Origin of the sequence: Mucilaginibacter mallensis (assembly GCF_900105165.1) — a bacterium.
GTDB classification, from domain to species: Bacteria; Bacteroidota; Bacteroidia; order Sphingobacteriales; family Sphingobacteriaceae; genus Mucilaginibacter; species Mucilaginibacter mallensis.
This window is the reverse complement of sequence record NZ_LT629740.1, coordinates 1,095,758-1,153,428: the sequence shown is the minus strand read 5'-3', so window position 1 is coordinate 1,153,428 and position 57,671 is coordinate 1,095,758. Positions and strand designations below refer to the sequence as shown.

47 protein-coding genes and 1 pseudogene (2 of these 48 running past the window's edge) are annotated in these 57,671 nt (G+C 42.3%); 27 read left to right on the top strand and 21 right to left on the bottom strand.

The window, feature by feature from the left end; all coding sequences use genetic code 11:
- Positions 1-1,029, bottom strand: partial view of a M20 family metallo-hydrolase gene (locus BLU33_RS04755; RefSeq protein ID WP_091369856.1) — the 5' portion only. The gene continues 36 nt to the left of window position 1, outside the view; the window shows 1,029 of its 1,065 coding nt (coding positions 1-1,029); its start codon is at positions 1,027-1,029; its stop codon lies beyond the left edge, outside the window.
- A 60-nt stretch (positions 1,030-1,089) separates the two neighbouring features.
- Entirely contained in the window at positions 1,090-1,212 is a 123-nt protein-coding gene (locus tag BLU33_RS25560) for a hypothetical protein (RefSeq protein ID WP_262493826.1), read from the bottom strand.
- 99 nt (positions 1,213-1,311) lie between these two features.
- On the opposite strand from BLU33_RS25560, the gene BLU33_RS04750 reads away from it, so the two are divergent.
- On the top strand, positions 1,312-2,544 hold the full coding sequence (locus tag BLU33_RS04750) for a glycosyl hydrolase family 8 (protein WP_091369853.1): 1,233 nt from the start codon (positions 1,312-1,314) through the stop codon (positions 2,542-2,544).
- Between the two features lie 700 nt (positions 2,545-3,244).
- Here BLU33_RS04750 and BLU33_RS04745 read toward each other — a convergent pair.
- The gene (locus BLU33_RS04745; protein WP_091369851.1) at positions 3,245-4,549 is read right to left on the bottom strand and encodes a flavin monoamine oxidase family protein; all 1,305 of its coding nucleotides are present in this window, start codon (positions 4,547-4,549) and stop codon (positions 3,245-3,247) included.
- 133 nt (positions 4,550-4,682) lie between these two features.
- On the opposite strand from BLU33_RS04745, the gene BLU33_RS04740 reads away from it, so the two are divergent.
- Entirely contained in the window at positions 4,683-6,557 is a 1,875-nt protein-coding gene (locus tag BLU33_RS04740; protein WP_232009395.1) for a M1 family metallopeptidase, read from the top strand.
- 204 nt (positions 6,558-6,761) lie between these two features.
- On the opposite strand, the gene BLU33_RS04735 is transcribed toward BLU33_RS04740, so the two are convergent.
- Positions 6,762-7,409, bottom strand: coding sequence for an ankyrin repeat domain-containing protein (locus BLU33_RS04735; RefSeq protein WP_091369849.1), 648 nt, complete (start codon positions 7,407-7,409; stop codon positions 6,762-6,764).
- A gap of 189 nt (positions 7,410-7,598) precedes the next feature.
- Here BLU33_RS04735 and BLU33_RS04730 point away from each other — a divergent pair, with 189 nt between their 5' ends.
- Complete coding sequence (locus BLU33_RS04730; RefSeq protein WP_091369847.1) at positions 7,599-10,193, top strand: FtsK/SpoIIIE family DNA translocase; 2,595 nt, start codon at positions 7,599-7,601, stop codon at positions 10,191-10,193.
- A gap of 222 nt (positions 10,194-10,415) precedes the next feature.
- The gene (locus BLU33_RS04725) at positions 10,416-11,087 is read left to right on the top strand and encodes a LolA family protein (protein ID WP_091369844.1); all 672 of its coding nucleotides are present in this window, start codon (positions 10,416-10,418) and stop codon (positions 11,085-11,087) included.
- A gap of 10 nt (positions 11,088-11,097) precedes the next feature.
- Here the strand turns inward: BLU33_RS04725 and BLU33_RS04720 are convergent, their stop codons facing one another.
- Positions 11,098-11,559: a hypothetical protein gene (locus tag BLU33_RS04720; protein ID WP_091369842.1), complete on the bottom strand. Its 462-nt coding sequence runs from the start codon at positions 11,557-11,559 to the stop codon at positions 11,098-11,100.
- 982 nt (positions 11,560-12,541) lie between these two features.
- On the opposite strand from BLU33_RS04720, the gene BLU33_RS04710 reads away from it, so the two are divergent.
- Together BLU33_RS04710 and BLU33_RS04705 are read left to right on the top strand one after the other, a co-directional pair.
- Positions 12,542-12,814 (top strand): hypothetical protein, encoded by a 273-nt coding sequence (locus tag BLU33_RS04710; protein WP_091369838.1) that lies wholly within the window; start codon positions 12,542-12,544, stop codon positions 12,812-12,814.
- On the top strand, positions 12,811-13,572 hold the full coding sequence (locus BLU33_RS04705; RefSeq protein WP_091369836.1) for an MBL fold metallo-hydrolase: 762 nt from the start codon (positions 12,811-12,813) through the stop codon (positions 13,570-13,572). Before BLU33_RS04710 ends, BLU33_RS04705 begins: the two co-directional genes overlap by 4 nt.
- 3 nt (positions 13,573-13,575) lie before the next feature.
- Here the strand turns inward: BLU33_RS04705 and BLU33_RS04700 are convergent, their stop codons facing one another.
- Positions 13,576-14,052: a hypothetical protein gene (locus tag BLU33_RS04700; RefSeq protein ID WP_091369834.1), complete on the bottom strand. Its 477-nt coding sequence runs from the start codon at positions 14,050-14,052 to the stop codon at positions 13,576-13,578.
- A 292-nt stretch (positions 14,053-14,344) separates the two neighbouring features.
- On the opposite strand from BLU33_RS04700, the gene BLU33_RS04695 reads away from it, so the two are divergent.
- Positions 14,345-15,919, top strand: a complete 1,575-nt coding sequence (locus BLU33_RS04695; RefSeq protein ID WP_091369832.1) for a GDSL-type esterase/lipase family protein — start codon at positions 14,345-14,347, stop codon at positions 15,917-15,919.
- 107 nt (positions 15,920-16,026) lie between these two features.
- Positions 16,027-16,185 carry a hypothetical protein gene (locus BLU33_RS25280; RefSeq protein ID WP_172829212.1) on the top strand — a complete coding sequence of 53 codons (159 nt, stop codon included), beginning with the start codon at positions 16,027-16,029 and terminating at the stop codon, positions 16,183-16,185.
- 90 nt (positions 16,186-16,275) lie between these two features.
- Here BLU33_RS25280 and BLU33_RS25010 read toward each other — a convergent pair whose 3' ends face one another.
- Both BLU33_RS25010 and BLU33_RS04690 read right to left on the bottom strand, forming a co-directional pair.
- Entirely contained in the window at positions 16,276-16,422 is a 147-nt protein-coding gene (locus tag BLU33_RS25010; RefSeq protein WP_157682046.1) for a hypothetical protein, read from the bottom strand.
- A gap of 64 nt (positions 16,423-16,486) precedes the next feature.
- Positions 16,487-17,455 (bottom strand): glycoside hydrolase family 5 protein, encoded by a 969-nt coding sequence (locus tag BLU33_RS04690; RefSeq protein ID WP_091369831.1) that lies wholly within the window; start codon positions 17,453-17,455, stop codon positions 16,487-16,489.
- A gap of 152 nt (positions 17,456-17,607) precedes the next feature.
- Between BLU33_RS04690 and BLU33_RS04685 the strand changes: the two genes are divergently transcribed.
- Together BLU33_RS04685 and BLU33_RS04680 are read left to right on the top strand one after the other, a co-directional pair.
- The gene (locus tag BLU33_RS04685; RefSeq protein WP_091369828.1) at positions 17,608-18,876 is read left to right on the top strand and encodes an alkaline phosphatase family protein; all 1,269 of its coding nucleotides are present in this window, start codon (positions 17,608-17,610) and stop codon (positions 18,874-18,876) included.
- Positions 18,877-18,961: 85 nt separating this feature from the next.
- Positions 18,962-19,660, top strand: a complete 699-nt coding sequence (locus tag BLU33_RS04680) for a class I SAM-dependent methyltransferase (RefSeq protein WP_091369826.1) — start codon at positions 18,962-18,964, stop codon at positions 19,658-19,660.
- Positions 19,661-19,674: 14 nt separating this feature from the next.
- Here BLU33_RS04680 and bla read toward each other — a convergent pair whose 3' ends face one another.
- Genes bla through BLU33_RS04660 form a run of 4 tightly spaced genes read right to left on the bottom strand, consistent with a single transcriptional unit; the run spans position 19,675 to position 22,958 of the window.
- A complete protein-coding gene (bla, locus tag BLU33_RS04675) occupies positions 19,675-20,574 on the bottom strand; it encodes a class A beta-lactamase, subclass A2 (RefSeq protein WP_091369824.1) in 900 nt (299 codons plus the stop codon).
- Between the two features lie 16 nt (positions 20,575-20,590).
- A complete protein-coding gene (locus BLU33_RS04670; RefSeq protein ID WP_091369822.1) occupies positions 20,591-22,003 on the bottom strand; it encodes an alpha/beta hydrolase family protein in 1,413 nt (470 codons plus the stop codon).
- A gap of 6 nt (positions 22,004-22,009) precedes the next feature.
- On the bottom strand, positions 22,010-22,669 hold the full coding sequence (locus tag BLU33_RS04665) for an SdpI family protein (RefSeq protein WP_091369820.1): 660 nt from the start codon (positions 22,667-22,669) through the stop codon (positions 22,010-22,012).
- 10 nt (positions 22,670-22,679) lie between these two features.
- Positions 22,680-22,958, bottom strand: a complete 279-nt coding sequence (locus tag BLU33_RS04660) for an autorepressor SdpR family transcription factor (protein ID WP_232009394.1) — start codon at positions 22,956-22,958, stop codon at positions 22,680-22,682.
- Between the two features lie 112 nt (positions 22,959-23,070).
- Between BLU33_RS04660 and BLU33_RS04655 the strand changes: the two genes are divergently transcribed.
- Together BLU33_RS04655 and BLU33_RS04650 are read left to right on the top strand one after the other, a co-directional pair.
- Positions 23,071-24,696 carry an amidase gene (locus BLU33_RS04655; protein ID WP_091369816.1) on the top strand — a complete coding sequence of 542 codons (1,626 nt, stop codon included), beginning with the start codon at positions 23,071-23,073 and terminating at the stop codon, positions 24,694-24,696.
- A 341-nt stretch (positions 24,697-25,037) separates the two neighbouring features.
- Positions 25,038-26,636: a GH35 family beta-galactosidase gene (locus BLU33_RS04650; protein ID WP_091369815.1), complete on the top strand. Its 1,599-nt coding sequence runs from the start codon at positions 25,038-25,040 to the stop codon at positions 26,634-26,636.
- Between the two features lie 212 nt (positions 26,637-26,848).
- Here BLU33_RS04650 and BLU33_RS04645 read toward each other — a convergent pair whose 3' ends face one another.
- The 6 genes from BLU33_RS04645 to porW form a co-directional block, all read right to left on the bottom strand.
- Complete coding sequence (locus tag BLU33_RS04645) at positions 26,849-29,287, bottom strand: sugar-binding domain-containing protein (protein ID WP_091369813.1); 2,439 nt, start codon at positions 29,285-29,287, stop codon at positions 26,849-26,851.
- Positions 29,288-29,634: 347 nt separating this feature from the next.
- On the bottom strand, positions 29,635-30,066 hold the full coding sequence (locus tag BLU33_RS04640; protein ID WP_091369810.1) for a hypothetical protein: 432 nt from the start codon (positions 30,064-30,066) through the stop codon (positions 29,635-29,637).
- A gap of 28 nt (positions 30,067-30,094) precedes the next feature.
- Positions 30,095-31,924, bottom strand: coding sequence for an excinuclease ABC subunit UvrC (gene uvrC / locus BLU33_RS04635; protein WP_091369809.1), 1,830 nt, complete (start codon positions 31,922-31,924; stop codon positions 30,095-30,097).
- 39 nt (positions 31,925-31,963) lie between these two features.
- Positions 31,964-32,350, bottom strand: coding sequence for a four helix bundle protein (locus tag BLU33_RS04630; RefSeq protein ID WP_091369807.1), 387 nt, complete (start codon positions 32,348-32,350; stop codon positions 31,964-31,966).
- 67 nt (positions 32,351-32,417) lie between these two features.
- A complete protein-coding gene (locus tag BLU33_RS04625; RefSeq protein ID WP_091369805.1) occupies positions 32,418-34,676 on the bottom strand; it encodes a transglycosylase domain-containing protein in 2,259 nt (752 codons plus the stop codon).
- 1 nt (position 34,677) lies between these two features.
- On the bottom strand, positions 34,678-37,338 hold the full coding sequence (gene porW / locus BLU33_RS04620) for a type IX secretion system periplasmic lipoprotein PorW/SprE (protein ID WP_157682045.1): 2,661 nt from the start codon (positions 37,336-37,338) through the stop codon (positions 34,678-34,680).
- A gap of 177 nt (positions 37,339-37,515) precedes the next feature.
- Here porW and BLU33_RS04615 point away from each other — a divergent pair, with 177 nt between their 5' ends.
- From BLU33_RS04615 to BLU33_RS04555, 11 genes are all read left to right on the top strand, one after another.
- Positions 37,516-37,746, top strand: a complete 231-nt coding sequence (locus BLU33_RS04615) for an AtpZ/AtpI family protein (protein ID WP_091369802.1) — start codon at positions 37,516-37,518, stop codon at positions 37,744-37,746.
- A complete protein-coding gene (locus BLU33_RS04610) occupies positions 37,743-38,129 on the top strand; it encodes a hypothetical protein (protein ID WP_091369800.1) in 387 nt (128 codons plus the stop codon). The genes BLU33_RS04615 and BLU33_RS04610 overlap by 4 nt, the downstream gene beginning before the upstream one ends.
- Positions 38,130-38,143: 14 nt before the next feature.
- The gene (gene atpB, locus BLU33_RS04605; RefSeq protein WP_091369798.1) at positions 38,144-39,244 is read left to right on the top strand and encodes a F0F1 ATP synthase subunit A; all 1,101 of its coding nucleotides are present in this window, start codon (positions 38,144-38,146) and stop codon (positions 39,242-39,244) included.
- An 82-nt stretch (positions 39,245-39,326) separates the two neighbouring features.
- A complete protein-coding gene (gene atpE / locus BLU33_RS04600) occupies positions 39,327-39,530 on the top strand; it encodes an ATP synthase F0 subunit C (protein WP_091380181.1) in 204 nt (67 codons plus the stop codon).
- A gap of 99 nt (positions 39,531-39,629) precedes the next feature.
- The gene (gene atpF / locus BLU33_RS04595; protein ID WP_091369797.1) at positions 39,630-40,121 is read left to right on the top strand and encodes a F0F1 ATP synthase subunit B; all 492 of its coding nucleotides are present in this window, start codon (positions 39,630-39,632) and stop codon (positions 40,119-40,121) included.
- 124 nt (positions 40,122-40,245) lie between these two features.
- Positions 40,246-40,791: an ATP synthase F1 subunit delta gene (gene atpH / locus BLU33_RS04590; protein WP_091369795.1), complete on the top strand. Its 546-nt coding sequence runs from the start codon at positions 40,246-40,248 to the stop codon at positions 40,789-40,791.
- 37 nt (positions 40,792-40,828) lie between these two features.
- Positions 40,829-42,406, top strand: coding sequence for a F0F1 ATP synthase subunit alpha (gene atpA, locus BLU33_RS04585; RefSeq protein WP_091369794.1), 1,578 nt, complete (start codon positions 40,829-40,831; stop codon positions 42,404-42,406).
- A gap of 120 nt (positions 42,407-42,526) precedes the next feature.
- Positions 42,527-43,411 (top strand): ATP synthase F1 subunit gamma, encoded by an 885-nt coding sequence (gene atpG, locus BLU33_RS04580; RefSeq protein WP_091369792.1) that lies wholly within the window; start codon positions 42,527-42,529, stop codon positions 43,409-43,411.
- 119 nt (positions 43,412-43,530) lie between these two features.
- The gene (locus tag BLU33_RS04575; protein ID WP_091369790.1) at positions 43,531-45,159 is read left to right on the top strand and encodes a glycosyltransferase family 39 protein; all 1,629 of its coding nucleotides are present in this window, start codon (positions 43,531-43,533) and stop codon (positions 45,157-45,159) included.
- Between the two features lie 714 nt (positions 45,160-45,873).
- Positions 45,874-46,731 carry a DUF4349 domain-containing protein gene (locus tag BLU33_RS04565; protein ID WP_091369786.1) on the top strand — a complete coding sequence of 286 codons (858 nt, stop codon included), beginning with the start codon at positions 45,874-45,876 and terminating at the stop codon, positions 46,729-46,731.
- Positions 46,732-47,510: 779 nt separating this feature from the next.
- The gene (locus BLU33_RS04555) at positions 47,511-47,699 is read left to right on the top strand and encodes a hypothetical protein (RefSeq protein WP_091369783.1); all 189 of its coding nucleotides are present in this window, start codon (positions 47,511-47,513) and stop codon (positions 47,697-47,699) included.
- Between the two features lie 88 nt (positions 47,700-47,787).
- On the opposite strand, the gene BLU33_RS04550 is transcribed toward BLU33_RS04555, so the two are convergent.
- Positions 47,788-49,020 (bottom strand): acyltransferase family protein, encoded by a 1,233-nt coding sequence (locus tag BLU33_RS04550; RefSeq protein ID WP_091369781.1) that lies wholly within the window; start codon positions 49,018-49,020, stop codon positions 47,788-47,790.
- Positions 49,021-49,235: 215 nt separating this feature from the next.
- Here BLU33_RS04550 and BLU33_RS04545 point away from each other — a divergent pair.
- From BLU33_RS04545 to BLU33_RS04535, 3 genes and pseudogenes are all read left to right on the top strand, one after another.
- Positions 49,236-50,475: pseudogene (locus BLU33_RS04545) on the top strand (amino acid permease).
- 395 nt (positions 50,476-50,870) lie between these two features.
- Positions 50,871-51,314: a lipocalin family protein gene (locus tag BLU33_RS04540; RefSeq protein WP_091369779.1), complete on the top strand. Its 444-nt coding sequence runs from the start codon at positions 50,871-50,873 to the stop codon at positions 51,312-51,314.
- Positions 51,315-51,473: 159 nt separating this feature from the next.
- A complete protein-coding gene (locus tag BLU33_RS04535) occupies positions 51,474-52,439 on the top strand; it encodes a TIGR01212 family radical SAM protein (RefSeq protein ID WP_091369778.1) in 966 nt (321 codons plus the stop codon).
- A gap of 121 nt (positions 52,440-52,560) precedes the next feature.
- Here the strand turns inward: BLU33_RS04535 and BLU33_RS04530 are convergent, their stop codons facing one another.
- A complete protein-coding gene (locus tag BLU33_RS04530) occupies positions 52,561-52,896 on the bottom strand; it encodes a hypothetical protein (protein ID WP_091369776.1) in 336 nt (111 codons plus the stop codon).
- Between the two features lie 84 nt (positions 52,897-52,980).
- Positions 52,981-55,428 carry a penicillin acylase family protein gene (locus tag BLU33_RS04525; RefSeq protein ID WP_091369774.1) on the bottom strand — a complete coding sequence of 816 codons (2,448 nt, stop codon included), beginning with the start codon at positions 55,426-55,428 and terminating at the stop codon, positions 52,981-52,983.
- A gap of 1,032 nt (positions 55,429-56,460) precedes the next feature.
- On the opposite strand from BLU33_RS04525, the gene BLU33_RS04515 reads away from it, so the two are divergent.
- A protein-coding gene (locus BLU33_RS04515) for an inorganic phosphate transporter (protein ID WP_091369770.1) crosses the window boundary here: on the top strand, positions 56,461-57,671 show its 5' portion. The gene runs 205 nt beyond the window's last position; 1,211 of the gene's 1,416 nt are visible here — the first part of the coding sequence; the start codon lies at positions 56,461-56,463; its stop codon lies off the right edge, out of view.

The window sequence follows — 57,671 nt, the reverse complement described above, 5'->3', positions numbered from 1 at the left end:
AATACCTTCCCTTATCTCATCAACATAAACAAACTCATCGGCAGTATGTGAGCGGGCTGAATCACCGGGACCAACTTTAATAGATTGTATATCCAGCAGCGACTGATCTGATGTGGTTGGCGAACCATAAGTTGTACGGCCCAATGTGATACCAGCTTGTACGATAGGATGATTTTTATCAATAGATGATGGCTTTAAGCGAATTGACCTTGGTTTAACATCGCAGCTTACATGCTGGCGGATGATCTCCAGTACTTCTTCGTTACGGTAAGCATCCGTTACCCGCACATCAACCGTAAAAACACAGCTGGCAGGCACTACATTATGCTGCGAACCTGCATTTATAATGGTAACCGACATCTTTATCGGACCAAAAACTTCTGACTCCTTAGGAAATTTATAAGTACGGAACCATTCAATATCAGGCAAAGCCTTGTAAATGGCATTCTCCCCTTCTTCGCGGGCGGCGTGGCCTGCTTTACCATGACTGGTACAATCCAGTACCATTAATCCGCGTTCGGCAATCGCTAACTGCATTAGGGTTGGTTCTCCAACTATACCGAAATCCAATTGTCCTAATTCGGGGATGATCAGTTCCAGGCCGTTAACGCCCGAAATTTCTTCCTCGGCAGTAGTAGCTAAACAGAAATTATACTTGAGATTTTGCTGCTCATGAAAATACAGGAACACCGATATCAGCGATACCAGGCAACCGCCTGCATCATTACTACCCAAGCCATAAAGTTTGCCATCCTCAATTTTAGCATCGTATGGGTCGCGGGTATAGCCAGAGTTGGGCTTTACTGTATCATGGTGCGAATTAAGCAGTATAGTAGCTTTCGCGGGATCGAAATGTTTGTTCCACGCCCAAATGTTGTTCAGTTTGCGGTGTGTTTCAACGCCGTGCTTTTGTAGAAAAAGTTCGATCACATCAGCTGTGCGATCTTCTTCTTTACTGAATGATGGAATGGAGATGAGTTGCTGCAGGAGTTCAACTGCCTGCTGAAATAGTGCTTTTATATCGGTCATAAAATATGTGCCCAAAAATAATGTTTTTATACCAAGTAGAAACGCAAAAATATTGCCTCTCTACATTTGGGTGATAATAATTAGTTTTACCGGCGAATGATCTATCTCAATCTCAAATAAAAAGTTCATTTTTAACGCTCCTTTTGTATGATGATATTGCTTATAGCCGCTAAGCCAGGTCATTATTCGTTGTTGCTTTTTAAAATCACAATACTAAGTTTTGGTTACTTTTGGATCAAGCCAAACAGCAATAATTTTGTTTGAACCACAAATTTCTACTACATGAAACAAAAATTATATATGTCAATAATTATCCTGGTTTCATGTACTACCATACTTTTCGCGCAGCAACCCACACAGCCATTCCCCCAACATGTGCAATACTTTAAGGGCACTATAAAACCCAGCAATATCTCACAACAGACAATGGATAAATCCGTTAGTGTGTTTTATAGCCAGTGGAAACAACGCTTTGTAAAAACCATACTCGGTAAAGCCCAAAGTTATATCTGGTTTGAGGGTGTAGGCAAAAAGCAATGTGTATCCGAAGGTCAGGGTTATGGCATGGTGATCGTCGCGCTGATGGCGGGTTTTGATCCATCGGCAAAAAATACTTTTGATAACCTTTACCGGTATTACAAAGCTCACCCCAGCAACCGCGGCACTCACTTAATGGCCTGGGCGCAATATACCAACGGTAAAAATGCGGACATGAGTTCTGCTACTGATGGCGATATGGATATTGCCTATGCGCTGCTACTGGCAAATACACAATGGGGCAGTAATGGCACTATTGATTATTTAAAGGAAGCCAAAGCAATGATAGCCGATATAATGGAATATGAGATCAACCATAAAATATGGTCGGTTTTATTAAGCAACGCAATTGAGTATGATAGTAAGGATTGCTTTGATACCCGCTCATCTGATTTTATGCCGGCAAATTTTAAGGCTTTCAGACAAGCAACAGGCGATGACCGCTGGGATAAGGTGACCAACAATACCTACAAATTATTTGAGCTGATGCAGGATAAATACAGTCCGGATGCAGGATTGGTGCCTGATTTCATCGTCCATATAAATAAAACCCCTAAGCCCGCACCGCCGCATTACCTGGAGTCGGCTTATGATGGCTATTATAATTACAATGCATGTCGTGTCCCCTGGCGTATAGGGGTTGATTATTTGATAAGTGGTGATATGCGCTCAAAAGCATTCGTACAAAAAATAAATGCATGGATACGTGAAACAACCGGTAATAATACCTATAACCTTTCTGCCGGGTACACGTTAGCGGGGAATGATATAAAAGGCCGTTATTTTGAGGCACTGAGCTTTATAACCCCATTCGGGGTATCGGCCATGGTTGATCAAAAAAACCAGCAATGGTTAAACAAAGTATGGGATTATACCATGCAGTTTAAACTAAAGGATTTTGATTATTATGATAACAGCATTAAGATGCTGAATTTGATCATTATATCGGGAAATTATTGGAAACCGGAGGTGAAATAATAAACGCCTGCCATTACCGTAAAGGAACGAAGACAACCGACCGGAGGGAGCTCATTAATACCATTGAAAAACAAACACAATATTAATAATCTCTAGACTATACAGAGCGAATTGCAAGTGTGAATATCGCGTGAAGCCGCTCATAGGCGCGGAGCCTTAGTTACTTTTTTCGTATTTGTTTGCTTTTTCAAGGCACTCAAGAGGGCTTCGCCGTTTGGCTTGATCCAAAAGTAACCAAAAGATCAAGACAAAAAGATCCTTCCGCCCACAAGCAAAACACCCAGGCCCGCGCTTTTTGTCGGGCCTTTACCCGCTTTTAATCGCGGTTCATTTAAAGTTTTCTCATTCTAATAAGTTATGTAGCTCCCGTCAGTAGAACAGCTTCGGGTGAAATCAGGCAAAACGATGGTGGCCTTGAGCGTGGCAGAGCATAGCAGATTTTTACAGCAGAGTAAGGGCCAAAGTGCGTAGCGACAGCAGGGTAAAAATATAGCAGCCCAGGTTTTGCCTGATTTGCAGGGCAATGGCCTTGTGCGGCAAAGAAGCATTTCTACTAACTTGATTTTTTGGGTTACTTTTTGTATCAAGACAAAAAGTGACGTCTTAGCGACAAGCGATACCATATGATAAGCAAACTGCGTAGTTATAAGATTACCACGCTATCTCTTGTAATGACATCTAATATTATAGCAATGGATTTTTACCCTAATATCTTCTCCGCTACCACCACCCCGCTCGTCAGTGCGGCCTCTACCGTTCCCATAGCAGCACCATCATACAAATGCTCACCTGCAAAAAACAGGGTATTATCAATGGGGGTATTTAAAACCCTGCGTGCTTCAGGTGCGGCAACAGTATCGTAACTGTATGATCCCCGGGTGAAGGGTTCATCCCCCCAGTTGACGATATTCCATGCTATTAAATTTACTTTAAGCTCATCAATGCTCAGCCTAAATATATTACTGAGCGATTGCAGGGCTTGCTGCAAAAGATCATCAAGGGTATAGTCTTTTTTATCGATAGCTGCAGGGCCACCCAGCCAGCCGGTTAGCATAGGCGAGCGTTGCGGATGCTGTGTCCACCAGGTTGGGATCTCCTCATCTGACAGTAGGAAGATCATTGGCTTTAAACTTTTACCTGCCAGCTTTTTGGTGGCACTATTCTCCCAAAATGGCTTATCAAACTCCAGCAAAAACTTTATAACGGCACCAAAACCCATAGTTTGTATGGCCTTAGTTTGTTCAGGTATAGGTGGATGGAAAGTTATTGCCCCCATTTCTTGCTCGTTTGCCTGCAATACCCCTAATGGCAAGGCAATAATCAGTTGACCGGCTTCATAGCTAATCCCATCATCAGTAATAACCTTTACCTGTTTTTCCTTCCAATGGATTTCCTTGACTACTGTACTCAAAAAGATATTATTACCTGCTTCACGGCACTGTTTAGCTAAATAGTTTATCATGGAACAATATCCCTCATCTACCCGGTGCTGCGCGTCTTCATCCTCATTCTGCCATTCCTTGCGCAGGGCAAAAGCGCTGGCTTTACGCGGATCGGCATTGTCATAGCCCGAAACATAATTCCAAACCCCATCCCTTAAAGACTGATAGTTATCCCCGGGAAATTCAGCCAGCAAAAAGTCATAGATATTGGTATCTTCCTTTAGTTCATTAAGCCGCTCAATCAGCAGGTCCCAATCCTCAATAAGCTGCTCGCTCTCCGTGAATTTACCCTTGGCATAACGCACCATTTCGCCATTTGCCGCATGGTATTTTATACCGGCTTCTTTCAGCAGGTTTAACGTAACCGGCAGATCGCCATGTACAAACTCAGCACCAAGTTCTGCGTGCTGAAAAAATGATTCATGATTAATAGTATGGATGCGCCCGCCGGTGCGGTTGCGCGCCTCAAGTACGGTGACTTTTTTACCTTTTTGCGTCAGTTTATAAGCTACCATCAATCCGGCAGCGCCTGCGCCTATTACCAGCACGTCGGGTTTCTCCATATGCTAAATAACATTATTTTGTTTTAAAAGGTTGGCAAATATTAAAAAACATATCCAAATAACTGAAGCAGGTGATTATTATGCTTTTAATGTTGATACGGTATATTATATTTACCGTTTTAATTGACTCGCTTTGATACTACATTTTAAAAGACTGCTACCCGCAGCTGCGCTGTTAGTAGCTTTAAACACATCAGCCCAAACTAAACTATATGTTCCTGTAAACCTACAGGCCACTTATACCAAAGGCACCAGAACAGTTACCGGCGAACCCGGCAAAAACTACTGGCAAAACAGGGCCGACTATAACATAAAGGTTGATTTTAATCCTCAAACACGTCTATTAAACGGCACGGTGGATATTGATTATATCAATAATAGTCCGGATACTTTAAAACAGATCTACTTTAAGCTTTATCCTAACCTGTATAAAAAAGGAGTTAGCCGTGTATCTGAAGTAAAAGCGGAAGACCAATCTGACGGTGTACAAATCAAAAACCTGAGCATTAACCAGCAAAATCAGGATCCCAATCAATGGCGGATCGACGGCACTAATATGATGGTGAAGATCCCGGCATTGCTGCCATCTCAACACATCAAATTCAGCATTAATTATTCTTACATACTTAATAAAGGCTCGCACATACGTACCGGTCAGGTTGATTCGGGCGCGTTTTTTATCGCTTACTTCTTCCCACGTGTGGCTGTTTATGATGATATTGATGGCTGGAACAAATATCCATATCGCGGATCGGAAGAGTTTTATAATGACTTTTGTCACTTTAATGCCGAGATAACTGTACCTGGTGATTACGAAGTTTGGGCCACCGGCAGCCTTAAAAATGCAGCAGAGGTTTATAACCCTAAAATTATTGAGCGCTTATCCGCCGCAGGCAAAAGTGATAACGTAACCGATATGATCACCGAAGCAGATCAAAAAGCTGGCGATATCACCACAAAAGGCACCAGCCATACCTGGAAATTTGAAGCCGACACCGTTACCGATCTTGTATTTGCAACCAGCAACCATTATATATGGAAAGCGAGCAGTTTAGTGGTTGACCCAACAACACATAGACGCACCCGAGTGGACGCGGTATTTAACCCCGACCATAAAGATTATCTGCCCGTGGTTAACCATGCCCGCAAAACCGTGGAAGCCATGAGCTACACCTTCCCGAAATGGCCGTACCCTTACCCGCATGAAACCGTTTTCGATGGCCTCGACCAGATGGAGTACCCGATGATGGTAAATGATAACCCGCTTGAAAAAGAAGTGGATGAGATAGAACTGACCGACCATGAGATCTTCCATACCATGTTCCCTTTTTATATGGGCACTAATGAAACCAAATACGGCTGGATGGACGAAGGCTGGGCAACCATTGGCGAATGGACCATCAGCCCTATAATAGATAACAAGATATTTGACGACTACGGTATTGAGGCTGTTGAAAAAAGCGCAGGTATTGAGGAAGACGCACCAATTATGACGCTTACTCCCGGCTTAACCGGTATAGCCGGTTTTACTGATAGCTACCCGAAACCGGGCATGGGTTACCTGTTTGTAAAAGATATGCTGGGCGATGAGCTATTTACCAAGGCACTGCATTATTATATTGCACAATGGCACGGCAAACACCCCATGCCTTACGACTTTTTCAATTGCATGAACACCGGCGCAGGCATCAACATGAACTGGTTCTGGAAAGCCTGGTTCTTTGACAATGGCGTACCGGATCAGGGTATAACCAGCGTTACCAGTAAGCAAAATAACTATACGGTAACCATCACCAACATAGGTACCAAACCGGTGCCTGTCGACTTAACCATTTATCACAAAGATGGCAGCACCAAAGTAATACACCAAAGTGTAGCGGTTTGGAAAAATGGTAACAAAACCTACCTGGTAAAATTCAACGATGCAAAACCTGTCGCCAAATTTGTATTAGGTGCGGGTTATGATCCGGATGTGAACAAGAAGGATAATGTTTGGGTAGTGAAATAATCAAGTATTATTTCACTACCCATTGTTTGTGTCCTCACAAACAATCCGTTAATGTTTTACTGGTCGCTGTTTGTGAGGACACAAACAGCGGGTAAAATATATTAAATTATCATTCTGGGCGGTAGCGAAGAATCTGCCCGCGTTCTATCGTCCGCTTATATAATAGATGCTTCGTTCCTCAGCATGACAATAGCAAAAAGGGACCTATTCCAATATCTCCGCAATCTCCTTAAAACCTTTTTCCCTCGCCAAATCGGCGGGCAGTTTACCGCCTTCCATCCGAACGTTTACATCGGCACCATTTTCAAGCAAAAGTATAAGCAGATTAAGGTTACCATTTTGTGCGGCCGAGTGCAATGGGGTTGATCCGGCTTGCTGGCGCACATTTACGTTTGCCCCGTTCTCTATCAAAAGTTTAGCAATATCTGTATAATTACCCGCAGCGGCGGAGTGTATCGGGAAAACGTTAAATCCGTTATTTGATGGCTGGTTTACATTTGCACCTTTTAATACCAGGTAGCGCGCAATTTCATGCTGACCAAAATAACAGGCTAATCCCAGCGGGGTAAAGCCATCATCAGCAAAAAAATCAATCGCATCGGGATAAGTAAAAACCAAATGGGCAACCACATCAAATTTACCTGCCGCGGCGGCCTCAAATAAGGTGATATCATCTACGTATTTTAACAGCAGGCTGGTAACTTCAGGCTTTTTATAATAGCATGACAGCATAAGCGGCGAAACCTGGTGACTGGTAGTGCCTTTCGCCAGTTTGGGGTTCTGTGTAAGCAACACATTCAAGCCGATAACATCCCCGGTGGTTATGTATTCTTCAAGTTTTTCCAGGCTCATTATTTACTTTTAAGTAATTAATAATTAATACGATACAACTTAAAACGGACTAATTATACAATATTTTCGTCCGTCATTTTCATGCCTGATTTACATAAAGCTTCCAAATTAGTAAAAAATTAAAAATTTCACGCCAAATAAGTTTAATCTATTAACTTTATATTTGTACCTTAATACTGTTGATCAAGTATGCCGGTAAAAGGAAATCAGTTTAAATCAAATACTTTAAAAGAAGACAATCAATCCCGCCAAAGCAATAAGAGCGAGAAGGAAAAGCCTCCAATGTCTGCAAAATTGAAGGGGCTCTCCTCTTTTGATTGGAATGATGGCCGCGTGATTAAGATCGTGGGTTTGTTTTTCCTCATCATGTCTATCTTTTTCCTGGTGGCATTTACCTCCTACCTGTTCACCTGGCAGCAGGATCAAAGCTATGTTTCGCTTGCAAATGGCGGCTGGCATAACCTGTTCAAAACCACGCAGGAGCTTACCGATAACGGCATCAAAAACCCCGTTGTTGAAAATTGGCTGGGTAAATTTGGCGCGCTGTTATCAAACCAGTTCATATTTGAGTGGTTTGGCGTAGCCTCCTTCATATTCGTGTTTATATTTTTTGTGATCGGTTACCGCCTGCTGTTTAAAGTAAGGCTGTTCTCCATTAGCAAATCACTGGCTTATGCTTTTTTCAGCATCATATTTTGTTCGGTAGCCATAGGTTTTGTACATGCTTTTGTTATAGATTACCCGCATTATTTTGAGGGTGAATTTGGTTTCTGGACCAATCGTCTGCTTGATGCGCAGATAGGGCAGACCGGTACCTTAGGCTTACTCATATTTGCAGGTTTATCCGCACTTATCATAGCCTATAATATTGATTTTAAACTGCCGCAGCGCAAGGAAAAACTGGCAAGAGCCGTTGAAGTAACCGAAGTAGCCCCCATACCGGTTGAACTTGATGAGGATGAAGAAATATCACCCCCGCTTGAATGGCAGCCGCGCGGAGCCAATGTGCCTAATACACCCAATCCGGCAAATACAGCAAAAGCAGAATTATTAAAGCAGGAACCGTTGAAACAGGAAACCGTTTTGCAGGCCCCTGTTTTTCATGAACCAATAGTATTAACGCCCGAAGTAAACACTTTTAGGCACGAGCCTGAGGTGGAAAATGAGATACCGCTAACCCTTGAGGTTGAGCGCCCTACTCCAATTTTGAGCATTGAACAAACTGACGACGACAAGGCTAAGGAACTCGTAAATCAATTCGGTGCTTATGATCCAAAGCTTGACCTGGCATCCTATAAATACCCAACAATTGATCTGTTAGAGAATTACGGCTCCCATAAAATACAGGTAAATACTGAGGAACTGGAGGCCAACAAAAACAAGATCATTACCACGCTTAACCATTATAATATTGAAATTGATAAGATAAAAGCTACCATTGGCCCAACGGTTACACTGTATGAAATTATTCCTGCACCGGGTGTGCGTATTTCCAAGATCAAAAACCTGGAAGATGATATTGCTTTGAGCCTTTCTGCCCTGGGTATCCGTATCATAGCACCGATGCCGGGCAAGGGTACCATTGGTATCGAGGTGCCGAACCAGAACCCTGAGATGGTTTCCATGCGTTCTATCCTCGAAACTGAAAAATGGCAGACCAATACCATGGACCTGCCTATCGCTTTAGGTAAAACCATATCAAACGAAGTATTTATTGCCGATCTGGCCAAGATGCCCCACTTATTGGTTGCAGGTGCTACAGGGCAGGGTAAATCTGTTGGTATCAATGCCATATTAGTTTCGCTGCTGTATAAAAAACATCCGTCGGAATTGAAATTCGTTTTGGTCGACCCTAAAAAGGTGGAGCTTACGCTGTTCCGCAAAATAGAGCGCCACTTCCTGGCAAAATTGCCTGATGAGGCTGATGCCATTATCACCGATACCAAAAAAGTGGTAAATACGCTGAACTCGCTATGTATCGAAATGGACCAGCGTTATGATCTGCTTAAAGACGCACAGGTACGTAACCTAAAAGAATATAACCACAAATACGTCAACCGTAAAATAAGCGACCCGGAGAAACACCGTTACCTGCCATTCATCGTACTGGTAATTGATGAGTTTGCCGACTTGATGATGACGGCCGGTAAAGAAGTGGAAATGCCGATTGCCCGTATAGCGCAATTAGCCCGTGCGGTGGGTATACACTTGGTTATCGCTACGCAAAGGCCATCGGTTAACGTAATTACGGGTACTATTAAGGCCAACTTCCCGGCAAGGCTTGCTTTCAGGGTATTATCAAAGATAGATTCACGTACCATATTGGATGCCGGCGGTGCCGATCAGCTGATTGGACGTGGTGATATGCTGCTCTCAACCGGCAGCGACCTGATACGCCTGCAATGCGCATTTGTGGATACGCCTGAAGTTGAACGAATCTCTGACTATATAGGTAACCAGCGTGGCTATCCATCAGCCATGATGCTGCCTGAGTATGTAGGCGAAGGCGAGGCCAGCAGCAGTTCAAAAGAATATGATGCCGATAACCGCGACCCGATGTTTGAAGATGCCGCCCGACTTATTGTAATGCACCAGCAGGGCTCAACCTCACTTATTCAGCGTAAAATGAAACTGGGCTATAACCGCGCAGGCCGTATTATTGACCAGTTGGAAGCCGCAGGCATAGTTGGCCCGTTTGAAGGCAGCAAAGCACGTGAGGTTTTATATCCGGATGAGTATAGCTTAGAACGATATTTGGAAACTTTAGATAAACCGAAAGATTAATTCATATACTATCCCCTCCTGTCATTTCGAACGAGGTACGGGAGAAACTATCTCTTGAGCGATAGCGAAAAATCTTCTTCGATTTGCAAAGCGGATCTGCATAGTGCAGAAGATTTCTCTCTATCGTTCGAAATGACATTCGTTTTAATAAAAGCCTCAATTAAACCAATCAAACAACAGCAACTCTAAACTGTATATTAGCAAATCCATCTGCAACAAAAAATGAAAAAGACTATTATATACGCTTTACTATTCATCGGCATTAACTCACAGGCATTTGCGCAAAAAGATGTGCAAGCCAAGGCTATTTTAGATAAGGTAAGTCAAAAATACCATGCCTATAATATTGTAAAAAGCGATTTTACCTTCACTATTAACGACCAGCAAAACAACGTACAACAATCGCAGGATGGTACACTCATCGTTCAGGCTAAAACCAATAAATATAAGCTTACCTTATACGGCCAGGGTTCAAAAGCAGTTGAGCAGGAGATCATCAGCGATAGCAAAAGCCAGTGGACGTACCTTGCCAAAGACAAAGAAGTACAACTAAACAAAGTGGATAACAGTGATGAGGGCTTTAATCCCGCACAAATGTTCACCCTTTATGAAAAAGGTTACAAATACCTTTACAACGGCGACCAGATCGTCAACGGCAAATCCTACCAGGTAATAGATCTTACACCGGATGATAGCAAAAAATCATTTTTTAAAGTGAGGTTGATGATAGACAAGGTAAAGAAACAACTATATAGCGCGCTGATATTTGACAAAAATGGCAGCCACTATTCGTATACCATTAACAGCGTGATACCCAATATAACTGTACCCGAAACCACCTTCACTTATGATGCCAAAGCACATCCAGGAATTGAGGTGGTAGATCTAAGGTAAGCCGTCATATTTACTTTTGCAAGGTCAATGTTTCATAAAAAGCGCCGCCGGGTGTTATAACATTGTTAGTGAGTACAAGGCTATGATCTGTAAGTGTTCTAATATCAAAACTACTGCTCCCACTTTTTGATGTGGAACCATAGCTATAGATATAACTATATTGCAGGTTTATCTTTTGCTCATTTGTCAGGTTATCGGTTGTTATGGTATAATCGGCAGTATCAACCAAAAAGGTTCCTTCGCGGGCATATAATTTACCGTTTGATGTAAAATCGAAATGATCGGCGGCTGTACCAATATACTTTTTAATACTGGGCGGACCACTAGTACCAATACCTGTATTATAAGTTGAATCGGTTACAACAGTCCAGTTGCCAACAAGGGAGGTTGGGCCTGCATCATGATCTTTATGGCAAGAGAATAATGCCAACGCAATAATCAAGATAAGGGAAACAGGTATAAGATTTTTCATAATGTAAGTTTTAGTTTGGGGCTTTAATTACAGTACGTGAGTAAATGAGGGAATGATACAGAGGGGTGAAATCTTTAATTCCATTAAATTTTCTATACGCGTCATTGCGAGGAGGAACGACGAAGCAATCCCCGACTGTGCAGGGTGAACTTGCGGGCGTGAGTGTCGCATGAAGCCGCTCATTGCCGCGGAGGCTACTACTTTTGTCTTGATACAAAAGGTAGCAAAAAATCAAGTCAGTAAATTAGGCTTCTTTGCCGCACAAGGCCTCTGTGCTGCAAATCAGGCAAAACCTGGGCTGCTATATTTTTACGCTGCTGTCGCTACATACCTAGCCTTTACGCTTCTGTAAAAATCTGCTATGCCCTGCCGGTCTCAAGGCCACCAGCGTTTTGCCTGCTTTCACCCGAAGCTGTTCTACTGACAGAAGAAAGAAGGAACCTCACCACACTTTTCATAAGGAAAGAACTTTAATTGAACCGTAATTAAAAGCGGGTAAAGGCCCGACAAAAAGCGCGGGCCTGGGTGTTTTGCCTGTGGGCGGAAGGATCTTTTTGTCTTGATCTTTGGTTACTTTGGATCAAGCCAAAGTAACTAGTGTCGTGTCAATCATAAAATGTCGCTAGTCATGAGCCTAAAGTCTTGAGTCAAAATTCAAAAAGAACGAAATATGGCTTTAGACTTACGACTAAAGACTGTTGACATGACACTAGGGCTCCGCGCCCATGAGCGGCTTCACGCGACACTCACGCCCGCAAGTTCACCCTGCACAGTCGGGGATTATTAATACTGTGTTTGTTTTTCAATGGTATTAATGAGCTCCCTCTGGTCGGTTGTCTTTGTCCCTCGCAATGACGCAGGGTGAAGAAAATCATACTATGTAATAACAATAACATTTTCTCCATTCATTATTAATAACCTTATTCAAATTCATTATTCAGAATAGTAAAATCCACCCCCGATTTACTATTTTTGAAAAACGATGTTACCGCTTACCACTCATACCCTTGAAAAACTGGAGATGCTGCTTAAAACAGCAGGCTACAAGGTGCGTTATGAAAAGGGCAATTTTAAAACCGGGGCCTGCCTGCTGCAACATAGCAAGATAATTATGGTGAACAAATTCTCGAACCTGGAGAGCCGTATACTGGCCATTACCGAACTGGCGCGTGAACTGGAGATGGATTATAAACTATTGGACGAAAAACAGCTTGTATTTTTACAGCAACTAAAACAAACTAACCTGCAGCTGTGACCATAACTTTTTTAGGAACCGGAACTTCACAGGGTGTACCTGTTATTGCCTGCGATTGCGAGGTCTGTACCTCAACGGATCCACGCGATAACCGCCTGCGCACATCCATACTGATTGAGGGTGAAGATAAAACAGTAGTGATAGACTCAGGGCCCGACTTTAGACAACAAATGCTCAGGGCTAACGTACAGCATCTGGACGCGATTGTTTTTACCCATGAACACAAGGACCATGTTGCCGGAATGGATGACATACGCGCCTTTAATTACCGCCAGAACGCGCCTGTGGATGTGTATGCCACCACCCGCGTACAAGAGGCACTAAAAAGAGAGTTCTCTTATATTTTTGCTGAATTTAAATATCCCGGAATCCCCCAAATAAATCTGCATACCATCGGCCTTGATCCATTTGATATTGGCAGCATACATTTTATACCTGTTGAGGTAATGCACTATAAACTACCTGTACTGGGTTTCCGCATTAAGGATTTTACTTATATTACCGATGCCAAAACAGTATCAGAAACCGAAAAACAAAAAATAAAGGGAACAAAAATACTGGTCATCAACGCGCTGCAAACCCAGAGCCATATTTCACATTTTACGCTGGATGAGGCCATCCTTTTCGCACAGGAAATTGGTGCCGAAAAAACTTATTTCACCCATATCAGCCACCGCCTGGGCCTGCATGAAACTATGTCCCTGCAATTACCTCCAAACGTTGCATTTGCTTATGACGGTTTAAAACTAACTATTTAATAATTACAGTTTAATATAACTGATATGCTCTATCGAGCCTTTATACGCGCCTAAATGGCCTTTGAAAGCGGCATTGATCTTACCCCTTATTACAATAACTTTATTATTTACGGGGGTTAGTTTACCATCGTTATAATCGTAATCAAAAAAGCCTATATGCGTGCCTGATAAATATAGCGGGCATTCCGGACTAAACTCCACCCATAATGATTTAGCTGCGGAATGGTCGACAAATGAGCTGTCATTAACCAGGGCTGATTGCCCTTTGCTTTGCTGGTATTTGCCCGATACCTCAACATATTGATTATCATAATAAGCCAGGCTATCCATTAATTGCGAAAAACTTATATGTTTAAAAGTCCGGCCATCGTCGCAATTGCTTTTGTAATAGATCTTTTTGCCTGTACATGATTGCATTACCAGCAGCAGGATCATTAATCCGGATATTTTGGCAAAGATTGTAGTATACGCTGATACCATTTAGCGGCAATTATGTAATTGAATAGATGCACCGGATAAACCCGGCTAATTTTCTGTAAGATAAAACCTTAAACCGAGACTATAAATAGCATAAAAGGTTTAATTTATATTCATAACAAAATTGTTTAAGCAATTAAATTAAAAACATATTTTTGTGAAGCACCAGCATCACCGTGCCAATAAACCGGTTTAGTAATTCTATTTAGGATTTTTTAATAAATTTAATATAAGCGTCATTGCTTCGTACCTAGCCATGGCGATCAGAAAAGGAATTTTGACAACAAATACATACATGAAAAAACTAGCTTTAGGATTTCTACTACTATTTGCAATAACTGCGCAGGCGCAACAAAAAGTTATACCACTCTATCCCGGTGCTGCGCCGGGATCTGAAAAATGGGACTGGAACCAAACAGAAAGTGCAGATAATGTATTCCACGGTAATGTGGTGTATAATGTTAGTCACCCTACATTAACCGTTTATTTACCTGATAAGAGCGCTAATACAGGTACTGCCGTAATTGTTTGCCCGGGTGGCGGATTGCAAACCCTTTCTATTGAGCATGAAGGTTATGCAGTTGCCAAATGGCTGCAGAAAAAAGGCATCACAGCATTTTTATTGGAATACAGGCTGATGCACACCTTAGGCAATGACCCTTATAAAGAAATGCTTGCCAAAATGAAAGCCAATACTGTTTTGCACGACCAGGCCCCTGTTGCACCACTGGCCAATGCAGATGGACGAAATGCGATTGCTTATGTACGGGCACATGCGGCAGAATATGGTATATCAACATCGCGTATTGGTATTATAGGCTTTTCGGCTGGCGGTACCATTGCCGATTCAACAGCCTTTGGCTACACAACAGATAATAAGCCCGATTTTGTGGCATCTGTTTACGCCTATTTCCCGCCTGAAATGCAGGTTAATGTACCTCAGGATGCCCCGCCCATATTTTTAGCAGCTGCCGCTGATGACCAGTCGTCAATATACAGCACACAGCTATACAATACATGGCTCAGCGCAAAACATTCTGCCGAGATACATATCTACTCAAAAGGCGGCCATGGCTTTGGCATGAAAACACAGAACTTACCAAGTGATACCTGGATAGACCGCTTTAACGAATGGCTGAATGTACAAGGCTTACTGACCCCTGTTGATAACACAAACAAATCGCCACAACAAAGGGACCAGGACTGGGCCAACTGGCAAAAATATGTAGAGGACCGCATCCATAACGACTGGGCATGGTTAAAGAAATACGAAGACGATAATGCCAAACTCCCTCCGCCTGCTCCCGGCGAAAAACGGGTAATATTTATGGGTAATTCCATTACCGAGAACTGGGGTCACATCGACTCAACGTTTTTTAAGAGCAATGGTTATATCAGTCGTGGTATAGGCGGCCAAACATCAACACAAATGCTGGCACGTTTTAGGGAAGATGTAATTAACCTAAAACCAAAGGCAGTAGTAATAGCTGCCGGTATTAATGATATCGCACAAAATACAGGCCCTATCTCGCTCGAAAATATTTTCGGCAATATTCAATCCATGGCTGAACTGGCTAAAGCAAGTGGTATAACCCCAATCCTCACCTCTATTTTACCCGCATCTGAAATTCCATGGCATGCAGGTTTAGGCCCTGCTGAAAAGATAATTAAAGTTAATGCCATGATAAAAGATTACGCCACCAAAAATCACCTGGTTTATGTTGATTACTGGTCGGCGATGGTGAATGATAAGAAAGGCATAAAACCTGAACTTGCTCAGGATGCATACGTACACCCCAATTTGGCAGGCTATAAAATAATGGAGCCATTGGTAAAGAAAGGGATTGATAAGGCGTTGAAGGGGAAGTAATAAAATTTACGTATTATTTAAAATGTCATTGCGAGGAGGAACGACGCGGCAACCTCGTCGCATGCATATTGAACGCGACGAGGTTGCCGCGCTACGCTCACAATGACATGAGAGATATATCGCTTTCTTTTCTTTCCCCCGTCAGTAGAACAGCTTCGGGTGAAAGCAGGCAAAACAATGGTGGCCTTATGCGGTGGCAGGGCATAGCAGATTTTTACAGAAGGGTAAAGGCAAAAGTGCGTAGCGACAGCAGGGTAAAAATATAGCAGCCCTGGTTTTGCCTGATTTGCAGGGTTGGCCCTGTGCGGCAAAGAAGCCTAATCTACTGACTTGATTTATTCATCTATTATTTGTTTTTAATAGGCATTCATGAGCTTCCTACGGTCGGTTTTTGTTTCTTTTGTATCAAGACAAAAGAAATAGGCCTTAGCGGTTATGAGCGATACCACGTGACTCACCAAACATTTACGCCAGTACAAACTGAAAGATAATTCAGGAATCATAAGCATTGTCATCCGTAGGCTTCAGTTGCAAACTGAAGCCAGTAACACAAATCCGAAATCAAAATCACTTATTCACCCCCCTCAACACCTTTCTCAAATACACACCATCAGGTGTTAACTCATCCGCTGTCCAGCCACCGGTAGCAGGCGCACCGGGTTTAAGAAGCGCGGTAGTTTCATCTTTATCGGTGATATTCCAGTTGGCCCAGCTGAGTTTGCGGTCGGTCATCCATTTTAGCCATGTCTCGTTTTCTTTTAGGTCGAAAACACCATTTCCGCTGGCTTCGCCTACACCCCATTCCGTTACAAAAAGCGGGATACCCAATTTAAGTGCCTTATCGCCTTTAACACGCAGGCCATCCTGATGCCCTGGATCGCTTGCATAAAAATGAAATGAATAGGCTATATTCTTAAACCCGGTTATCGGGTCGGTGGCCGCTACATCCACATCCTGATCCCAATGCGGGCTGCCAACTATAATCAGATTGTCGGGGTCATGCTTGCGTATTTCGGCAATTATCTGTACCGCATAATTTTTAACGGTATCCCAGCTTACTCGTTCGGGCTCGTTCCAGATCTCATAGATCACATTGGGTACGCCCCTATACTTTTTAGCCATCTCGCCAAAAAACACCTTCGACTGCGGTATATGCTTGTTACTATTATGATCGTGCCAATCTATCAACACATAGATCCCTTTTTTAACGGCTTCATCAACCAGACTGACAATCATCTGCTTTTGTGAATCTGGTTGCTCCAAATAACCATGCGCAGGTTGCACAGCCATAGCCAGGCGTATAATGGATACCTTAAAATCCTTGCTGATCCAATCAACAACCTGCGGGTTATAATACTTACGGCCCTGCCATATGCTCCATGAAAAACTGAGTCCGCGTAATTGCGGCGGAACACCATTCTTATTCACTACCTGGTTACCTTTAACACTCAACGCACCATTAATGGCTACAGGTGTTTGTGCAAAGAGCATATTTACACAAATACTTAATAAAATTACTGTTAGTATTCTTTTCATAATTAGGATAAAGCCAAGGTATGGCAAATTCTGAAAAGCAGAGGGTATACTATGTAAAAATTTGATGATGATAGCTTAAAACCCACAACTTTAACTAAACGGTAGCAATTACATAATCTTAATTACATAATTTTGAGTTATTATATCTCTTTATGAAGCATTATTTAGCTGCCCTGTTATTCGTATTCTTTTCGTCATCTGCTTTTTGTCAGGTTGATACCGTACAAAAGATCATCCCCGGCAGAGAAAACAGCCCCGAGCAGGAAAACAAGCCCTATGTTATATTGATATCTGCTGATGGCTTCCGCTATGATTACGCGAAATTATACAATGCCGAACATCTGCAAGCCCTAAGCAACGCCGGTGTAAAAGCAGAATCTATGCTGCCATCTTACCCTTCGGTTACTTTCCCAAACCATTATAGCATTGTTACGGGCTTATACCCATCGCACGAGGGCTTGGTGAACAACGCTTTTTATGATGTTACTACAAAATCATTCTTTTCCTACAAAGGCAAAACCTCAACCGACCAGATCTGGTACAATGGCGGTACGCCGCTTTGGGTATTGGCGGAGCAACAAAAAATGCTGTCGGCAAGTTTTTACTGGGTAGGATCAGAAGCTGCGGTGAAAGATATCCGACCTACCTACTACTATCGCTATAACGAGAAAATAGATATTCATAACCGTATTGAAACGGTTGTTAGCTGGCTAAGCCTGCCGCCTGCTAAGCGCCCGCACCTCATTACCTTTTACTTCCCGCAGGTTGATCACCAGGGGCATAAATATGGACCAAATTCGCCCGAAGTAGCCAGTGCCGTACATTTGATCGATTCATCGGTTTATGAGCTGACAAAGGCGGTTAAAGCTACCGGCTTAAACGTGAATTTCATTTTTGTATCAGACCATGGTATGACCAAAGCCGATATTGATAACCCTATCCCTATGCCTACGGGTGTTGACACCTCGAAATTTATTGTTTCGGGCGATGGGCTGTTGGTAGAGTTATACGCTAAGGACCCTAAATATATCCAGGATACTTACCAGCAATTATTGAAGAATAAAACAGCTGACTATGCCGTTTACCTAAAAACAAACGTACCTGAAAAACTGCATTACGGCGCTAAGGACGATTGGCAGAATCGCATTGGCGATATTTTATTGATCCCTAACTGGCCAAAGGTATTTAACCTGTATAACAGTAAATTCACTACCATTGGCTGGCATGGTTATGATGCTACCGTTGTTAAAGATATGCACGCCACCTTTTATGCCTGGGGACCAGCCTTTAAAAGCAATTTAACCATCCCGACGTTTGAGAACGTGGATGTATTCCCGGTAATAACGCGGATACTGGGCTTGAGTAATACCAATAAAATTGACGGCACGGATAAAGTGGCTAACGAGATATTGCTAAAATAAGCGGCACATATAGTTTGAAACAAAATAAACCGGGTTACGTTTTATATTCAGTAACATCCTTCAACCGAATATAACAACCCGTATCATGACTGAAATACAAGAAAAGTTTGGCGCCGTATCAAAGCAATACGACTCACAAAGGCAATACCTTATACCCTGTTTTAATGATTTTTATCACAGCTGTTTGCCATTTATAAAAACGGTAACAAATGCCAAAACTATATTAGACCTTGGCGCCGGAACAGGCTTATTTTCGCAGCTGGTTTATGAGCAGAACCCGCATTTGCAGTTTACGCTGGCCGATATTTCCGCCCCTATGCTATCAGTTGCAAAAGAGCGATTTGATGGATTGGATAATTTCAAATTCATCGATCTTGATTTTTCAAACTCAGATATTCCCGGCAAGTATGATATTATCATTTCGAGTCTGGCTATCCATCATTTGGAGGATGCACATAAACAGAACCTCTATAATAACGTTTTTAAGGCCTTAAATGAAGGTGGTCTATTCATAAATGCCGACCAGGTTACCGGCCGTACCATGCTGTTTGATAGTTTGTACAAATACGAATGGCGTGAAACTGTATCGCACTCGGGCCTCGACCACGAAGCGCTGATACAAGCTTTTGAACGAACCAAGCTCGATAAATTCGCCCCACTCGAAACACAGCTTAAAATGCTGGAGGAAGCAGGGTTCACCGAAGTCGACTGCATCTATAAAAACATGAACTTCGCTGTATTTGGTGGTTTTAAAGATGCCAACATCGAGACAGCGGTTATCTGATAAACCGCTGCTATTTAATATTTCTTTTCCAACTGGCGATCATAAACCGCTTTGGCTATATTGGCTATAACCGATTCGCGTGTTGCTTCATCAGCGGTTGAGTTAGTTATAAAAATAGCGATAGCCACGTGCTTGCCATTAGGCAATGTAATTACGCCCACGTCGTTTGTTGCCGGGCTAAGGCCGGTATCATTAGTACCCGATGAACCTGTTTTATGCGCAACAACGGTGCCCGCAGGCAATAAACCTTTTATGCGTTTAGGTCCGGTTGTGGTTTCCGTCATTATCGTGTACAAAAAGTCCTTACTTGCAGGCAATAATGCTTTTCCCGTATAAAAAACATCTATCAGTTTTACCATATCCCTTGGTTTGCACCAGTTGGTATATTGTACTTCCCATTTTTTGGCCATATCTTCTTCCGATGCCTCAATATTTATACCCCTAACTTTGGCCCCGTTTTGCAGATAGTATTCAACCTGATCGGGGCCGCCTAAAAATTTAAGCAATATATCGCAGGCATCATTATCGCTTTGCGATACCATGTAGCTCAACAAGTCGCGCAGCGAAACATCCACATCACCATCCGGGTATTTATCGCGCAGCGGGCTATATGTTTTTGGCAGATCTTTTTTCTTAATATGGATAGTTTTATCTAGCGTAAATAAACCCGAATCAACCAAATGCAAAACAGCCATAGCTATCGGGAATTTCATTACGCTTTGCATTACCAGGCGCGAGTTGCCATTATAATTTAAAGTATCCCTATCCTCCAAACCTAAAACCGATACGCCAACTATGCCTTTTGCAGGTTTAGCTAACTCAACTATCTTATCACGAAGCGGATCCTGGGCTTTTACACAAAATGGGGCTAAAAAAATTGCTAAAGCAGCAACTGATCTTATAAACTTATTCATGATACTAATAACGCAATTATTTGGTGTGAAGTTTAATCCAAGTTGAAATAATATTTAATGCCTCGGGCGACATGGTTTCCTGTATTTGCTCATATTCGGATACATCGCCTGTTTTGGCATCCTGCAATAAATGGTTCAGATGTGGCAGCTCTTCTACCTTAAAATCCTTATTACCACTTTGGGTAAGTATAGCTTTTATAGCTGTCAGATTACTCTCCGCATCCACCTGCACATCCTTAGCGCCGTTAATGGCCAATACAGGGCATTTCACTTTGCTCAGGTCGATTGCCGGGTCATAGGTAAAAAAGAAACGCAGCCACGGCGTGGTATATAAATTAGCATAAACACCTACTAAAGCCTGCCTGTTGGCAGTATCATTAGCCAGGCTTAAGCCATCAAGTGTGCTTTTACTTTGTGTTTTCAGCCAGTTGCCAATAATTGGTTCAATATTTTTATCCAGCTCAGCTTTAGTAGTCGATGTTTTAAACAATGGCAATACCTGGTCGTTCAGATCCATATAGGCTTTTGCCGATGCGCTGTCGACCCCTCTTTGCCTGAGTGCTTGTCCTGCCTGTTGCGTATTGATTTTAGCGCCACCGATCGCAGGTGCGCCCCATAATACAATAAAGCTGACATCCTTGCGGCGGGCGGCAACCATTGGTGCGATAATGCCGCCTTCGCTATGACCAATTAACCCAAGATGCTTTTTATCTACATCCGCACGGCTTTCCAAATAATTAAGGCTCGTTTCCACATCATACGAAAAACTCTCGCTGGTAACGTTTGTACCATCAGGGCCGATAGTGCTTTTGCCTGCGCCCCTGTCATCAACCCTTAAAACTGCTATACCATTTTTGGTAAGATAATCTGCCAATACCCAGTATACTTTATGACCGAACAATGTGCCATCCCTATCCTGTGTACCGCTGCCGGTGATGATAATTACAGCCGGGTATTTACCGTTGCCGTTTGGCCGCGTAAAAGTAGCGCCGTAATGCAGTGTTTTAACAGTGTTGTCATATTCCACATCTTCGGTATAATAACCAAAAGGCGGTTTAGGCGTTTGCGGACGGATCAGATCATTACGCTTTAAATTCAGCACCAATAATGTACTATTCTGCTTAAAGGTTCCCGTGATCCCGTCTTTCCCATCCCACAAACCTTTGTAGACGATATGGGCTACGTCAACAGCCGCAGTCAAGCTATCTTTTACCACGCTGGTGCTGTTACATTTAATACCGAATGCGTTCTGATCCGGGCTATCAAACGTAGTAGTATAAGTATTGTCGCCGTTTTTGTTGACATTAAAAACCAGCCTGATATTGGTACCACCAGCGTTTAAAAAACCTTGCCACCTGCCTGCAATATCCTGCGCATTGGCAAAGCTGACGGTGCATAGTATAATTATGGTTATAATTAATTTCTTCATAAATATTTATTTAGGCTGATGTTTTTTAAAGTAGATATAAGAGTAAAAGATGGGTATAAAAGAGATGATAAGGATACCAGGCAAAAACACATATACACCCATACCCTCAGGCAGAGCGAGTGTAGCAATGGTGATAATAAGGCCGCCAATAACCCATACCTTACCTGTAAGATGGTGTGTGGCGCGCCAGTTACCTTCATCTTCTAAAGTCCACGGGGTACGTACACCGGCAAAGTAATTGGGTTTAATGCTGTACATTATGTTGCCCAAAAATACAAATAGCAAACCTATCAACGGCAGCAACAGCTTATCAATTCTGAACGATTGATTGATGGTAGCAAAAGTGATGGAGATACTGATGGCAGCCATAAATATCACTAAACCAAAACCCAGTTTCTGAAATGTTTGCTCGCCATATTTCACCTGTTTTTTAGGGTCGATGGATGGCAGGAATTTTAATAAGAAATATGTTCCGCCCGAAATCAACGGGAAGATCATCTGCATTACCAAAAACTCGCTTTTGCTGCCATAGCGGTTGGGCCTGCCATCAGCGCCGTAATGCATGGGCACTATGGCAGGCAATGAGCCGTAAACCCATAACAAATAACCGATCGGTAACAACCAGATCAACAGAGCCGCAACATCCAGCAGGGAAAATTTTTTCATATAGCTTATTTTACTTTTTAAACTGCATTATCCATTTTAATACCTCATCCATAACGGTGGTATTGAGTGAGTAGAAAACAAATTGCCCTTCTTTTACTGACACCACCAGGCCGGCCTGGCGCAACAGGTCGAGGTGATGCGATATACTTGGTTTAGAGATGCTGAACTTATCGGCTATTTCGCCTGCAGTAAGATCCTTCTCTTTTAACAATTCAAGTATTTCGCGCCGGGTACTATCGTTAAGTGCTTTAAACAGGGCGTTCAATGTTATAATTATATATTTAGACAAATGTCTAAATACTTTTTGAAATTTTCATGGATTTTAAGAAATATTCTGTTGACTCACCGGGTTTTATTCTGCAAAATTTCGTTAATTGTAGCTATTTATCACTAACCTCATTATGCAACGCAGAAATTTCATAAAAACAGGCTCATTAGCAGGCATCACTTTATCGGCATTAAGTTTAGGCGCGTGTAAAATACCACCGTCAGAACAAAAACAAGCTGGCAGCAGTACAGATAAAAACACCGACGACTTTGCGCTAAAAGAGACCACAATTGATATTCTTCAGCAAAAAATGAAAAGCAAGGAATACACCTCGCATGCCATAACCCAGCTATACCTTACCCGCATTAATGATATTGATAAGAACGGCCCAAAGCTTAACGCAGTTATTGAGCTAAACCCAAACGCGCTGGATATGGCCAATGAACTGGATAAGGAACGTGATGCAGGTAAAATACGCGGCCCCCTGCATGGCATACCTGTACTGATAAAAGATAACATCAACACAAAAGATAAAGTTGCAACCACCGCAGGATCGCTTGCAATTGCGGACAACTATGCAACTAAAGATGCCTTTATTATTAATCAACTGCGCGAAGCTGGCGCAGTGATATTAGGCAAAGCCAATTTAAGCGAGTGGGCAAATTTCAGGTCGACGAGGGCGGCCAGCGCATGGAGCAGTAAAGGTGGATTAACTAAATGCCCATATATATTAGATAGAAACCCCAGCGGCTCGAGCGCGGGATCGGGTGTAGCTGTGGCGGCTAATTTATGTGCCATAGCTATCGGTACGGAAACGGATGGCTCGGTGGTTTCGCCTGCATCGGTTAATGGCATTGTGGGGATTAAGCCAACAGTGGGCCTATTGAGCCGGTCGGGCATTATACCCATCTCAAAAACACAGGATACCGCCGGACCAATGGCGCGCACCGTTAAAGACGCCGCAATTTTATTGGGCATATTAGCGGGTGTCGACCCTGAGGATAGCTATACGCTCAACAGCAAAGGCAAAGCTGAAACCGACTATACCAAATTTTTAGATGCAAAGGGATTGCAAGGCAAACGCCTGGGTATTGAAAAAACAGCGCTAACCGGTAACCCGGATATGGAGATTCTGCTAAATGGCGCCATAGCCGTATTAAAAAGCAAAGGCGCTACCATTGTTGAGATAGAATTGGATAAAGAGTTAAAGGACCTGGGGCCACTGGAGTTTAATGTATTGCTATATGAGTTTAAAGATGGGTTGAATAAATATTTAAGCACCGCCAATTCAAAAACAAAATCGCTGGCTGATGTGATCGCTTTTAATAAAAACAATGCGACCAAAGCTATGCCTTTCTTTAAACAGGAAATACTGGAACAGGCCCAGGCCAAAGGCGATCTGAACAGTAAGGAATATATCTATTCTCTAAAAAAAACAACCCGCACCCGCCAGATCATCGATACCATACTAAAACAAAATAAACTGGATGCCATTATAGGCCCAACCAATGGCTTTGCCTGCTGCATTGACCTTGTAAACGGCGATTACGATAATGGTTTTGGCTTTTCAACCCCACCGGCAATGGCTGGCTATCCGCATATTACTGTACCCATGGGCGCGGCGCATCACCTGCCAATGGGCCTGTCGTTCTTCAGCACAGCTTATCAGGAAGGTGAGATCATTAAACTGGCCTACGCTTATGAACAGGCTGCTAAAAAACGGGGGTTGCCAGAGTTTAAAGTGAATTTGTTGTGGTGATATTTTTTGGTAACAACACCAACAAAGAGCGGGTTATATCTTTTTTAATTCCTTCCCCACGGGAGGGGTGTGATGGATTGCGTGCAAAGGCAGGGAGGGGTTTCTACATCAAACCAATAAAATAAACTCATTAACCCCCTACCTACCCTTCCCCAGGGAAGGAATCGCACATGGCGATGCTTTTTTCAAACCTTGCGCCTGCGCTTTGTTGGTGTTGTCACCAACAAACTCCTGGTTCATCTAAATTTATGACGAAATTGAGTTAAAAATTGCAAAAATCTTATGCTTTATTGACGTTTCCGCCTCCTTATATTAGGCAAACTTAAATTAATACTCATATCATGCTAAAAACAACTGCCTGGTGCTTTGCATTGGTTTTGCTCTGTGCCGGAAAAACATTTGGCCAGCTGCCCGCTATTATTGAAAAAGATGGTCGGCATACGCTACTGGTTGATGGCAAACCATACTTGATACTGGGCGGACAGGCCCATAATTCAAGCGGGTGGCCCGGTATGTTGCCGCAGGTATGGCAGGCAGTTGAAACCATGCACCTGAACACAGTTGAGATACCCATTTACTGGGAGCAGATAGAAGCCCAGCCCGGAAAGTTTGATTTTTCGCTGATTGATACCCTACTTCAACAAGCCCGGGCGCACAATGTGCACCTGGTACTGCTCTGGTTTGCCACCTGGAAAAATGGCAGTAACCATTACATGCCCGAGTGGATGAAAAAGGATGCTACGAAATACCCCAACATAACAGGCTTAAATGATAAGCATATTGATTCACCCTCTCCACATAGTAAAGCAACACTGCAGGCCGATATAAAAGCTTTTACAGCGGTGATGACCTACCTAAAGCAGACCGATACCCAACATACTGTACTTATGGTACAGGTAGAAAACGAATCCGGCTCATGGGATAGCATGCGTGATTATTCGCCAACGGCACAAAAACTATTTGAGGGGCCGGTGCCTGCCGCATTATTAAAGCCTGAAGTATTAAAAGCACTCAATATTCCTGCCGGGACAAAAGGCACCTGGCAGCAGGTATTTGGCGACAGGGCCGATGAATATTTCCAGGCATGGTCGATTTCCAGTTTTATCGGTCAGGTGGCAGCAGCGGGTAAAGCGGCATATCCGTTGCCATTGTATGTTAACGCCGCCCTGCGCGATCCGCTTACCAATCCGCATTCCAATACCTATGAGAGCGGTGGCCCTACTGATAACGTAATTCCGATATGGAAGGTGGCTGCTCCTGCTATTGATCTGCTTGCCCCGGATATCTATCTTTCAGGCAGCGAAAGGGTTTTAAAAGTGCTCGAACTATATGACCGCCCTGATAATACCCTTTTTGTGCCCGAGGCCGGTTTAATTGCCGATAATGCAAAATACCTGTATACAGTTATTGCTCGTGGCGGCATCGGCTTTTCGCCATTTGGCATAGATGATAACGGCCATGGCTCTACGCCCGAAGAACGCAGTAAACGCCTCGCTCCTTACGCGCAGGAATATGCTGTCGCCTCACCCATGATGCGTGAATTGGCACAATGGGCCTTTGAAGGCAAAATAAAAGCAGTGGTGGAGCACGAGGACCATACCGAGCAAACTATAGACCTTGGTGCATGGCAGGCCACCATATCATTTGGCAGCGACAGGGAAAATACTATAAAAGCTGATGCAGCACCAGATGGTAAATTAATGATCGTTAAGTTAGGTGAGGATAAGTTTATGGCGATGGGTACCAGCTGTCGTATCACCTTCCATCCCACCGGAGACAACAAGGGCAAAGCCTGGCAATACCTGAAAGTGGAAGAAGGCAGCTATGATAATGGCGTATTTAAACCCATCCGCATACTTAACGGCGATGAGACAGATTTTGGAGGGCCACGATTTGAAAATACGCTTAAAGTATTGCAGGTTGAGTTGATTATGAGATAGAGTCTTTGTTGATGACAATACCAACAAATGGTGGATGTTCGGAAGATTAGAAAGGATGTCATACTGAGCGATAGTCGAAGTATGTGGGCAAAGGCCTCTGCGCTCACCCTTCGACTATCGCTCAGGGTGACACCCCATAAGGAAAACCATTCCAACAAAAAAGCGTTTCTAACTCAATCAGAAACGCTTTCTTAATTATCTGTAAATAATATCTACTTCGTTGTACTCAGCAACAACACCGCCGGTTTTAAGCCCGGCGATTGTGCATTCAACACCAGTATACCCGCTGCTTTTGTTGAGCGCAGTACAATAAGCGCCCTGCCGTTCAGCACATCGCATTGGGTGCCTACATAGGCATCCTCGCCTTTTAAGTTGGCATTGCCTAAGCCTTGAATAGTGCCTACTCCTTGGATATTAAATTTTATCCTGTCGTTTGAGTTGGGTTGTAATTTGCCATCCCTGTCAACAATCTCTACGGTTATAAAACATAGGTCTTGTCCATCGGCTTTCAGTATTTTTTTGTCGGCTGTTAAGCGTATGTCCTTTGCCGGGCCGGCCGTTTCCAGCTGGGCACTTTGCGCTTCTTTTCCATCTGCCTGGCCAACAGCTTTTAGTACACCGGCTGCATAAGGCACAGTAAAGGTTACCTTAAACTTATCTTTAGGTGTAACATCTTTTGTTTCTATCAGCTGATCATTCAGGTAAAGAGATACTTTGCTGTAACGGGTATAAACTTCAACCTCCATTGGTTTATTTTCCTGGCCGGGATAGGTCCAGCTTTCCGTAACCGGGTAAATGCTCCAGCCTGTTCGTACCAATTTATGGTCATTCTTCACATCAGCCTGGCGAACACCCATGTATATATTCTCGCCCCTATTCCAAACTATATTCCGATAGTGCGCGACCGGTTTGCTGAAACCAAGTATATCTAAATCGCCGGATACACCGCCATGCCATGGGTACAACTTATCATTAGCCATCCAAATCGGCTTGCCTGTACTATCAACCGGCTCGGTTGGGTCGCCTTCGTAAAAATACCTGCCGATGCCCGATTCTCCCAGATAATCCATAGCTGTCCATACGTTATCACCAATCACAAAATTGGCATTGGCTAACAAACCCCATCTATCCGCCGGGTCGTCGGGCATCGATTCTGTGCCGATCAACACCCTTTGGGGGCTGTTAACCTCATCCTTAATTAAGGCTTCCATGTTATAGTTACAACCTACTATATCAAGCGCGTTACGCTGTTTAAGTATAACAGCACTATCCGATGCAGTTTTTGGCAACCCGAGCAAAGCCTGTGTTATTGGCCTTGTAGGGTCATCCTGTTTTATTCTATCAACCAATTGCTGACCATATACGCCGCCAATTTCAGGATCCATTGAACCCGGGATCTCATTGCCCGTGCTCCACATAATTACTGCGGGATGGTTACGGTCGCGGAACACAAAAGCATCTATATCCTTTTGCCACCAGTCTTTAAAATATACCGAATAATCCTTCGCGTTTTTACCCTTCGACCAGCAATCGAATGCCTCATCCATCACCAGCATACCCAAACTATCGCAAGCGTTCAATAAAGCAGGCGATGGTGGGTTGTGCGATGTCCTCAGCTCATTAAAGCCAGCATTTTTAAGCAGTTGCACTTTCCGTATCTCGGCCCTGTCAAAAGCGGCAGCACCCAATACGCCATTATCATGGTGAATACAGCCGCCATTCAATTTATATACTTTGCCGTTTATGGTAAAGCCCGCTTTTGCCGACCATGCCAGTTCACGTATACCAACTTTGGTGGTAACCTCGTCATTCAATACACCGTTAACCAAAATACGCGATACCAGGCGATACCTCAAAGGCATATCAGGCGACCATAAATTGGGGCGCATTACTGTGATCTGCTGCGCTATCTCCTGCTTGCTATTGCCCGGCAAGCTAATGCTTTGCTCTTTGACAGGTATCTCGCTGCCGTCCTGGGCGATCAGTTTATTTTGTATAACAACCAGCGCGCTTGCGTTACCATCATTGGCAACGGTGGTTTTAACACCTACATCAGCTTTAATTGAGTTAGCATGCTCGGTGTAAAAGAACACACCGCGCGGGGCTATATGTACCAAAGGCGTTACGGTTAACCAAACATGCCTGTAAATACCCGATCCACTATACCACCTGCTGTTCCGCTGTTGCGAATTATCAACCTTTACAACAATAGTATTTTTGCCTGTTTTAAGCTGAGTGGTAATATCTGTTATAAAACTGGTATAGCCATAAGGTTGCATGGCTACATGGGTGCCGTTTACCCAAACATCAGCATTCATATAAATACCTTCAAACTCAATTGTGGTTCGTTTATCAGCCATACCAACGGGGATATCAAATGTTTTGCGGTACCAGCCTATGCCACCCCAGAAAAAACCACCACCGCCGCCTGTCGAGGCTTTGGGGGCTATTTTAGTTTCAATGTCCCAATCATGCGGCAGCGTTACTTTTCGCCATGAGTTATCGTTAAAATCATTGGCCTCAGCGCCGGTTACATCACCCAGGTGAAACGACCAGTCACCATCAAAACTACTCACAACGCGGGTTTGCTGCGCTAAACAGGTAGCAATTGATACAAATAAGAGTAAGGTAAATGATACTAACTTTTTCATTTTACATTGGTTTACGAGTAAATATTGCTTGATTTGAGTTGTTGTTATTGACCGGCACCATAGCTTTAAAAGCCCCGAAAAGTGATAAGTTAAACAAGGCCAACATTGTACAGGCGGCCATTGCCAATATTAAATAATTAAAATACGTGGGGTTAACCATGTTAATTGTGCAGGTTTTTTACTAATTGGGGTATTTAGTTAATATAAAACTATCAATTAAAATGATATTATAGTAGAATAATTGCAATCAAATCTTTATTTATAACCAAGGATTAAAAATATCACAAAAAACTAATCTTTAATTAATTGCGAGGATGGCGGGAACAGACTGTTGGAGACGTAATAAGCTAATCCTCTGTTTCAAGGCCTTTTAGTTTCAGTACCTCTTCAAACTCTTTTATATGGAAATAATAGATGTATCCTGTTATACCTTTGCTGGTTTTAACCTTGGCATTGGGTTCACCATTAAAAAAAGCCGTGCTAATGAGTTGAACATGATCACTATTGGCTAATGTATCAAGCACTTTAGTACCTGAGCCACTATATACAAATATTGGGGAGGATTTGTCGATAAAATGTTCAATAGTAAAGGCTGTTACCGGCCTGTCCTGATAAACTGCCGTCAGCGAATCGATCACTTTTTGTTGTTCCGATAGCCTTGCATCATCATTATTATCTAATTCTGCAAAATTCAAGCCCTCACTATGGGAGTTCTTTTGTACTACTAAACCTAAAACAATAATGCAAAGTAAAATGGTTATGAGCCGGGGCTTGTTCATTGGGTAAATATATAAAAAATGAGCATCCTTAACCCTGTTCAGTATCAGTAGCTTCTATTTTTTTATCTCCAAAATAAGTTATGATAGCTTTTGCCTGTTTGGTGTTAACAACTTCTTTCAATTCTTCCTCTGTTGCTTCGCGGATCTTTTTTACCGATTTAAAATATTTGAGCAATTTGCCCGAGGTAGTTTTGCCTATACCATCAATCAAATCAAGCTCAGTCACCAGTGTGCCTTTATCCCGTTGCTTGCGGTGGAAAGTGATACCAAAACGATGAGCCTCGTCGCGCAGCTGCTGTATAACTTTTAATGTTTCCGATCTTTTATCCAGATATAAAGGATACTGATCGCCGGGATAGTAGAGTTCTTCCAGTCGCTTGGCTATGCCTATAATGGTTACCTGCTTTTCAATCCCTAACAGTTTAAGGCTTTTCATGGCTGATGATAGCTGCCCCTTGCCACCGTCAATAATAATCAATTGCGGCAGTTCCGTACCTTCATCAAGCATCCGGCGATAGCGGCGGTGAACGGCCTCCTCCATCGTTGCAAAATCATCCGGACCAACAACGGTTTTCACATTAAAGTGGCGATAATCTTTTTTTGATGGTTTGGCATCCTTAAATACCACAATTGCCGATACCGGATATTTACCCTGGAAGTTAGAGTTATCAAAACACTCAATATGGCGCGGCAGCTGATTCATCCGCAGGTCCTTCATCATTTGGGTAAGCAGGCGTTCGGTTCGGATCTCCGGGTTTAGTTTTTCGTACTGGTCTATCCGTTCCTTTTTAAAGAACTGTACGTTTTTTTGCGACAAATCGAGCAGCTTCTTCTTTTCGCCCAGTTTAGGTACAGTAAATTTTATAGCGCTCGATTTTTCATCCAGATCGATATCAAATGGTACGATGATCTCTTTTGAATGGCTATTATAACGGCTCCTGAACTCGGATATGGCCAGCGTAAGCAATTCCTCATCACTCTCATCCAGGCGTTTTTTTAGTTCGATGGTTTGGGTTTGAATGATAGTGCCGTTCATTATCTTCAGGAAGTTAACAAAGGCATATTTTTCTTCGGATGCGATGCTGAACACATCAATATCAGTAATTGACGAATTTACTACCGTCGATTTGCTCTGGTAATTCTCCAGCAATTCAAATTTCCTTTTCAGGCGATGGGCCTGCTCAAAGTTCATCTCTGCTACGGCCGCATCCATATCAGTCTTTAATCCGCGCAGCACCGCTCCTATTTTACCGCTAAGGATATCTGTTATCTCGCTGATGTTATGGGCGTAATCGTCCTCGGTCTGAAAATCCTGACAGGGGCCTTTGCAGTTACCTATTTGATATTCCAAACAAACCTTAAACTTTCCCTTCTCAATATTTTGGCGGGTAAGCGGCAGGCTGCAGGTACGTAGCGGGTAAGTTTCCTTAATCAACCCTAAAATATTATGCATCATGCTTACCGAAGCATACGGGCCCAGGTATTTGGAGCCATCACGAACAATCCGTCGTGTCCAGAATATGCGGGGGTAATTCTCATTTTTGATGATAATCCAGGGATAGGTTTTATCATCCTTGAGCATTACATTATAGCGCGGCTGATGTTTTTTTATCAGGCTGTTTTCCAGCAGCCAGGCATCAATCTCGGTATCAACAATAGTAAAGGTAATGTTGCGGATCTTTGATACCAGCACCCTTGTTTTGGCATTTACATTAGGGTTATTAAAATAAGAGCTTACCCTATTGCGCAGATCTTTGGCCTTACCAATGTATATCAGTTCCTTTTCACTATCCCAATACTGGTAAATTCCCGGTTTGTGGGGTATGTTCTTTAATGCAGCTTTATAATCAAAGTTCATTGGTTCACTGGTTCATTAGTTCATTGGTGCAGTGGCGGGTTAGTCTGGCTTAATTTCAGATTTTGCAGCTTTGCCGATGAACTTCATGTATGCATTTAATTTGAGATGAATTGCCTGAAGCTTTTCAAACAATTCGCTGAACTCTTCTTCTGTTATCAGGCTTCTGTTTCTTGACTTCTTTAACCAGCCCTTAGTTTCTATTATTGACCCTCTGCTAAAATAACAGAAGTTCCTGTTTTCTTTATAATGATACCTGCCATAGCCTTCAGCTATATTTGCTGATATAGAATCAGCTGAACGGACCATTTGTTTTCCTACCGTATCTTTTGCGAAATAATCCCAGCAGGCAACTGCTACCCAAATCTCATCACTAAAACTTTCAGCCAATTGGTAAACCTCTAATTCTTCAAGATTAAAATAACTCATGAATTAATTATTGAACTATGCACCAATGAACTAATGAACCAGTGAACCAGTGAACCAATGAACTAAATTAAAACTCCAGTTTCTTATCCACCTCTTTAGTATCCTTGGTTTGCTGGTTATACTGGTCACAATCAAGGCTAATGCTTACACCGTTTTTGGGTGGAGCAAAATCTACGTTCATTTTTACACCCAACGCCGGGTTGGCATATACCTGTTTCATGTATAACGCAAAAATTGGCAGTGCTGTATTGGCACCCTCGCCCAGCCGTTCTGTACGGAAGTGTATGGCCCTGTCTTCGCAGCCTGTCCAAACGCCGGTTACCAGCTGTGGTGTAATCCCTATAAACCAACCGTCGGAGTTATTTTGTGTTGTCCCGGTTTTACCCCCTATCGGGTTGGTAAAGTGATACTTCCACCTTAACCTGCCACCTGTAGCTCCGGGTATATCAACCACACCTTTTAGCATATGGGTCATTACATAGGCGGTTTGCTCGTTCATGGCCTGTTTTACCCGGGTATGATTGGTATACAGCACATTACCGTTTTTATCCTCAATACGTAATAAGAATGTTGGCTGTGTCCAAACACCATGGTTTGCAAAAACGCTATATGCACCAGTCATATCAAACACGGTTGCATCAAAACTACCGATACATATGGAAGGGTATGGCTGAAGATTAGGACTATTTACCCCCATTTTCTTTATCAGTTCTACAACTGGTAAAGGAGTAACCTCTTTCATTATATGAGCGGTTATCCAGTTTTGCGAAAATGCTAATGCTTGTGTTAGTGTTAACATTCCCGCATGTGTCTCATCTTTACCTGAACGTGGGCACCATGCCGGGGTAACCGTATAATTTGTATCTGGCACGTTATCTACTTGCAAGCAGGGCGAGTACGCCTCATCAATAGCTACAGAATAGGTAAACGGTTTGGCGGTTGAGCCCACCTGCCTCGATCCATCCTTTACCTGGTCGTATTTAAAATGCTCAAAGTTTATACCGCCTACCCATGCCTTAATATAGCCTGTAGTTGGGTCCATACTCATGAGGGAGTTACGCAGCAGTAACTTACAGTATACTATCGAGTCGACAGGCTTCATTACTGTATCTATATTACCATGCCAGGTAAACAGGTTCAGGGTATCAGGCGTATTAAAGTTCTCCCGTATCTCATCATCAGATTTTCCATCTGATTTTAATTCCCTCCACCTGTCGGAGCGGCGCATGCCCGTATCAATTAAGCCTTTAAAGGTTGGTATTTCTTTCCATAAGCTATGCCCGTGCCAGTGATCATTAAACTGGGCCTGCAGGGTACGCATGTATTCGCGCTGTGCCTGTTCGGCATAGCCCTGCATGGTGGCATCAATAGTTGTATAGATCTTTAAACCATCACGGTCGAGGTCATAAGGCGTACCATCGGGTTTGGCAATAGATTTATCCGCCATTATTTTCACGATCTCCTTTTTCAGCACCGCCCTGAAGTATTGGGCAAGGCCTTCATTATGATCAATACGGGTAAAATCAAGCCCCAGCGGTTTTGCCTTAAATTCTTCAAGCTGGCCCGCGCTCAGGTAATTCTCCTTCTTCATCCTGTCCAATACCAGGTTACGACGGCCCAATGCCCTGTTAGGGTGGTTAATGGGTGAATATATACCGGGCGCGTTAAGCATCCCTATCAAAAGCGCAGCCTGATCGGGTGTAAGTTTATCGGGCGTAGTATTAAAATAAGTACGTGCTGCCGATTTAATACCAAAAGTATTGTAAGCGCCAAAATCAACCGTGTTAAGGTACATGGTTAAAATTTCTTCCTTGGTATAATGCCGCTCTAACCTAACAGCAATAATCTGTTCTTTTAGCTTTTGGGTAATACGTACAAAAAAGTTATGACTGCCACCACCATTAAACAGGTTTTTTGCCAATTGCTGCGTAATAGTACTACCACCCTGCTGGCTGCCCAGTAAGTTATGCAGGATAATACTTGGTATACGTTGAAAGTCAATACCCGAATGCTCGTAAAAGCGGCTGTCTTCAGTAGCTACCAGTGCATTCACCACGTTTGGCGATAGATCCTTATAAGTAACCGGTGAACGGTTCTGTATATAATAGGTACCTAAAACCTGTTTATCAGATGATATGATCTGCGATGCCAGGTTACTTTTTGGGTTCTCGATATATTGAAAGCCAGGCAGCGGGCCCAAAGCACCAAAGGCAGTTAACGTTATCAATAGCACAACAAATATCAGGCAACCAATAATGGTTTTCCATATATATCCGTTATATCTTTTAATATCTTGTGGTGTAAGCTTTGCTTGCTTTTTTTGCATCTTAATAATTGTTTTGATAATAGTCGATGTAGTTTTCCAGCGTTTTTTGGTCGGCTAATTTATCCAGATTTTCTTTCGTTATAATAAAAAAGCTGTATTTATCCTTTGATATCTTCATGATATCGGGCAGCAGCGGAACAATCCCTCGTGCATATGCCTTAACATTAGCCAGGCCATTAAACTTGCCGACAAATATAAGCCTGTTATTGTTGCCAACCTGCATCAGCTGGTGGCTAATATCAGTCTTTGTATAATTTGCCCGGTTAAACTGCCCTATACCAAAACGCGAAGAAGCAAGATTAGTGTTATCGTTACTAATATTTATAACAAAATAATAGTTGGTACTATCGCGCATAGAGAACATACCTGCCGGAGCTGTGTGACGAACCACGGGCTTATTTACTGCCAGGCTATCCTTTTTCTCCGGCTTACGCACATCCGCCACTTGCGAAAACAGCGAATAATGCCCCGGCTTGCGGTATTCTGTTTGCTTTTGATTGGCAACAGGCGGCGTAAACATCACTTCGGTTGAGTCCCTTGTATATAAGGCATATTGCCTTGACGCTATCTCGGCCGGATTAGTATTAATATACTGTAAATGCTGCTTAACCAGCGGAACTATTAACATATCGCCCGGATACGTGGTCATTATCTGCGTTAAGTCAGTCTTAAACTGCGTAATAGATTCCTGGTGCCCTGCAGCCAGCGCCCTGAGGTATGCCAATTGGGCCGAAAGCCTGTTATGCGGATATTGTTTCTGCACGGTATCAACCCTGGCTATAACAGCATTATATTTTCTTTGGATGTACAGGTCATATACCTGGCTGTATAAACTATTAAATTCAGCATACTGATCGTCCATTTTTTTGCCATAATCCGGATCGAGGATAACTTTGGCAAAAGGGGTATCGGCATAATCTTTCAATACCTTATCCTTATATATTTTGGCCTGCGCATCATCATTAAGCTGCGAATACAAACGGAACAGGCTATAATATATAGCCGCCTGGTTAGGGTTATTAGGGAAACGTTTTTCAATTAACAGGTAGGTTGCAATGGCTTCCTTTTTATCCTCCAAAATATCCCTGTAAAAATTAGCGATATCAAAATAAGCATTGTATATCCGCATATTTGATTGGGCAAGCAAATCGGGGGTTAAAGGCAGGTCCGCTATTATTTGCTGCCGGTAATCCTTAGCCGCAACAGCAGTTTTAGCTACTGACGCAGGCTGACCCACTGCATCCGGATCGAGGTTACGGACTGAATTAAGACTATTTGCCTGGTCGGAATTGGAGCGGTTACTCCTGCGCCAGTTATCTTCAAGCTTTCTGCTGCCCCACTGCTTTTTAAAATCATTATAGCCCTGGCTCACCGCGTTTGAGTTGTAAAAATAAAAATTGCTGCCGCCCGGTGTATTAAATACGGTATTAGCAGCCGTGTTTGAGGCATTAGTACTTGCTGCCTTCAAACTATTTAACGCCGCCTGCTGCTCCATGATCATATCTTTAACCATGGTATCTATTTTCAACGATCTTGTTTTTTCATCCAGATTGGCCAGCATTTGTAAAGTATCCTCATGAGCAATTATCCTCAGCCTGTCTGTAAGCAATTGCAGGTTACTGGTCTTTTTTTGTATAAGCCGGTAACCGGGGTAGCTTGGCGAAAGTGTGGTTAAGGTACTATCGTAATATTTTTTGGCATTGATATAATCAACCTTATTATTAAAATCAATATCGGCAATGCGCAGGTATGATAAACCCTTCTGGTTTTGATTTTTGACGCTGCTGCGGATAGAGAGCTTATAATATTTAATAGCGTTGTCATAATCCTTATCGCCCAAATATATTTGCCCCAACTGGTAATAGATCTGGTCTTTAAACTCCTTGTTATTCGGGTTTTTTAATAAGCTCTTTAGCCTGTCGGTACGGCTTAGCTTAACCCCGTTGCGGGTATCTTCAATCCTTATGCGGTTAAGATCGGCGTTAAAAGCCATCTCAAAGTTGGCATTGCTATTGGCTATTTTGCCATAATTAGCCAATGCCTCATCATTCTTTTGGTTGATCTCCTGCAGCTGCGCCAAAATGAATGTCCAGCGGAGGCGTTGCTTTTTAATACTGCTATACTGTATGGCCTGCTTAGCCATTATCTCGGCATCAGCATAATCTTTTACATTAATATCATATTGCAGTTTGGTGGCATAAACATCGGCAGGATTATTTTTTTTAGGGTTGATATTTTCAAAGGCGGTATCTAAAACCAGCTTTGCCGGTGTGGGCTGGTCGAGGTATAAAAGTGTGCGGGCTTTCCACACCTGGGCTTCCTGCATAAGGCTCACCTGTTTAGGATAAGAGCGTATCACGTAGGAGAAATATTCCGCCGCATCAAAATAATTACCGCCTAAATAATTGGCCTTACCCATAATAAGGTATGCATCGCCAACATAATGGCTCTGGTCTTTACCGTAAATGATCTTATTGGCTTTATCAACGGCCAGTTGCAGATCTTTATCAAGGGAGGTGGTATGCGTAGCGGCGGTATCCTGGTAAACGTTCAGCAGTTCGTTATATGAATCAATAAAGGCAAGCGCATAGTCATCCTGCTTTTGCTGCAATATATTATTAGCGTTGAATATAATATTATAATGAGCCGTTAAATTTTGCATACTGCGGTTAAACCCGGTTGGTTTTTCAAGCGAGCATCCCGCCAATAGCAGAATATAAAAGAAAAAGTATAAATTTTTCGATAAAGAAGGTGTAGAAATTTGCCTCAAAGTATAACCATTTATTAAAAGCTTTGCTAAATTACTAAATAGTATGCAATAGGTTTAATAAATTTGCAGATGCCCATAAATGAACAAAATGATAGCGACGACAACCCGGGCGGCGCAAGCAGCCTGGCTAAGTTTACCGGCCTTGCTTTCCAGATGATTGCCATTATAGGCGCGTTTACCTACGCAGGCTACCGTATTGATAAGGCAGAAAACCATACCACCCAATGGGTTACAGCCATGCTTGCCCTTACGGGCGTATTTATTTCTTTTTATGTTGTTTTTAAATCCCTCAAAAATTGAAGATCTCTAAAATCCTTATCTCCTTTTTACTATTTACCTGCCTGCTTGCAGTGCCCCCGCTCCTGTTACAATATTTTGATAATGGCGACCTGCTGGTACCTAATTTCTGGACAATTTTCTTTTTTATATCCGCTTTAACATTGATAATTATTGTTACCGTTTTACTGGTTCAGCAAAAAAATAATGAGATGTATGCCGCGGCTTTTCTGGGCGCAACCACGTTTAAACTGCTTGCATGCCTCATTTTCGTGCTGATTTTTATTAAAAAAAGCCACCCGGAAAAGCTCAATTTCGTGCTGGATTTTATGTATTTATATTTCTTAAATACGGTCTTTGAAATTTACGGTTTGTTACGTAACTTGCGCAACCAAAATTCAAAGTAAAAAGTTCATTTTAAATGGAAAAAAGGTCGATTTTGAACTCAAAAATATTTAAGCTTTCACGTATTTGTGCTCTTTTTGTTGCACTGTTAGCAATTTCAGGCACTGCATTTTCGCAAGAAAAGGCCAATAATAACCCCGATAAACCATATGATCCGAAAGTTGCGATTTTCGAGCACATTGGTGATGCACATTCATGGCATGTTTCATTGCCACTTGTTAAAGAACTCTCCATTCCCCTGCCGGTAATCATATATACTAGTAAAGGATTGGAAGTATTCATGTCGGATAAATTGTACAATGCTAATAATGAAGAAACGGCTTATCAGGGGAAAAATTATACCTACGTACTTGAAAACGGCAAAATTAAAGTAGCTGATGCTGCCGGCAAGCCAGACGAAACAGTAAGGGTATTGGATTTTTCAATCACCCGCAATGTTGCCAGCATGTGGTTAGGCATGATTATATTGCTTATCATCTTTGGCAGCGTGTCATCAACGTATAAAAAACGTGTTGGTAAAGCGCCTAAAGGTTTACAATCATTTATGGAGCCTTTGATAGTGTTTGTACGTGACGATATCGCTATTCCTAATATCGGTGTAAAACATGGTAAATACATGTCGTTATTACTTACACTGTTCTTCTTTATATTAATAAACAACCTGCTAGGTTTAGTACCTTTCTTCCCGGGAGGTTTTAACCTTACTGGTAACATTGCGGTAACACTATCATTATCATTTATTGTTTTATTAGTGATTAACTTTAGCGGTAACAAATATTACTGGAAACACATTTTCGCACCTGATATCCCATTGTGGTTATACATTATCATGGTGCCTGTGGAGTTGATCGGTATTATCTCAAAGCCATTCGCGTTGATGATACGTTTGTTCGCTAACATTACTGCAGGTCACATCATCGTATTAAGCTTAATATCATTAATATTTATATTTAAATCATTAGCGGTATCACCGGCATCAATAGTTTTCGTAGTATTTATGGATACTATAGAATTACTGGTAGCATTTTTACAGGCTTACATATTTACGATGTTAACCGCGCTATTTGTAGGCATGGCTGTTGAAGAACACCACCATGAACATGGTGCAGAAATTTAATTTTCAATATATATTATAATACATAAATAATCAAACAATGACAGGAATGATCGGAATGATTGCCCAAGCTGCAGCTGCAGGAGTGGTAGGTAAAATTGGAACTCTTGGTGCAGGTTTAGCCGTTATCGGTGCTGGCATCGGTATTGGTCAAATTGGTGGTAAAGCCGTTGAAGGTATTGCCCGCCAGCCAGAAGCTGCTTCCAAAATCCAAACAAACATGATCATCGCTGCGGCCCTTGTTGAAGGTGTTGCTCTATTTGCGGTGGTTGTTGCCATGATTGGCTAAAAACAAAAAAAAGAATATCCCGGAGCGGTTGGCACCGGGCATATTCTTTTTTTAAAAAAGAAATTATTTAATACGCTTAAAAATAAGTAAGTATACATTATGGAGTTAGTTACCCCCGAATTAGGTTTGGTTTTTTGGACCACAATATCGTTCCTGATATTTTTGTTCCTGCTGCGCAAATTTGCATGGAAACCGATCTTAGGCGCAATTAATGATCGTGAACGCTCTATTGAAGATTCATTAGCTAAAGCAGATGCCGCTAAGTTTGAAATGGAACGCCTTAGTGAAGAAATAGAAGCTTCATTAAAACAAGCCCGTATTGAGCGCGATGATATATTATCTGAAGCCAGGAAAGTAAAAGAAAAGATCATTGCTGAAAGCAAAGATGCCGCACAGGCTGAAGGCGCAAAAATGATTGAAAAAGCCCGCATTGAAATAACCAGCCTGAAAGCCATTGCTATGGCCGACGTGAAAAACCAGGTAGCATCACTATCATTAGAGATTGCTGAAAAGGTTTTACGCAAACAGTTTGAAGACAGCAAAAAGCAGGACGAACTGGTTACTGAATTATTAAAAGAAGTGAAAATATAATATCGGATTTCGGATTTGGGATTTCGGATTTATTTCTGAAATGCTAAATTCAAAATTCGGTTAAATCTGATATAGATTTCGTAATTAAATCCGAAATCGAACATCCGAAATCCGAAATAAAAATATGTCAGAAATAACGGTAGCAATAAGGTACGCCAAAGCAATTATAGATCTTGCAACAGAGCAGAAAACGCTGGAAGAGATCAATAAGGATATGGAATTTTTTGTGCACACCATAAAGGCAAACCCGCAACTAAACGCGGTTTTGGCTAACCCTATTATTTATCACGATAAGAAGATAAAAATACTTGAGCAGATTTTTGGCGGCAAGGTTAACAAGCTAACCATCGAGTTTTTTAAGATCATGGTAAATAAAAGCCGTGCCGAAATATTGTATGTAGCTGCGCAGGAATTCCTGAACCAGTATGATGTTATCAAACACATCACCAAGGCTACAGTAGTATCAGCATCGCCATTATCTGAGGAAAACAAAAAAACAATTTTAGCTGAGCTTGAACAAACAACAGGTGGTACCATAAAACTTACCGCTAAAGTTGATGCCGACCTTATAGGCGGATTTGTACTAACCGTTGGTGATAAACAAATTGATACCAGCGTTGCCAGCAGCTTAGCTAAATTGAAAAAAGAATTTGCCCAGGGCGTGGCTTAATAAAGTAAAAACATAACTCTAAAATAAAATTTAAAAAATGGTAGAGGTAAGACCAGATGAAGTATCAGCAATATTGCGCCAGCAATTGTCAGGCTTCAAGTCAGAATCTGAATTAGAAGAAGTAGGTACCGTGCTCCAGGTGGGTGACGGTATTGCCCGCGTTTACGGGTTAACAAAAGTACAATCAGGCGAGTTGGTTGAATTTGTGAGCGGATTGCAAGGTATTGTACTTAACCTTGAAGAAGACAACGTAGGCGTTGTATTACTTGGTCAGTCTGACAATATAAAAGAAGGCGACACAGTAAAACGTACCAACCGTATCGCTTCAATAAACGTTGGTGAAGGCATGCTTGGTCGTGTTGTGAACACTTTGGGTGAACCGATTGATGGTAAAGGACCAATAGCCGGTAAAACTTATGAAATGCCTATCGAGCGTAAAGCTCCGGGTGTAATTTACCGCCAGCCGGTAACTGAGCCTTTGCAAACAGGTATTAAAGCTATCGATGCGATGATCCCTATCGGCCGCGGACAACGTGAGCTGGTAATCGGTGACCGCCAGACTGGTAAAACAGCTGTTTGTATCGATACCATCATCAACCAGAAAGAATTTTATGCTGCAGGCAAAATGGTTATATGTATCTACGTTGCTTGCGGTCAAAAAGCATCAACTGTAGCAAACATTGTACGTACGCTTGAAGAAAACGGCGCTATGCCATATTCAATAGTTGTTGCGGCCAGCGCTGCTGACCCTGCTCCTATGCAGTTCTACGCGCCATTTGCAGGTGCTGCAATTGGTGAATATTTCCGTGATACCGGACGCCCTGCTTTGATCGTTTATGATGATCTTTCAAAACAAGCTGTTGCTTACCGTGAGGTATCATTATTATTACGCCGCCCACCAGGCCGTGAAGCTTACCCGGGTGACGTATTTTACCTGCACAGCCGTTTATTAGAACGTGCCGCTAAAATCAACCAAAATGATTCTATCGCCAGGGAAATGAATGATTTACCGGAGTCATTAAAAGACGTGGTAAAAGGCGGTGGCTCGTTAACAGCGCTTCCAATCATTGAAACCCAAGCGGGTGACGTATCAGCATATATCCCAACCAACGTAATTTCAATTACTGACGGTCAGATATTCCTGGAGTCGAACCTGTTTAACGCAGGTGTTCGTCCGGCTATTAACGTAGGTATCTCGGTATCACGTGTAGGTGGTAACGCACAGATCAAATCAATGAAGAAAGTTGCCGGTACCTTAAAACTTGACCAGGCACAATACCGCGAGCTTGAGGCTTTCTCAAAATTCGGTTCTGATCTTGATGCATCAACAAAAACAGTATTGGATAAAGGTGCCCGTAACGTGGAGATCCTTAAACAAGGCCAATACTCACCTGTAACTGTTGAAAAACAGGTTGCTATTATTTACTTAGGTACTAAAAACCTGATGCGTAATGTACCTGTAAAAGATATCAGGAAGTTTGAAGCTGAGTTTACCAGCCAGCTGGAAGAGCGTCACCCTGAGGTATTAGCTGCCCTTAAAGCAGGTAAACTGGATGACTCAATTACCGGTGTACTGGAAACAGTAGCTAAAGAATTATCAGGAAAATATAATTAATGATGTGCAGATATGCTGATGTGCAAATGTGCAGATCAGTATATCTAAGCTTCAAAATAAAAAACAGTTGGAGATGTGTCATTTGCACATCTGCACATTTAAAATTTGCACATTTAAAGAATGGCTAATTTAAAAGAAGTAAGAAACAGGATTGCATCGGTAAGCTCAACGCAGCAGATCACCAAGGCCATGAAAATGGTTTCGGCTGCCAAGTTAAAGCGTGCCACAAATGCCATAGTAGCTTTACGCCCTTATGCTAACAAGCTTAAGGAGTTATTGGCTAACCTTTCAGCAAGTTTAGAGGATGGCTCATCACCTTTTTTGCAGGAACGCGAGCCGGCGAAAGTACTAATAGTGGTAGTAACATCAAACCGTGGTTTGGCTGGTGCTTTTAATGCCAATGCTATTAAAACTGCTAATAATTTAATTGCCGAAAAATACAGCGACCAGCTAAAAGCAGGCAATGTATCAATAGTTGCAATTGGTAAAAAAAGCCAGGAATACTATCAACGCCGTAAGTTCAACGTTATTGGCAACAATAATGATGTATACCTCGACCTTAACTTTAGTAATGTTTCAAAAATAACTGACAGCATTATGCAAGGTTTTCTGAAAGGTGAGTACGACCGTGTGGAAATAGTTTATAACCATTTCAGGAACGCGGCTATGCAGTTTTTAGTTACTGAGCAGTTATTACCTGTTCCAAAGGCTGAAAAAACCGAGCAAAACAAAGGCACACAGGTTGATTATATACTAGAGCCTTCGCAAGAGGAAATAGTTGAACAACTGATACCAAAGAACATTAAAATACAATTATACCGCGCTGTACTGGATTCACATGCATCAGAGCATGGCGCACGTATGACGGCAATGGATAAGGCTACCGAGAATGCAGGTGACTTATTAAAAGCCCTTAAACTATCTTACAACCAGGCACGCCAGGCAGCTATCACTACAGAGCTTACCGAAATTGTGAGCGGTGCGGCTGCATTATCAGGCAATTAAAAACAGATATACCATCTCAGCAATGAGATCTTGAAAGTCGCTCCATATCGGGCGACTTTTTTTATGTTCTTTGAGTTAACTTTTTATTTATAGTTATATCTTTATTGTACAATATACCTATGTTTAAAAAAGCCGACTTCACAATTAATAGTCACGATAATGGCTATAAAATTATTATTTGGAGCATAATAGGGATCGGAATTGTTTTAAGGTTATTCCATTATTTTAATGACCGCTCCTTATGGGAAGATGAGATCTACCTTTCAACCGGGATAGTTAAGCTCAGTTTGAGCGGCCTGCTACATCAATCACTCGATTTTCAACAGAAGGCCCCCATCGGCTATTTGCTCATTGTTAAGCTCTGCACTATGCTGTTTGGCAGCAATGAAATGGGGTTAAGGCTATTCCCACTGCTCTGTGGCATAGGCTCATTATTTGTTTTTTTGCCAGTTGCCCAATATTTTCTAAAGCCTGTTGGGGTGATAGTTGCCTTGACCGTACTGGCATTTGCACCACCGTTAGTGTATCACGCAATTGAAGCCAAACAGTATTGTACGGAACTGTTTGCAACCATTATTATATTATATACTTACACCCAATACCAGGATAAAACTGATCTCAAATCTTTTGTTTTATGGGGAATTTGGGGTGCTACAATTGTCTGGTTCTCCTACTCCTCGGTATTTGTTTTAGCGGGGATGGCCTGTGTACTTAGCCTTTATTATTTAATAGAAAAGCGGTGGAATGTATTATTAAAACTAGCTATTCCCTTTGTATTATGGTTTGGCAGTTTCGCGGTAAATTATATCATATTTACCCAAAAGAATGCGCATACCGGCTGGCTGGTTTACTTTTTTATGAAGCATGATGCTTTCCTGCCTTTGTCTGCTGCGGGTATCCCGTGGCTATTGCATCAAACATTTGCGTTTTATAATTACCCTATGGGCTTAAGCTGGTTTATATCCTATCACAGCATAGGTTTACAAATCTTAGAGCGAATGGCATGGGTACCCGTAATATTTACCTGCACAGGGGCTTATTATCTGTTTAAACGCAACAAACGACTACTGCTATTCATCGTATCTACGTTCCTGATCGTATTTTTGGCTTCAGCTATAAAGCTTTACCCTTTTCATGAACGGTTAACTGTATTTTTAGCGCCATTGTTCATCTTATTGATAGCAGCAGGCTGCCAGTTTGTATTTCGTCGGGAAACAAAAAATGTAGTGCAATACATATTGGCAGGTTTATTACTATTTGGCCCGGTTAAAAACTCGATTGCCCAGGTTGCAGATACAAATTTATTTGGTGATTACAAAAAAGCGTACCATCGTGAGGCATTCGATTACCTGAACAAGCATTACCAGCCAGGCGATATGGTATATGTTTCCTGGAATGATCTCCCCGCCTACAATTTCTATAAAATGATCGACAGTATGAAGTTCACTGCTATTGAGGGTATAGATTATCGCTACACCAGTCATAATTTTAATGAATACTTCAGCAAGTTGAACACCGAGTTAAAACTATTTGCAGGCAAGAAACGGGTATGGATACTGCACAATAATAATTTTGATATTGAGATAGGCGACTATATCGGTCACCCGAAGTGGTACTATGTACACAATGATGGGATTAAGCAGTTGGATAAGTGGCTGGCAACAAAGGGTAAAGTTATTGAGGAATTTAAAGTTGATAATGGTGGTGTAAGTAATGTAAGGGAGATGCTGATGAGTTTTTCGAAGTAACAATATTACTAGCTTCCCTTACTGGCTTCAGTTTGCAACTGGAACCTACGGATAACGATGCTTATGATTCCTGATTGTCTTTCAATTTGTGACTGGAACGCTGATTATTTATCGCATGGTATCGCTTGTCGCTAAGACGTCACTTTTTGTCTTGATACAAAAAGTAACCAAAAAAATCAAGTCAGTAGATTAGGCTTCTTTGCGCACAAGGCCTCTTCCCTGCAAATCAGGCAAAACCTGGGCTGCTATATTTTTACCCTGCTGTCGCTACACACTTTGGCCTTTACGCTTCTGTAAAAATCTGCTATGCCCCGCCACCGCGCAAGGCCACAATCGTTTTACCTGATTTCACCCGAAGCTGTTCTACTGACGGAGAAGAGCCCCCCAACCCTCTCCTTTGCTGAAGACTTTAATTGAACCGTAATCAAAAGCGGGCAAATGCCCGACAAAAAGCGCGGGCCTGGGTGTTTTGCCTGTGGGAGGAAGGATCTTTTTGTCTTGACTTTTTGTTTCTTTTGTGTCAAGACAAAAGAAATAGGGCTCCGCGCCTATGAGCGGCTTCATGCGATAAGTAACACGCTTGCATAACCGCTCTGTATAGCATAGAGATTGCTTCGTTCCTCGCAATGACGCGTAGTTATTTTATTTCCCCTTTGGGTTACCTTTTCCCATTTCCCGTATCAATATAAAAACAACAAATCAATTTATAAACCTATGAAAAACAGATCATTAGTAATGATGCTGACAGGCATTGTATTGCTTGGCGCATGCAAAAATAAATCGAGTTATGAGTCTGCTGAAACTGCTGATAGTGCCCGTATGGAAGACAAAATTGCAGACACAACTTTAATGGCCAAGCTGGTAAAAACGGCCGATATCCGCTTCAAGGTTAAAAATGTACAGCAAACAGGCGAGAATATTTCAGCGCTTGCCACAAAATATAACGGCATGGTTATGCACCACAACATGACATCCACCGACGAGCAAACCCATGATGTACGCCTGAGCGATGACTCCATAATGCGCATCTCTGCTTTTAACACCAGTGCCGATATGACTGTGAAGATACCTACCGAAAAACTGGATGAATTCCTGACCACGGTAAGCCATATGGGTATCCATGTAAATGAAAGTAAAATGGATATTGAAGATAAATCACTGGATTACCTGGCAGAAAAATTAAAACTGAAGAACCGCCAGGAATTTATCGCCCAACAAAAACAAGGCAAAATTATAGTTAAAGATCCCAACAAGGTAATGGACCTGAAAGATGACATGGTAGATGAGCAGATTGGCAATAAAAGGATTGATGACGAGGTAAAATACAGTGTGATCAGCATGAGTTTTTACCAGAGCAACACCATCAGCAAAGAGATCATTGTTAATGATGATACATCAACCTATAACCTGCCTTTCTTTAGTCAGTTGGGCATGGCGATACAAAATGGCTGGTTTATTTTTAGTGAAGTGATCATTGGGCTGGTTAATGTATGGGCCTTTGTTTTATGCGGGATTGCAATATGGCTGGGTATAAGGTATTACAACAAGCGCAAAGCACACCCGATAGTTTAAGTTATTTCCCCTGCAGGGTATTTGGCATTACCCTGCGGGGGACTTCTTCGTTCCGTTATCATAATGCTGTTTTGGGATTATGTAATGGGCGGAGAAGTTTATTTTTTTAAGGCTTGTTAAGTCGCTTGGTATCGCTCATAGCCGCTAAGGCCTGTTTCTTTTGTCTTGATACAAAAGAAACAAAAAATCAAGTCACTAGAAATGCTTCTTTGCCGCACTTGGCCTTTCCCTGCAAATCAGGCAAAACCTGGGCTGCTATATTTTTACCCTGCATGCGCTACGCACCTGGCCTTTGCGCTTCTGTAAAAATCTGCTATGCCCTGCCACGCACAAGGTCACTATCGTTTTGCCTGATTTCGCCCGAAGCTGTTCTACTGACGGGGGAAAGAGAAAAATAACTTAAGATGAAAAGTTTTAATTGAAACATTATGAAAAGCGGGTAAAGGCCCGACAAAAAGCGCGGGCCTGGGTGTTTTGCCTGTGGGCGGAAGGATCTTTTTGTCTTGATCTTTTGGTTACTTTTGGATCAAGCCAAACGGCGAAGCCCTCTTGAGTGCCTTGAAAAAGCAAACAAATACGAAAAAAGTAACTAGGGCTCCGCGCCCATAAGCGGCTGCGCGCGATATTCAAACCTGCATTATTCCTCTGTATAGCCGGGGATTGCTTTGTACCTCGCAATAACGCTTGAAAGAAAACCACCAAATTAAAAATCTTCAAAACATTCATCAATTTCCCGCAAACATTTCTATTTTTGCTTCATTCAATTTACATTATCAAAAATGGACAAAAGATTAGAAGCAGCAAGCGAGCCACGCCACTACATAATATTAGTACTTGCAATAGTTTTAGGTTTAGTAGGTATTTACCTGCGTTTCGCCGATTTTAAACATAGCTCAGAAATTGCTGATGTTATTCTGTTTATCGGCACTATTATAGCTATCAAAACAGTTTTCAATATCATGAAATAAGATATTAACCCTATTCCGGTTAATATCCCAATTCCTTCATAATAAAATAATAAGCATCGGAGTAATTTCTGGTGCTTTGCTATTTACGCTACGCGATCTTCTCTGAACTATTTTCAGGATTCCGGACTTTATTTTTGATCAGGAAATCCGACCTACGGATATAATGATTTAAGGGCTCCTCAACCAGCTTAAATAAAGTTACTGCTATAATATTCAGTATAACAAAAGCATAAAACAGGTTAAGCCAGTCGTACTCAAATGGCGAATGCCACTCCAGCCCCCATTTATCATACAGCGCAAACACATCATCATTAAGTTTATCAAAAGTGCCATTAATCAGGTTGGCCATATAGCCCAGGTGTATCAGGTAAAATATATAGGAGCTTTTGCCCAGTAACTCAATAAAAGGCATAGCTAAAAAGCTTTTGAACCGGGTAGTTTCGGTCAACAGACCATAATAAAATAGCGCCACTGCCACACATAAGAAGTAGTTATTGGTGATGATCCCCACCGGGCTCTCCAACCCTGCCGCCCATCCTGCCGGTATAGGCTGAAATGCCATCACCAGCACACAAACAAATATCAGCACAAAGCCTGCATAGGTAAAATTAAACTTATTGGTTCGGGTAAAGCCTTTATTAAGCACATATCGCGCCAGCTGAACCCCTACAAAAAATTCGAAGCATCGCCCAAAAAAAGTGAACAGCATTACAAAAGTAAAGTTGCCGAAGAAGCCATGCCAGTTAATATGCCTGAAGATAAGCACCATCACTACCCCAAATGCCGTTAATATTACCGGCTGCAAATAAAACTTGCCATGCCTTTTGGCGATGAGGAATATAACAGGTGCTGAAAAGTAAAAGCACTCCTCTACCGTGAGCGACCAGCCCTGCGCAATTCCCGTATTCCAAAACTGGTAAAAGAAACCGCGTATAAACGTAAGATTCATGAGCAGCAATCCAATCGGGTGCGGGTACCCCTTGGTGATGGCCTGATCATTACTAAAATAAAAATATACAAAGGCGCCTAGCGTAAGCAAAAAGTACATGGGGTAGATACGTGCCACACGGTTTTTAAGGTATTGCCTGAACCATGCCCCCGTTAAATGAAAGTTATTGTAATACCGATAAGTTATTAAAAACCCCGACAGGACAAAGAACAATGATACCCCAATATGAAACTCTCCCAGGAAACGCAGTACAAGCGGCGGAAAAATACCATCAAAAATGTAGCTGTAATGCGATATGAACACCAGATAAGCGGCCATGGCACGTACACCTGTTAAAGCGGGAATATAGTTGGATACTGTTTTCTGCGACAAAATGCTTTTCAAATATTTTCCCCGAAATTAAGCTTTTATCTGTTTTTGTTTATTCATTTATTTTTAGATAGCTTTAGAAATGTAATTTATGCTGATGCTAAGGGTCAGTTATTTATATACTCCGGCTTATACCCCTGTTAATTAAAATCCATTAATAACCCAAATCCTCAAAAAAGATTGGTCTGTGGACCACTACCTCATTGGTTGTAGGCAGCATGATAGGCGCTGGCGTTTTTTTAATGCCCGCCGCCATGGCCTCTTTTGGCAGTGTAGGTTTATTAGGCTGGATATTTTCGGCCATTGGCTCCTTTTTTATAGCTAAAGTGTTTGCCAACCTCAATAAACTGTTGCCACATAGCACGGGTGGCCCTTATGCCTTCTCGCAAAGCGGTTTAGGCGATTTTGCGGGTTTCCTGGTGGCTTGGGGATATTATATATCCAACGCTTGCGGAAACTCGGCCATTGTAATTTCATTTACAAGCGCGCTAAGCACCTTTTTTTCCGTAATAGGCACTAATCCTCTTATATCTATTTTAATCAGTATGGCTGCTCACTTATATTAATACATTGGGGGTTGTTGCCGGCGGGAGAGTACAACTGGTCACTGCCATTTTAAAGATCGTTCCGCTGGTGCTAATAGCTGTCGACGGCCTGTTTTTTATAAAAGCCAAATACTTTTTACCTTTCAACAGCAGCGGGGTTTCGGTACTGAGCGCTATAAGCACCACCGCCGCCATGACCATGTTCTCCTATCTCGGTATTGAGTGCGCCACCATACCCGCAGGCAGCATTGAGAACCCCGAAAAAACAATTGGCAAAGGAACCATACTGGGTTTATTAATTACGGCTGTAGTTTACATTTTAGGCAGTGTTAGTGTAATGGGCATCATCCCCGCTAATACACGGGCCCACTCGCTCACTCCTTATGCCGATGCGGCGGTAATCATTTACGGCAGCAATGCCCGCTATTGGGTAAGTGCCGGGGTAGCCATAGCTGCCTTTGGCTCGCTCAACGGCTGGATACTCGTACAGGGCCAAGTGCCCTATGCCACGGCAAAAGACAAGCTGTTCCCGCCTATATTCGGCAAACTGAACAAAAACGGCGCTCCCTTTTTTGGCATATTCATGAACGGTGTGTTTATTTCATTCTTCATTTACATGAACTACAACAAAGGCCTTGTCGATCAATTTAAATCCCTGATGCTGGTGGGAGTTTTAACTACGCTCGTGCCATTTCTGTTTTCAATAGCAGCCTATCCCATCATCAGGGCGCGGAAAAAGATCACTACTGGCTGGGCAGCTGCCATTATACTGGCCGTGTTAGCCTTTAGCTACACATTATGGATGGTAGTAGGCTCGGGCGAGGTACCAGTGTTCTATGGTTTTGTGCTGTTAATGCTAGGCATTCCCTTTTATGTATGGCTGGCCTACAAAAAACATAAGGCATCAGAGTAATGTGTTTTTATAACATTTGGACGTTCCCGCTAGCCAGCGGGCCGGGCTTTCCACTCATACGCCTGCAGGCCTTAAGCTCAGCCTGCACTGAGGCTCTCGATTGGGCCGGTATCCATTGCATCCCCCCGCTACCGCAAGCGTCCCGCTTGTGGCCCGTATGCAATTTAGCCGCATGGTAATAATTAGTTTGTTATGCGCTTGATTATCTAAACACCAATACCACAAGTGGGACGCTTGCGGTAGCAACGCTAGTCTTTTATCTGAATGATGGTAAATATTAACTCATTTTGTCTTTTTTGTTAACCTATGGGATAATATAAGAAATAATTAAAAAAGTCCATCCCTGATTTAAGCCTTTTAATATCTTTGCCGAAAATACTTAAACCATTCATATCATGAATAAAATTTTACTTGTAGCCCTGGCGGCAATTGCACTATTTATGGGTTGTTCAAAAAAGAATAATCCCTCACCCTCAGCATCTTTGGAAGGTAAATGGTATATTACTACCGATACTGCTAAAGTATACACTAATAATGTATTAACTCAACAGGATCCTGAAAGCTTTGATCATAGTGATTATGTTCAGTTCAACTCAAATGGCACCGGCATTCAGCTATCAGGGGATGCTTCATCAAATTTTACCTATTCAGTTAAAGGCAATAGCGTAACACTTAATTATCCGAAGCAAACAATTGACAATACTACTATTGATGCATTTTCAAAAACTGCAACGTTTAAAGCAACATCCAGCGCCCTATATATTTATATTGAGGATACTGAAACTGATGGTAGTACAACTTACCGCTACACTGAAGCAACTTATTTTACAAATAAATAGGTACAAACAAGGAGCATGAATTAAGAGGCAGGAGCCAGGACCAATTGTCCGCTCTTGCCTTTTATATTTTATTGGCGATGTAAAGTTCATTTACCATGCTGAAAGCTATCAGATTGTTAAAGGAGATAGGCCTCGCAAAAAATCCCTATCTTTGCCGCAATGCAATCATTGGAATCAACAATACAGACATCACCATGGGAAAAAGGCTATAATAACTATGGCCCGTACCTTAAGCAAAAATACCCTGGTCAGCGGGTGTTTAAGGTAATTGTTGATGGTGGTTTTACCTGCCCCAACCGCGATGGCTCAAAAGGCTACGGCGGTTGCACCTATTGTAATGTTGATTCATTTACACCATCGCCAACCCGCAGTAACCCCACTATAAAGGAACAGGTGATAGCAGGTGTGGATCGCGCCCGCAGAGGCAATAAGGCCGATAAATTCATTATCTATTTTCAGCCCAATACCAACACCTACGCCCCAACACATTACCTGAAGGCCATGTATGACGAGGCCTTAAGCTATTATACAGAGGATATTGTAGGCCTGTCGGTAGGTACGCGCCCCGATTGTATCGACCCGGAAAAAATTGCCCTTTTAGAAAGCTATACCGACCGTTTTGATGTGGATATTGAAATGGGTATGGAATCTATCTATAACGATACCCTGGCGCAGATAAACCGCGGCTGTGACCATGATGACCTGCTGAAAGCATTAAAAATGTTAGAGAACAGCAAGCTTGATGTCTGCGTTCATACTATATTCGGTTTCCCCTGGGAGAGCCACAATCAAATGCTCGCTTATGCGTATGAGATTAACCGTCACCCGCAAATAAAATTCACCAAGCTGCATCATTTACATATTGTTGAAGGCAGCGTAATGGGTGTAAAATACAAACGCCAGCCATTTAAGCTCTTCAGTCTGGAAGAGTATGCTGATTTCCTGTGCGATTTTCTGCCATTACTGCGCCCTGATGTCATCATCCAGCGTTTATTTGGCCTGAGTGATCTTGACTTGCTGATAGCCCCCAACTGGCAGCTTAAAAAGTCTGAGATCCAGTATTATATTGATCAAAAAATATTGGAAAGAGGTGTGGTGCAGGGGAGTAAGTATCAACCATTGTGAAAAATGAAAAAGTCATGCTGAACTTGTTTCAGCAACCCATAAGTTAAGTAACAAGCATGTAGTCTATATATGTCCTGTGAGATGCCGAAACAAGTTCGGCATGACGGGACTTAACTAGTTACTATCCCCAAATCAACCTTCTTACTAATATCCCGCTTAGTGCCGACATACCTCCAACCAAACCACCAATAACAGCAGTTAAAGCCAGCAGATATCCCCAGCCCGGTAATGTAAACATGTGCGCCACACGTGTAGCCAGTATGTGGTCATTGGGCACAGTTTTAAATAATGCCAGTGCCACCCATACAAATGCTACCCCAAAAAATCCCGACCAAAAGCTTCGGCCCGGAGTTTTACCTATCCATAGCGCTGCCAGAAAAGCAACTATAGCCGCTACCCACCAGGGCATAAAAAAGCCCGCCGCGTATGATAATATTAGTATGATCAGGAATAACATATCTCTCTTAATTATTTAGTGAATTAGCGAATGAGTGATTGAGTGAATTTTCAAATCTTCAAATTACCAAATCATCTAATCATTCTAATCTTTTTTCTCAAGTACAACCGTTTTTTTAATTCTTCCCTTACCATCGCCCGGTTTTTGCATAAACAGCAGTTCACTTAGCTGGCCACTTTTCCAAATGGGTAGCATATCGTCATAATAATAACTTCCCGGGTTACCCGACTCACCTGTTGGTAATATGCCATACCCTTTTACCTGTGGCCCCAACTGCACTACCATTCTCCATGATGGCCCATTATCTCCCTTGAGTGCATTGATAACTCCACTGGTACCACCTGCTACAAAATTTCCAGTACCAAATCCTGGTAAGCTAGCTGTATGGCTAATATAGGTTTGTTTGATATATCCCCATTCCCATTTCTCACCCTGCGGGCCATTTTTTGTTGTCAGCTCATCAATAGCATCATAAAATGCGCGGTTAACAACATCAGTACATGTTTCGGTAGCTTGTGTTTTGGCGTTATCAAACCATTTGGAATTAGGCTCGGTAAGCAGCAGCCTTTCAGTGCGATCATTATAAGGGGGCTGAAAATATTCGCCTTTTATGTAAAATTTATCGGCCCAGATTAAATTATAAAAATGCTGCCACCAGGCGTCAAAAACAGTAGCACCTATGGCGTTTGCATCATAACGTTTATCCCATTTTTTAAGCAACTCTACCGCTTTTAGCTGCGCGGCATCCATTTTTGTGGGATCGAGATATTTGATCATGGTTGGCAAAACATCCTGCGCCAAAATACTGTAATTATCCATCTGCATCAGGCGCATACTGTCTACTGTAGCGCCGTGCATAGCAGTAAGCCGGTCATTAATGCGCTTACCGCGATAGTACGAGCCAAATTGCCAGTTAATATAATAAGGATAGGAGGCATCGGTTGCAGATTGATTTGCTGAACTCACAAAACCGCGCGACGGGTTCTTTACCGTCGGGTTCTGACTGGCGGGGATCCAGCCTTGCCAGTCGTTGGCCGGATCGCTGCCATCCAAAATAAATTTACCCTGATCCTTATATTTCAAGGGGAATTTACCGTTAGGTGTTATGGCAATATCGTTATCCACACTCGCGAAAATAAAGTTTTGTGCAGGCGCAGTAAAATAGGTAAGCGCAGCCCTGTAATCGGTATAATTTTTTGCGTGATTAAGCAAGTAAAAGGTTTTGATATCATCTGATGTATCATGTGCTATCCATCGTAAAGCATCACCTACAGGCACATTCCTGTTATAACTAACTCCCGTATCTTTTTTTGCAATGGTTTCATAAACCACCGGCCCATGATGGGTATATATTACCGTATCATATTCAGTTTGCTCACCCCGTATTTTTATTGCCTCAATACGGCGTGTTACCTTATTCCAGCGGTTGTTGTACCAGTATTCATCTTTGGATTTATCCTTAAATTTTATCTGGTACCAATCCAGTACATCGGCACCCACATTGGTAACACCCCAGCTAACTTTTTGGTTATAACCTATAACTATACAAGGCGCACCCGGCAACGATACCCCATTAACATTTACTGACGGCGATGTTAATTGTATCTGGTACCATATAGATGGAAAACTTAATGTAAGGTGAGGGTCATTAGCTAAAATGGGATAGCCGCTGGCTGTTTTACTGCCATTTACTGCCCAGTTATTACTGCCGATGCCATCTATCTTTTGTCGTGGCTGTATGCCGGCCGTCATCTGTGCCTCAAAAGCTTTTGATGGCTTAGGTACAGGCAGCGGTTTAAAATCCCATTTTGTTCCTGCCGGAATGATAGGTTCATTATTAAAATGCTGATCGGGGAAAAGATCGTTCACCGCATTTACGCCAAAATGCTTTAGGTTATTAGTCATGGCAAACTGGTCTGAGCCACCGGTCAATGTTTCCGACATCAGCTTTAGCAAAAAGGCGCAGTTAATGGGTTTAAGTTCCTCTGGTTTATAATCCAATAATTTAAATTCGATAGGATAATCACGAATGGTAAGCTGGTGAACATAAGTATTAACGCCTTCAGTATAAGCGGTGATCACCTGTTTAATTTCCGGGTCCTTCATCATCTCACTGATGGTGTTTTCAGCACCGTAAACCATGCCCATGCGGCGTTCATAACGATCATGCGCCAAAGCTCCGGGGCCCACTATTTCGGCCAATCTGCCCGATGCGCTGCGGGTTTGAATATCCATTTGCCATAACCTGTCATGTGCAGTGATATAGCCTTGCGCGTAATATAAGTCATGATCATTTTTAGCGAAGATGTGCGGTATCATGTGCTCATCATAGCTGATGGTCACCTTATCAAGCAGCCCGGGAAGTTTTAAAGTTTGATTAACAGTGATGTGCTTACTCTCCGCATTTTGCCAAAAACCTGTAGCTGGGTTTAAGAATTTGCCCAGCGGTGGTATGCTGCCAAATTTTGTTTGTAATGCCCAAATAAAAACCAATGTTGCAACAACAGATAAAAAGGCTTTTAGAAATCTCATTACGACTGGTTTTTGTATAAACAAGTATAAGGAAAGTATTTGATTGAGGAAAGAGATAGGAATTAAGAGTTTACTTCTATACTTCACCCCGCGTCATTGCGAGGAACGAAGACAACCGACCGGAGGGAGCTCATTAATACCATTGGAAAACAAATACAGCATTAATAATCTCCGACTGTGCAAAGCGATTTGCATATCGTTTACATATCGCTCGAAGCCGCTCATTGCCGCGGAGGCTACTACTTTTGTCTTGATACAAAAGGTAGCAAAAAATCAAGTCAGTAGAAATGCTTCTTTGCCGCACAAGGCCTCTGCCCTGCAAATCAGGCAAAACCTGGGCTGCTATATTTTTACCCGGCTTGCGCTACGCTCTTAGCCCACGCTTCTGTAAAAATCTGCTATGCCCTGCCACGCTTTTGGCCACCATCGTTTTGCCTGATTTCGCCCGAAGCTGTTCTACTGACGGAAATAGAAAAAGAAAAAAAGCGTAGGCCCTGACAACAAGGGCGGGCCAGCGTAGAGGCGGGAATGCCGGTTTAGCTTTTTGTGTGATGTAAGGTACGAAGTACCGAACAGCGAAAAAAGCGTGAAGAACCGGCAGGGCGGGTGGAAGCATCCCTTGTTGTCTTGATTTTTTGGTTCTTTTGTATCAAGACAAAAGAACTAGTGTCGTGTCAATCATAAAATGTCGCTAGTCATGAGCCTAAAGTCTTGAGTCAAAATTCAAAAAGAACGAAATATGGCTTTAGACTTACGACTAAAGACTGTTGACATGACACTAGGGCTCCGCGCCCATGAGCCGCTTCATGCGACTCAATAGACAAACCACAAGCTCTGTATAGCTTAAATATTGCTTCGTTCCTCGCAATGATGCGCGAAGAAATTTCAATCATTCACAATCCCCTAACATAACAAAAAGGATAACATAACAATTTGATAATCTGCAATATTCGCAAAGTACACGGCATATCTATTTCTTTGGTTAATCAATCAAAAGTATCACCATTACTCCCCTAAAAAAACTAGAAAATTATGCTCCATGTATTAAATGCAATTACTTTACCTCTCATTGGTGACGTCAATTTAAGTACTTCGCTGCTTATTGTTTTCATGATCTGTTTACTGGCAGTGGTAGGCTTTGAATTTGTTAACGGTTTTCATGATACCGCTAACGCCGTAGCGACAGTAATCTACACAAAAGCATTAAAACCGGTTTATGCTATCCCGTGGTCGGGCACATTTAACTTCCTTGGTGTGTTCCTGGGTGGTGTGGCTGTAGCTATGGGTATACTTAAGCTGTTACCGCTTGATGAGCTCATGAAACTGCCCGTTAGCGTAGGTGCCTGTATGGTACTGGCCGTGTTAATCGCTTCTATTGTTTGGAATTTAGGCACATGGTATTTGGGTATCCCGTGTTCAAGCTCACATACATTGATTGGTGCCATGATCGGCGCCAGTATCGCGTTTACTTGGTACTATGGTGGCGCAGGTGTAAACTGGGATAAGGCAAAAGAGATAGGTTTATCATTAATTTTATCACCCCTTATCGGCTTTGGTGCTGCAGCGGGCTTAATGTACCTGCTTATCCACGTTATAAAATGGAAAGCGTTATTTCACATCCCGAAAGGTGAAAATGATACGCCGCCGATAGTGATTCGTTTATTGCTGATCACTACCTGTACGCTGGTAAGCTTTTTCCATGGCAGTAACGACGGACAAAAAGGTGTAGGCTTATTAATGCTGATCCTGATCGCATTTGTACCTGCAAAATTCGCGGTTAACCACGCTATACCGAACGATAAAATATTGCTATCATTAAACAATACCGAACAGGTATTGAGCAGAACAACAGCAACCGGAGCATCACAAGCTTTAATATTAACTACCGATTCAGCTATTGAAAAAGCCAAAACACAGTTGGCAGACAAGGTTGATACCGTTAAGACCTACAAATTCCGTAAGGAAATTAAAGCTGTTAGTAAAGGTATTACAGCTATATTAAGCTCAAAGGATATAAAACTGGTGGATCAGGACAGAGCAACAATTACCGCTGCATCCAAACAAATTACCGGTATTACTGATTTTGCACCGATATGGGTTATTGCCACTATATCTATTTCACTGGGTATTGGCACCATGGTAGGCTGGAAACGTATTGTTGTAACTATTGGCGAAAAAATAGGTAATGAGCACTTAAATTATGCCCAGGGTGCATCGTCTGAATTAGTTGCTGCCGCGACTAT

What these genes read in the sequence shown, in the direction of transcription:
- BLU33_RS25560 (WP_262493826.1), bottom strand. Translation starts at nt 1,212, where the DNA reads ATGACCTGGCTTAGCGGCTATAAGCAATATCATCATACAAAAGGAGCG.
- BLU33_RS04750 (WP_091369853.1), top strand. Translation starts at nt 1,312, where the DNA reads ATGAAACAAAAATTATATATGTCAATAATTATCCTGGTTTCATGTACT.
- BLU33_RS04745 (WP_091369851.1), bottom strand. Translation starts at nt 4,549, where the DNA reads ATGGAGAAACCCGACGTGCTGGTAATAGGCGCAGGCGCTGCCGGATTG.
- BLU33_RS04735 (WP_091369849.1), bottom strand. Translation starts at nt 7,409, where the DNA reads ATGAGCCTGGAAAAACTTGAAGAATACATAACCACCGGGGATGTTATC.
- BLU33_RS04730 (WP_091369847.1), top strand. Translation starts at nt 7,599, where the DNA reads ATGCCGGTAAAAGGAAATCAGTTTAAATCAAATACTTTAAAAGAAGAC.
- BLU33_RS04725 (WP_091369844.1), top strand. Translation starts at nt 10,416, where the DNA reads ATGAAAAAGACTATTATATACGCTTTACTATTCATCGGCATTAACTCA.
- BLU33_RS04720 (WP_091369842.1), bottom strand. Translation starts at nt 11,559, where the DNA reads ATGAAAAATCTTATACCTGTTTCCCTTATCTTGATTATTGCGTTGGCA.
- BLU33_RS04710 (WP_091369838.1), top strand. Translation starts at nt 12,542, where the DNA reads ATGTTACCGCTTACCACTCATACCCTTGAAAAACTGGAGATGCTGCTT.
- BLU33_RS04700 (WP_091369834.1), bottom strand. Translation starts at nt 14,052, where the DNA reads ATGGTATCAGCGTATACTACAATCTTTGCCAAAATATCCGGATTAATG.
- BLU33_RS04695 (WP_091369832.1), top strand. Translation starts at nt 14,345, where the DNA reads ATGAAAAAACTAGCTTTAGGATTTCTACTACTATTTGCAATAACTGCG.
- BLU33_RS25280 (WP_172829212.1), top strand. Translation starts at nt 16,027, where the DNA reads ATGAGAGATATATCGCTTTCTTTTCTTTCCCCCGTCAGTAGAACAGCT.
- BLU33_RS25010 (WP_157682046.1), bottom strand. Translation starts at nt 16,422, where the DNA reads ATGATTCCTGAATTATCTTTCAGTTTGTACTGGCGTAAATGTTTGGTG.
- BLU33_RS04690 (WP_091369831.1), bottom strand. Translation starts at nt 17,455, where the DNA reads ATGAAAAGAATACTAACAGTAATTTTATTAAGTATTTGTGTAAATATG.
- BLU33_RS04685 (WP_091369828.1), top strand. Translation starts at nt 17,608, where the DNA reads ATGAAGCATTATTTAGCTGCCCTGTTATTCGTATTCTTTTCGTCATCT.
- BLU33_RS04680 (WP_091369826.1), top strand. Translation starts at nt 18,962, where the DNA reads ATGACTGAAATACAAGAAAAGTTTGGCGCCGTATCAAAGCAATACGAC.
- bla (WP_091369824.1), bottom strand. Translation starts at nt 20,574, where the DNA reads ATGAATAAGTTTATAAGATCAGTTGCTGCTTTAGCAATTTTTTTAGCC.
- BLU33_RS04670 (WP_091369822.1), bottom strand. Translation starts at nt 22,003, where the DNA reads ATGAAGAAATTAATTATAACCATAATTATACTATGCACCGTCAGCTTT.
- BLU33_RS04665 (WP_091369820.1), bottom strand. Translation starts at nt 22,669, where the DNA reads ATGAAAAAATTTTCCCTGCTGGATGTTGCGGCTCTGTTGATCTGGTTG.
- BLU33_RS04655 (WP_091369816.1), top strand. Translation starts at nt 23,071, where the DNA reads ATGCAACGCAGAAATTTCATAAAAACAGGCTCATTAGCAGGCATCACT.
- BLU33_RS04650 (WP_091369815.1), top strand. Translation starts at nt 25,038, where the DNA reads ATGCTAAAAACAACTGCCTGGTGCTTTGCATTGGTTTTGCTCTGTGCC.
- BLU33_RS04645 (WP_091369813.1), bottom strand. Translation starts at nt 29,287, where the DNA reads ATGAAAAAGTTAGTATCATTTACCTTACTCTTATTTGTATCAATTGCT.
- BLU33_RS04640 (WP_091369810.1), bottom strand. Translation starts at nt 30,066, where the DNA reads ATGAACAAGCCCCGGCTCATAACCATTTTACTTTGCATTATTGTTTTA.
- uvrC (WP_091369809.1), bottom strand. Translation starts at nt 31,924, where the DNA reads ATGAACTTTGATTATAAAGCTGCATTAAAGAACATACCCCACAAACCG.
- BLU33_RS04630 (WP_091369807.1), bottom strand. Translation starts at nt 32,350, where the DNA reads ATGAGTTATTTTAATCTTGAAGAATTAGAGGTTTACCAATTGGCTGAA.
- BLU33_RS04625 (WP_091369805.1), bottom strand. Translation starts at nt 34,676, where the DNA reads ATGCAAAAAAAGCAAGCAAAGCTTACACCACAAGATATTAAAAGATAT.
- porW (WP_157682045.1), bottom strand. Translation starts at nt 37,338, where the DNA reads ATGCAAAATTTAACGGCTCATTATAATATTATATTCAACGCTAATAAT.
- BLU33_RS04615 (WP_091369802.1), top strand. Translation starts at nt 37,516, where the DNA reads ATGCCCATAAATGAACAAAATGATAGCGACGACAACCCGGGCGGCGCA.
- atpB (WP_091369798.1), top strand. Translation starts at nt 38,144, where the DNA reads ATGGAAAAAAGGTCGATTTTGAACTCAAAAATATTTAAGCTTTCACGT.
- atpF (WP_091369797.1), top strand. Translation starts at nt 39,630, where the DNA reads ATGGAGTTAGTTACCCCCGAATTAGGTTTGGTTTTTTGGACCACAATA.
- atpH (WP_091369795.1), top strand. Translation starts at nt 40,246, where the DNA reads ATGTCAGAAATAACGGTAGCAATAAGGTACGCCAAAGCAATTATAGAT.
- atpA (WP_091369794.1), top strand. Translation starts at nt 40,829, where the DNA reads ATGGTAGAGGTAAGACCAGATGAAGTATCAGCAATATTGCGCCAGCAA.
- atpG (WP_091369792.1), top strand. Translation starts at nt 42,527, where the DNA reads ATGGCTAATTTAAAAGAAGTAAGAAACAGGATTGCATCGGTAAGCTCA.
- BLU33_RS04575 (WP_091369790.1), top strand. Translation starts at nt 43,531, where the DNA reads ATGTTTAAAAAAGCCGACTTCACAATTAATAGTCACGATAATGGCTAT.
- BLU33_RS04565 (WP_091369786.1), top strand. Translation starts at nt 45,874, where the DNA reads ATGAAAAACAGATCATTAGTAATGATGCTGACAGGCATTGTATTGCTT.
- BLU33_RS04555 (WP_091369783.1), top strand. Translation starts at nt 47,511, where the DNA reads ATGGACAAAAGATTAGAAGCAGCAAGCGAGCCACGCCACTACATAATA.
- BLU33_RS04540 (WP_091369779.1), top strand. Translation starts at nt 50,871, where the DNA reads ATGAATAAAATTTTACTTGTAGCCCTGGCGGCAATTGCACTATTTATG.
- BLU33_RS04535 (WP_091369778.1), top strand. Translation starts at nt 51,474, where the DNA reads ATGCAATCATTGGAATCAACAATACAGACATCACCATGGGAAAAAGGC.
- BLU33_RS04530 (WP_091369776.1), bottom strand. Translation starts at nt 52,896, where the DNA reads ATGTTATTCCTGATCATACTAATATTATCATACGCGGCGGGCTTTTTT.
- BLU33_RS04525 (WP_091369774.1), bottom strand. Translation starts at nt 55,428, where the DNA reads ATGAGATTTCTAAAAGCCTTTTTATCTGTTGTTGCAACATTGGTTTTT.